This window comes from Nocardia sp. CA-129566, assembly GCF_050956075.1.
Lineage (GTDB): Bacteria > Actinomycetota > Actinomycetes > Mycobacteriales > Mycobacteriaceae > Nocardia.
Genome location: NZ_CP192085.1, coordinates 7,914,286 through 7,971,956, shown reverse-complemented (window position 1 = coordinate 7,971,956; position 57,671 = coordinate 7,914,286). Strand labels below are relative to the sequence as shown.

The 57,671-nt window shown below is 65.2% G+C and carries 52 protein-coding genes, 2 tRNA genes and 2 rRNA genes (2 of these 56 only partly in view); 38 read left to right on the top strand and 18 right to left on the bottom strand.

Going from position 1 to position 57,671, the window contains the following annotated elements:
• The 4 genes from ACQP0C_RS35480 to ACQP0C_RS35465 form a co-directional block, all read left to right on the top strand.
• Positions 1 to 414, top strand: partial view of a DEAD/DEAH box helicase gene (locus tag ACQP0C_RS35480; protein WP_433727224.1) — the 3' end only. It extends 2,577 nt beyond the left edge of the window; only the last 414 of its 2,991 coding nucleotides appear in the window; its start codon lies off the left edge, out of view; it ends in the stop codon at positions 412 to 414.
• Positions 411 to 1,178, top strand: coding sequence for an SWIM zinc finger family protein (locus ACQP0C_RS35475; RefSeq protein ID WP_433727222.1), 768 nt, complete (start codon positions 411 to 413; stop codon positions 1,176 to 1,178). The genes ACQP0C_RS35480 and ACQP0C_RS35475 overlap by 4 nt, the downstream gene beginning before the upstream one ends.
• Before the next feature lie 372 nt (positions 1,179 to 1,550).
• Positions 1,551 to 2,075: a TetR/AcrR family transcriptional regulator gene (locus tag ACQP0C_RS35470; RefSeq protein WP_433727220.1), complete on the top strand. Its 525-nt coding sequence runs from the start codon at positions 1,551 to 1,553 to the stop codon at positions 2,073 to 2,075.
• Positions 2,072 to 2,836: a helical backbone metal receptor gene (locus tag ACQP0C_RS35465; protein ID WP_433727218.1), complete on the top strand. Its 765-nt coding sequence runs from the start codon at positions 2,072 to 2,074 to the stop codon at positions 2,834 to 2,836. The genes ACQP0C_RS35470 and ACQP0C_RS35465 overlap by 4 nt, the downstream gene beginning before the upstream one ends.
• A 6-nt stretch (positions 2,837 to 2,842) precedes the next feature.
• Here ACQP0C_RS35465 and ACQP0C_RS35460 read toward each other — a convergent pair whose 3' ends face one another.
• From ACQP0C_RS35460 to ACQP0C_RS35445, 4 genes are all read right to left on the bottom strand, one after another.
• Positions 2,843 to 3,250 (bottom strand): DUF3224 domain-containing protein, encoded by a 408-nt coding sequence (locus ACQP0C_RS35460; protein WP_433727216.1) that lies wholly within the window; start codon positions 3,248 to 3,250, stop codon positions 2,843 to 2,845.
• 42 nt (positions 3,251 to 3,292) lie between these two features.
• Positions 3,293 to 4,810: a flavin-containing monooxygenase gene (locus ACQP0C_RS35455; RefSeq protein WP_433727214.1), complete on the bottom strand. Its 1,518-nt coding sequence runs from the start codon at positions 4,808 to 4,810 to the stop codon at positions 3,293 to 3,295.
• A gap of 223 nt (positions 4,811 to 5,033) precedes the next feature.
• On the bottom strand, positions 5,034 to 6,098 hold the full coding sequence (locus ACQP0C_RS35450; protein ID WP_433727212.1) for an amidohydrolase family protein: 1,065 nt from the start codon (positions 6,096 to 6,098) through the stop codon (positions 5,034 to 5,036).
• Positions 6,099 to 6,171: 73 nt separating this feature from the next.
• Positions 6,172 to 6,801, bottom strand: a complete 630-nt coding sequence (locus ACQP0C_RS35445) for a TetR/AcrR family transcriptional regulator (protein ID WP_433727210.1) — start codon at positions 6,799 to 6,801, stop codon at positions 6,172 to 6,174.
• Between the two features lie 110 nt (positions 6,802 to 6,911).
• Here ACQP0C_RS35445 and ACQP0C_RS35440 point away from each other — a divergent pair, with 110 nt between their 5' ends.
• Positions 6,912 to 7,316, top strand: a complete 405-nt coding sequence (locus ACQP0C_RS35440) for a Dabb family protein (protein ID WP_433727208.1) — start codon at positions 6,912 to 6,914, stop codon at positions 7,314 to 7,316.
• 14 nt (positions 7,317 to 7,330) lie between these two features.
• Here ACQP0C_RS35440 and icmF read toward each other — a convergent pair whose 3' ends face one another.
• Positions 7,331 to 10,549, bottom strand: a complete 3,219-nt coding sequence (gene icmF, locus ACQP0C_RS35435; RefSeq protein WP_433727206.1) for a fused isobutyryl-CoA mutase/GTPase IcmF — start codon at positions 10,547 to 10,549, stop codon at positions 7,331 to 7,333.
• A 286-nt stretch (positions 10,550 to 10,835) separates the two neighbouring features.
• Here icmF and ACQP0C_RS35430 point away from each other — a divergent pair, with 286 nt between their 5' ends.
• From ACQP0C_RS35430 to ACQP0C_RS35405, 6 genes are all read left to right on the top strand, one after another.
• Positions 10,836 to 11,036, top strand: coding sequence for a hypothetical protein (locus ACQP0C_RS35430; RefSeq protein WP_433727204.1), 201 nt, complete (start codon positions 10,836 to 10,838; stop codon positions 11,034 to 11,036).
• Between the two features lie 258 nt (positions 11,037 to 11,294).
• Positions 11,295 to 12,794, top strand: coding sequence for a CoA-acylating methylmalonate-semialdehyde dehydrogenase (locus ACQP0C_RS35425; protein ID WP_433734740.1), 1,500 nt, complete (start codon positions 11,295 to 11,297; stop codon positions 12,792 to 12,794).
• A gap of 29 nt (positions 12,795 to 12,823) precedes the next feature.
• Complete coding sequence (locus tag ACQP0C_RS35420) at positions 12,824 to 13,963, top strand: acyl-CoA dehydrogenase family protein (protein WP_433727202.1); 1,140 nt, start codon at positions 12,824 to 12,826, stop codon at positions 13,961 to 13,963.
• On the top strand, positions 13,960 to 15,054 hold the full coding sequence (locus ACQP0C_RS35415; protein ID WP_433727200.1) for an enoyl-CoA hydratase/isomerase family protein: 1,095 nt from the start codon (positions 13,960 to 13,962) through the stop codon (positions 15,052 to 15,054). Before ACQP0C_RS35420 ends, ACQP0C_RS35415 begins: the two co-directional genes overlap by 4 nt.
• A complete protein-coding gene (mmsB, locus tag ACQP0C_RS35410) occupies positions 14,979 to 15,947 on the top strand; it encodes a 3-hydroxyisobutyrate dehydrogenase (protein WP_433734739.1) in 969 nt (322 codons plus the stop codon). Before ACQP0C_RS35415 ends, mmsB begins: the two co-directional genes overlap by 76 nt.
• Before the next feature lie 2 nt (positions 15,948 to 15,949).
• The gene (locus tag ACQP0C_RS35405; RefSeq protein ID WP_433727198.1) at positions 15,950 to 16,777 is read left to right on the top strand and encodes an enoyl-CoA hydratase; all 828 of its coding nucleotides are present in this window, start codon (positions 15,950 to 15,952) and stop codon (positions 16,775 to 16,777) included.
• A gap of 77 nt (positions 16,778 to 16,854) precedes the next feature.
• Here the strand turns inward: ACQP0C_RS35405 and ACQP0C_RS35400 are convergent, their stop codons facing one another.
• The 3 genes from ACQP0C_RS35400 to ACQP0C_RS35390 form a co-directional block, all read right to left on the bottom strand.
• Positions 16,855 to 17,679 (bottom strand): DUF6159 family protein, encoded by an 825-nt coding sequence (locus ACQP0C_RS35400; RefSeq protein WP_433727196.1) that lies wholly within the window; start codon positions 17,677 to 17,679, stop codon positions 16,855 to 16,857.
• A gap of 282 nt (positions 17,680 to 17,961) precedes the next feature.
• Complete coding sequence (locus ACQP0C_RS35395) at positions 17,962 to 18,921, bottom strand: Hsp70 family protein (protein ID WP_433727194.1); 960 nt, start codon at positions 18,919 to 18,921, stop codon at positions 17,962 to 17,964.
• Between the two features lie 227 nt (positions 18,922 to 19,148).
• On the bottom strand, positions 19,149 to 19,697 hold the full coding sequence (locus tag ACQP0C_RS35390; protein WP_433727192.1) for a MarR family winged helix-turn-helix transcriptional regulator: 549 nt from the start codon (positions 19,695 to 19,697) through the stop codon (positions 19,149 to 19,151).
• A 254-nt stretch (positions 19,698 to 19,951) separates the two neighbouring features.
• On the opposite strand from ACQP0C_RS35390, the gene ACQP0C_RS35385 reads away from it, so the two are divergent.
• Positions 19,952 to 20,026: transfer RNA gene (locus ACQP0C_RS35385), tRNA-Cys, on the top strand.
• A gap of 66 nt (positions 20,027 to 20,092) precedes the next feature.
• Here ACQP0C_RS35385 and ACQP0C_RS35380 read toward each other — a convergent pair.
• The 10 genes from ACQP0C_RS35380 to ACQP0C_RS35335 all read right to left on the bottom strand — a co-directional run bounded on the left by ACQP0C_RS35380 (position 20,093) and on the right by ACQP0C_RS35335 (position 29,901).
• A complete protein-coding gene (locus ACQP0C_RS35380; protein WP_433727190.1) occupies positions 20,093 to 21,145 on the bottom strand; it encodes an ABC transporter ATP-binding protein in 1,053 nt (350 codons plus the stop codon).
• Positions 21,142 to 22,695: an ABC transporter permease gene (locus ACQP0C_RS35375; RefSeq protein WP_433727188.1), complete on the bottom strand. Its 1,554-nt coding sequence runs from the start codon at positions 22,693 to 22,695 to the stop codon at positions 21,142 to 21,144. The genes ACQP0C_RS35380 and ACQP0C_RS35375 overlap by 4 nt, the downstream gene beginning before the upstream one ends.
• Before the next feature lie 2 nt (positions 22,696 to 22,697).
• A complete protein-coding gene (locus tag ACQP0C_RS35370) occupies positions 22,698 to 23,717 on the bottom strand; it encodes an iron ABC transporter substrate-binding protein (RefSeq protein WP_433727186.1) in 1,020 nt (339 codons plus the stop codon).
• A gap of 126 nt (positions 23,718 to 23,843) precedes the next feature.
• The gene (locus ACQP0C_RS35365; RefSeq protein ID WP_433727184.1) at positions 23,844 to 25,250 is read right to left on the bottom strand and encodes a metallophosphoesterase; all 1,407 of its coding nucleotides are present in this window, start codon (positions 25,248 to 25,250) and stop codon (positions 23,844 to 23,846) included.
• A gap of 14 nt (positions 25,251 to 25,264) precedes the next feature.
• Entirely contained in the window at positions 25,265 to 26,008 is a 744-nt protein-coding gene (locus ACQP0C_RS35360; protein ID WP_433727182.1) for an Rv0361 family membrane protein, read from the bottom strand.
• 92 nt (positions 26,009 to 26,100) lie between these two features.
• Complete coding sequence (locus ACQP0C_RS35355; protein ID WP_433727180.1) at positions 26,101 to 26,886, bottom strand: glycosyltransferase; 786 nt, start codon at positions 26,884 to 26,886, stop codon at positions 26,101 to 26,103.
• Positions 26,883 to 27,524: a UTRA domain-containing protein gene (locus tag ACQP0C_RS35350; RefSeq protein ID WP_433727178.1), complete on the bottom strand. Its 642-nt coding sequence runs from the start codon at positions 27,522 to 27,524 to the stop codon at positions 26,883 to 26,885. Before ACQP0C_RS35350 ends, ACQP0C_RS35355 begins: the two co-directional genes overlap by 4 nt.
• Positions 27,525 to 28,022: 498 nt before the next feature.
• Positions 28,023 to 28,098 (bottom strand) — tRNA-Arg (locus ACQP0C_RS35345).
• A 126-nt stretch (positions 28,099 to 28,224) separates the two neighbouring features.
• Positions 28,225 to 28,956: a DUF305 domain-containing protein gene (locus ACQP0C_RS35340; RefSeq protein ID WP_433727176.1), complete on the bottom strand. Its 732-nt coding sequence runs from the start codon at positions 28,954 to 28,956 to the stop codon at positions 28,225 to 28,227.
• Positions 28,957 to 29,901: a DUF3105 domain-containing protein gene (locus ACQP0C_RS35335; protein ID WP_433727174.1), complete on the bottom strand. Its 945-nt coding sequence runs from the start codon at positions 29,899 to 29,901 to the stop codon at positions 28,957 to 28,959. It lies immediately after the preceding gene.
• A gap of 112 nt (positions 29,902 to 30,013) precedes the next feature.
• On the opposite strand from ACQP0C_RS35335, the gene argS reads away from it, so the two are divergent.
• The 26 genes from argS to ACQP0C_RS35205 form a co-directional block, all read left to right on the top strand.
• Positions 30,014 to 31,672: an arginine--tRNA ligase gene (gene argS, locus ACQP0C_RS35330; protein ID WP_433727172.1), complete on the top strand. Its 1,659-nt coding sequence runs from the start codon at positions 30,014 to 30,016 to the stop codon at positions 31,670 to 31,672.
• A complete protein-coding gene (gene lysA, locus ACQP0C_RS35325) occupies positions 31,669 to 33,090 on the top strand; it encodes a diaminopimelate decarboxylase (RefSeq protein WP_433727170.1) in 1,422 nt (473 codons plus the stop codon). The genes argS and lysA overlap by 4 nt, the downstream gene beginning before the upstream one ends.
• On the top strand, positions 33,087 to 34,442 hold the full coding sequence (locus ACQP0C_RS35320) for a homoserine dehydrogenase (protein ID WP_433727168.1): 1,356 nt from the start codon (positions 33,087 to 33,089) through the stop codon (positions 34,440 to 34,442). Before lysA ends, ACQP0C_RS35320 begins: the two co-directional genes overlap by 4 nt.
• Positions 34,439 to 35,587, top strand: coding sequence for a threonine synthase (gene thrC, locus ACQP0C_RS35315; protein ID WP_433727166.1), 1,149 nt, complete (start codon positions 34,439 to 34,441; stop codon positions 35,585 to 35,587). The genes ACQP0C_RS35320 and thrC overlap by 4 nt, the downstream gene beginning before the upstream one ends.
• 31 nt (positions 35,588 to 35,618) lie before the next feature.
• Entirely contained in the window at positions 35,619 to 36,575 is a 957-nt protein-coding gene (gene thrB, locus ACQP0C_RS35310) for a homoserine kinase (RefSeq protein WP_433727164.1), read from the top strand.
• A 344-nt stretch (positions 36,576 to 36,919) separates the two neighbouring features.
• Positions 36,920 to 38,992 (top strand): transcription termination factor Rho, encoded by a 2,073-nt coding sequence (gene rho / locus ACQP0C_RS35305; protein ID WP_433727159.1) that lies wholly within the window; start codon positions 36,920 to 36,922, stop codon positions 38,990 to 38,992.
• 82 nt (positions 38,993 to 39,074) lie between these two features.
• On the top strand, positions 39,075 to 39,197 hold the full coding sequence (locus tag ACQP0C_RS35300) for a hypothetical protein (RefSeq protein ID WP_354953470.1): 123 nt from the start codon (positions 39,075 to 39,077) through the stop codon (positions 39,195 to 39,197).
• A gap of 429 nt (positions 39,198 to 39,626) precedes the next feature.
• Positions 39,627 to 39,863, top strand: a complete 237-nt coding sequence (rpmE, locus tag ACQP0C_RS35295) for a 50S ribosomal protein L31 (RefSeq protein WP_354953468.1) — start codon at positions 39,627 to 39,629, stop codon at positions 39,861 to 39,863.
• Between the two features lie 83 nt (positions 39,864 to 39,946).
• Positions 39,947 to 41,017, top strand: a complete 1,071-nt coding sequence (gene prfA / locus ACQP0C_RS35290; protein ID WP_433727157.1) for a peptide chain release factor 1 — start codon at positions 39,947 to 39,949, stop codon at positions 41,015 to 41,017.
• 96 nt (positions 41,018 to 41,113) lie between these two features.
• Positions 41,114 to 41,992, top strand: coding sequence for a peptide chain release factor N(5)-glutamine methyltransferase (gene prmC, locus ACQP0C_RS35285; protein WP_433727155.1), 879 nt, complete (start codon positions 41,114 to 41,116; stop codon positions 41,990 to 41,992).
• A gap of 140 nt (positions 41,993 to 42,132) precedes the next feature.
• Positions 42,133 to 42,798: an L-threonylcarbamoyladenylate synthase gene (locus tag ACQP0C_RS35280; protein WP_433727153.1), complete on the top strand. Its 666-nt coding sequence runs from the start codon at positions 42,133 to 42,135 to the stop codon at positions 42,796 to 42,798.
• A gap of 40 nt (positions 42,799 to 42,838) precedes the next feature.
• The gene (locus tag ACQP0C_RS35275) at positions 42,839 to 43,981 is read left to right on the top strand and encodes a glycosyltransferase family 4 protein (protein ID WP_433680625.1); all 1,143 of its coding nucleotides are present in this window, start codon (positions 42,839 to 42,841) and stop codon (positions 43,979 to 43,981) included.
• Between the two features lie 103 nt (positions 43,982 to 44,084).
• Positions 44,085 to 44,540: a hypothetical protein gene (locus ACQP0C_RS35270; protein ID WP_433727151.1), complete on the top strand. Its 456-nt coding sequence runs from the start codon at positions 44,085 to 44,087 to the stop codon at positions 44,538 to 44,540.
• A gap of 243 nt (positions 44,541 to 44,783) precedes the next feature.
• Positions 44,784 to 45,632: a F0F1 ATP synthase subunit A gene (gene atpB / locus ACQP0C_RS35265; RefSeq protein WP_433727149.1), complete on the top strand. Its 849-nt coding sequence runs from the start codon at positions 44,784 to 44,786 to the stop codon at positions 45,630 to 45,632.
• 71 nt (positions 45,633 to 45,703) lie between these two features.
• Positions 45,704 to 45,952 (top strand): ATP synthase F0 subunit C, encoded by a 249-nt coding sequence (locus ACQP0C_RS35260; RefSeq protein WP_433194966.1) that lies wholly within the window; start codon positions 45,704 to 45,706, stop codon positions 45,950 to 45,952.
• A gap of 7 nt (positions 45,953 to 45,959) precedes the next feature.
• A complete protein-coding gene (locus ACQP0C_RS35255) occupies positions 45,960 to 46,520 on the top strand; it encodes a F0F1 ATP synthase subunit B (protein ID WP_433727147.1) in 561 nt (186 codons plus the stop codon).
• Positions 46,521 to 46,539: 19 nt separating this feature from the next.
• Positions 46,540 to 47,349: a F0F1 ATP synthase subunit delta gene (locus tag ACQP0C_RS35250; protein WP_433727145.1), complete on the top strand. Its 810-nt coding sequence runs from the start codon at positions 46,540 to 46,542 to the stop codon at positions 47,347 to 47,349.
• A gap of 49 nt (positions 47,350 to 47,398) precedes the next feature.
• The gene (gene atpA / locus ACQP0C_RS35245) at positions 47,399 to 49,036 is read left to right on the top strand and encodes a F0F1 ATP synthase subunit alpha (RefSeq protein WP_433727143.1); all 1,638 of its coding nucleotides are present in this window, start codon (positions 47,399 to 47,401) and stop codon (positions 49,034 to 49,036) included.
• A gap of 60 nt (positions 49,037 to 49,096) precedes the next feature.
• On the top strand, positions 49,097 to 50,071 hold the full coding sequence (locus tag ACQP0C_RS35240) for a F0F1 ATP synthase subunit gamma (protein WP_433727141.1): 975 nt from the start codon (positions 49,097 to 49,099) through the stop codon (positions 50,069 to 50,071).
• Positions 50,072 to 50,170: 99 nt separating this feature from the next.
• On the top strand, positions 50,171 to 51,613 hold the full coding sequence (gene atpD / locus ACQP0C_RS35235; protein ID WP_433727139.1) for a F0F1 ATP synthase subunit beta: 1,443 nt from the start codon (positions 50,171 to 50,173) through the stop codon (positions 51,611 to 51,613).
• 6 nt (positions 51,614 to 51,619) lie between these two features.
• Positions 51,620 to 51,997 (top strand): F0F1 ATP synthase subunit epsilon, encoded by a 378-nt coding sequence (locus ACQP0C_RS35230; RefSeq protein ID WP_433680618.1) that lies wholly within the window; start codon positions 51,620 to 51,622, stop codon positions 51,995 to 51,997.
• Between the two features lie 268 nt (positions 51,998 to 52,265).
• Positions 52,266 to 52,688, top strand: a complete 423-nt coding sequence (locus tag ACQP0C_RS35225; protein WP_040687141.1) for a DUF2550 domain-containing protein — start codon at positions 52,266 to 52,268, stop codon at positions 52,686 to 52,688.
• A 54-nt stretch (positions 52,689 to 52,742) separates the two neighbouring features.
• A complete protein-coding gene (locus tag ACQP0C_RS35220; protein WP_433727137.1) occupies positions 52,743 to 53,324 on the top strand; it encodes a cob(I)yrinic acid a,c-diamide adenosyltransferase in 582 nt (193 codons plus the stop codon).
• A 246-nt stretch (positions 53,325 to 53,570) separates the two neighbouring features.
• A complete protein-coding gene (murA, locus tag ACQP0C_RS35215; protein WP_433727135.1) occupies positions 53,571 to 54,830 on the top strand; it encodes a UDP-N-acetylglucosamine 1-carboxyvinyltransferase in 1,260 nt (419 codons plus the stop codon).
• A 502-nt stretch (positions 54,831 to 55,332) separates the two neighbouring features.
• Positions 55,333 to 56,849 (top strand): 16S ribosomal RNA (locus ACQP0C_RS35210).
• Between the two features lie 332 nt (positions 56,850 to 57,181).
• Positions 57,182 to 57,671: ribosomal RNA gene (locus ACQP0C_RS35205) — 23S ribosomal RNA — on the top strand (it continues 2,643 nt past the right edge of the window).
• The 16S and 23S rRNA genes sit together here, the layout of an rRNA operon.

The following is a 57,671-nucleotide window of genomic DNA, read 5'->3' as shown; positions in this document are numbered from 1 at the left end:
GGCACCGCGATTCCCTTCCTGCACGGCGGGGTGCCCAAGAAGCAGCGCGACACCATGGTCGAGCGATTCCAGGAGCCGGGCGGTCCGCCGCTGATGCTGCTATCGCTCAAGGCCGGTGGCACCGGACTGAATCTCACCGCCGCCAATCATGTTGTGCACCTGGATCGCTGGTGGAATCCGGCGGTCGAGAACCAGGCCACCGACCGGGCCTTCCGGATCGGTCAGCAGCGCAATGTGCAGGTGCGCAAGCTGATCTGCGTCGACACCATCGAGGAGAAGATCGACGAGATGATCAGCGGCAAACGTCAACTCGCCGATCTGGCCATCGGCGCCGGGGAGAACTGGATCACCGAATTGAGTACCGACGAACTGCACCAGCTGTTCGCCCTCGGCGCCGAGGCGGTCGGCGATTGAGCCCCTTCGAGGATTACCGCAAGTACGGCAAGCGCCGTCCGGTCAAGGGCAAGGTCGAAGCGCGCAGCCGCCGTGGCGGATTCGGGCGCACCTGGTGGGGCAAGGCGCTGATCGAGGCGGTCGAGGCGATGGCCGAACCCGGTCGCCTGGCCCGCGGCCGCACCTACGCCAGGGCCGGGCAGGTGGTGAGCTACCGGATCGAACCGGGCGCGGTCACCGCGGAAGTGCAGGGAAGTCAGCCGCGCCCGTTCACCGCGGTCTTCGCCATTCGGCCGCTGCGCGATGCGGAACTGGAACTGCTCATCGAGACCATTCGGACCGCGCCCGGCGTGCTCGCCGAAATCGCCTCCGGCGCTTTGCCGATAAGCCTGGGCGAACATCTGCTCCCGACGACGGCCGCGGACCTCGACTTCTCGTGCACCTGCCCGGACCCCGGCTGGCCGTGTAAGCATGTGGCGGCGGTCTGCTATCTGCTCGCCGAACGTCTCGACGAGCGTCCCCGCGAAATCCTCACCCTGCGCGGCCTCGACCTGGATACGCTCATTATCGGCATCGAACGCGATACCCGCCCGGCGGTATCCGACGATCCCTACGGCGATCGGACGCACTTGCCCGACCTGCCGAACGTCGAATTCCGTCCCGCCATCGACGATCTGGATCCGATACTGCTGCGCCGGGCGCTACGGATGATCGCCGAGGACGAGCCGATGGCCGCGGCCGGGCTGCGTGATCTGCGCGCGCTCTATGACGCGCTGGAGCGCTGATCGCGGTTCAGCGCCGTTCGACGGGCCCGGCAACCAGTACGGCCGCGAAACACAGTGTCGCGAGGCCGGATACCGCGATCGCCGGTTCGGGAAAGTAGAGCGCCGCAATCCAGCACAGGCCGCCAGCTCGTTGAGCACCTCTTCGCCAGCGGAGTCATCACCATTGAAGGTGTGCACGACGAGCAGGTGTGCTGCTCCGATCAGCCCGACGAGTGCGGCACCCGTGATCTGAACGGGTGCGGCCCAGCGGGCGGATGTGCTGGCGCTCGGTGCGGGCGATGTGGTCATCGCGGTCATCGCGACCTCCGTAAATGCGGACGATTATGGCGCGCCCCAAGAACAGAACAAAAATTATGTTATAGGCTGTCGAGCGTGGCGGGCAAGACTTCATGGCTGGAATCAGGGCTGGTGATCCTCGGCACAGCCGGGCCGACCGGGCTCACGATCGACAAACTGGTCGCGGCGACCGGACTCAGCACCGGTTCGTTCTACCACCACTTTTCGGGTATGTCCGGCTACAAATCCGCGCTGCTCGGCCACTTCGAGGAGCAGCACACCACGCGATATCTGCGCGAGATCGAGGCGGCCGACCTCGATCCGCGCGGCCGACTCGAACTGCTCATCGATCTGGTGCTCGAGGATGACGAGCCCGCCAGCATCGAGGTGGCCGTGCGCGCTTGGGCGCTGGACGATCCGATCGCCGCCGCGGCGAAGGAACGCGTGGACAGCACCCGGCTCGGTGTCCTGCGCACCCTGCTCATGGACTGCGGATACGCCGAGGACGCGGCCGAGGAGACGGCGCAGATCCTCTACCTGCTCGTACTCGGCGCGGGCAATGTACTGCCGACCGTGCCACCCGAACGGTTGCGCATCCTCTGCCGCCGGGTCCTGTCATGACCATCGATGATCTCGGCGCGGACGTCGCGCTCGGCCGTCCGGTTCGACGGGTGGTGTCGCTGGTTCCGTCCTTGACCGAAGCCATCGCGGTGAGCCGTCCCGAAATCCTTGTCGCGGCAACGGTTTGGTGTACGCATCCCGACGATCTGGACGTGGACCGGGTGCGCGGCACCAAGAACCCGAATGTGCGCCGAATCATCGAACTCGCGCCGGATCTGGTGGTGTGCAATCAGGAAGAGAACCGGCGCATTGACGTCGAGCGCCTGCGCGATGCGGATATACCGGTGTGGGTCACCAAAATCGAGACGTTGGCGGAAGGCTTCGCCTCGCTGCGCCGACTATTCACCGAGGCATTGGGCGGCCAGGTGCCGGATTGGCTTGTCGAAGCCGAATCATCCTGGGCCACACCACCTCCCGAACCGGGGCGCAATACGGTGATCCCGATCTGGCGCAATCCCTGGATGGTGGTCGGTCATGACACCTTCACCGGCGACCTGGCCGCGCGCCTCGGACTCCGCCTCGTGCACGCCGACCGCCCCGGGCGCTACCCGCACGTCGCCGAGGACGAGTTGACCCGCGACGTCGAACTCGTCCTTCTACCGGATGAGCCCTACGCATTCACCAGATCGGATGGCCCCGAAGCCTTCCCGGGCCTTCCGGTCGCCCTGGTCGAAGGCCGCAGCCTCACCTGGTACGGACCGTCACTCGCCACGGCCCGGGACACATTGACCCGCCAGATCGGCGAGGCCTTCGTCACCTGAGGATGGTCAGTCGAGTTCGTAGTCGAACCAGATGTGGTGCACGCCATCGCTGTCGACAGTGAGACCGCCGGTGCCGGAGATGCCGGTGAGCTCGCCGGTGCCGCTGGTCGGGACAATCGTGAAGAATTCGGCGGTGCGATCGGAGCCGTGGGTGGTTGCCGAATGCGCGAAGTTGAATCTGCCCGCGCGATCGTGCAGCGCGCCCTCGAACGACTCCATGGCGACATAGGTCCCGGTACCCGTCGCCTGGTCGAAGGCGGCGGTGAACAGGGTCGCCGAGCGTCCGGTGATCTCACCGGCGTATTCCTTCGAGATGGTAGCGATGCCGACCGGCAGGGCGGTGGTGATGGCCGGATCCGGCACGACGTCTGTGGGGACGAAGGAGGCGACGGCGAAGGTGCCGGTTGCTTTCATGCGGCAGATGGTAACGATCGGCACCGACAAGTTCGGCTCGCGCTATGCCGCCCTGGTGAAGCGGTAATCGGCCAGGTCGAAGTGCCCGCTGCGCCAAGCGGCTTCGACTGTCGTGGTCGGACGCAGCGGCACATCGCCGTGTTTGTCGAAGTAATAGCTGTTGGCCGATGCGCAGCTGTCCTGCCAGAAGACCTGTCCGCCGCGCCGGGCCAGCATCTCCTGGAAGAACCGGTCATTGGCCTCGCGGGTGACCTCGATTCGGGTGGCATTGTCCGCCCGCGCATGCCGCAGGCAGCGCATGATGTGGCGGGTCTGGTTCTCGATCAGGGCGAAATAGGACGACCCGTTGTAGCCGTAGGGGCCGATGATCGAGAAGAAGTTCGGGAAGCCCGGCACGCTCACGCCCTCATACGCCTGTAAACGGTTGTCGTCCCACCACTTTTCGAGATCGAGGCCGTCGACGCCGCGCAGATCGTAGGTCGGCATATTGCCGGACTCCATCACCTTGAAGCCGGTCGCCAGAATCAGCACATCGGCCGGGTGCTCGGTGCCGGTGGCGGTGCGCACGCCGGTCGGTGTGATCGCGGCGATCGGGTCGGTCTCCAGCGTGACATTCGAACGATTGAAGGTGGCCAGGTAGTCATTGGAGAAGCTGGGCCGCTTACATCCCAATCCATAACGTGGTGTGAGCTTTTCGCGGATCGCCGGGTCATCGACCTGGTTGTGCAGATGGGCCAGCCCCGCGCGCTCGGCGATCCGCGCCATCGGCACCGTGCCGTAGTAGTGCGCCGAGATCGGGAAGGTGAATTCGACGTAGGTCTGGCTGAGCAGTCGGGTCAGTGTCCGGCCGCCCGGCATTCGCAGCGCCCACCGGACCGGCCGCGGCAATGCCATATCCGGGCGGGGCAGGCACCAGATCGGCGTGCGCTGGAATACCGTCAAATGCGCTACCCGGGGCGCGATTTCGGGAATAACCTGCACCGCCGATGCCCCGGTGCCAATGATCGCGACGCGCTTGCCGCGCAGATCTTGTTCGTGATCCCAGCGCGAGGTGTGCATGGTGACACCGGCGAAGTCGGCGACGCCCGGGATCTCCGGCAGCTTGGGCCGGGTGAGCACACCGGTCGCGCTGATCAGAAACCGCGCGGTCAGCTCCGCGCCCGCGCCGGTGCGCAACCGCCACAGCTGCCCGTCCTCGTCGAACGCCGCTTCGGTAATGCTGGTGCCGAACCGGATTCGGGAACGCAACTCGTATTTGTCCACGCACGATTCGGCGTAAGCCTTCAGCTCGTGTCCGGGTGCGTACACCCGCGACCAACTGGCCCGCTGATCGAAGGAGAACTGATAGCTGAATGACGGAATATCCACCGCCACACCGGGATAGGTATTCCAATGCCAGGTGCCGCCCGCGCCATCGGCCTCGTCGACGATGCGGAAGTCCTCGAATCCGGCCTCCCGCAACTTGATCGCCGCTCCTATCCCGGAGAATCCGGCCCCGACGATGATCACCTCGTGATCGATACCGTTGCGCCCGCCCGTCGCCCGATCATCACCCCGCATCGAATCGCTCCGCGCCGCCGCATTCATGGGAACTCCTTTGTTCGGCCGAGGTACGCCGAATCCGCAATCGCCCGGCATCGGCAACCCCGGCGGATCCGATCGGTATCGCCCCGACCAAACTGTCCGCAGCTGCCATCAATTAGGCGCTCGACGCGGTAGCTTGTCAACGAACCGAGTTCCGGATCAGCTCGGTCAGTTGTGTGAAACCTTTGCCATCGGCGTATCAGGATTCGATTCGGTAGGTTCGCTGGGCGTTGGTGCGCAAGATCTGTTCGAGTTCGGTCCGGCCGCCACCATGCTCGGTGATCGCGGTGCTGATGATCTCGACGCTGTCGGGGATGGTCGTTATCGGTTTGTCCACGGGGAAATTGGATCCCCAGATCAGGCGATCGGGTCCGAATACGTCATAGGCGTGCTCGAAGAGCGGGCGAATCCGGTCCAGTAGCACGGGAACGGGGGTCGAGGTGCCGCGTCGTGGCACCGGGTGGCCGAGCACGGGCATCATGAGGCCGCTGACTTTGGCCACCACATTGGCATTTTCGGCGAGCGCGGTGAGGTCGTCACGCCAGCGGATGAACAATTCGCGGCGCTGGCTCGGATTGGCGCCGGTGTGTTTGCCGATCGGACCGAAGATGCCCGCCGGGGTAGCGAGATGGTCGAGCACGATCGGCACCTCGGGATAGCGCTGGGCCAATGCGGTCAGATCCGGTAGTGCGTGCGAATACAGCCAGGCTTCGAAGGTGAGCCCGCGCTCGGCCAGCAGTGCGAATCCGTTCAGGAATGCCTTTGTGGTGAGCGCGCTTTCGATCTTCGTATACGGCCGCACGCCCGAATCGGGGTGATGCGCCACATGCGCGCGAATGCCGCGCAGCAGCGGTGCTGCGGCGGCGTGCGCATCGAGGAGTTCGGCGAAATCCGGTGCCGCGGGATCTGCGGCGCCGATGATCGCGCCGAGGCCGGGATTGTCGCCGCCGAATGGCAGCCGGGCCACCCACGCCGTCTCCTCGGACCTATCCGGCCCGGTCCAGGCGACCTCGATGTGCACGATCGCCTCGACCGGCAGGTCAGCGGCATCCGCGCGATAGTTCGCCGGCAGGTATTCCTGCGCATAAGCCGAAGGATCCCCGACGAATTCGCGATCCTTACGCGGTGCCAGCCATTTGGCCACATCGATCGGCAGCGGCACCGCCCGGAACATCTTCGCGACCGGGCTGAATTCACGGGGCGTGGTGAATGGGTCCCATTGATGAATATGCGCGTCGATTATCCGGATGTCCGATAGCGCCATGTCCGCCGTCCCCAATCGTGTCGAAGCCCTGACGTCGCGATTGTCACATGTGCGTATTCGGTCGCGTTCGCAATCAGCGGGACCCGTACGCGGACAGGAAGGTCCGCACCGCCGCGTCGGCGATATCGCGCTGTTCGGCCGCGCTCACCTCGCGGGTGCCGAGCCGGGACCGGGCCTCCAGCGGCGCGGTGAGCAGTGCGAGCAGCTGTTCGGCGGCCTGCGCCGGATCGTTGGTCCGCAGACGACCGGAAAGGGCGAGTCGAGCGAGCCGATCGGCCAGCGCTTCGGCAATGCGTCGCGAGGTGCGCTCCAGCACGGTGTCGGCCAGGTCGGGGAAGGCCGCGAGCTGCGCGTAGGTCAGCGCGCGCAGCGAACGGGCGCGGTCGCTCGAGCACTCGGCGAGCAGCGCTCGCGCCGTCTCGGTGAGGGTGGCGGTGAGGTCGTCGCCGGGTGCGCGGAGTCGGTCGATGATCGCCAGGGTCTCGGCGGATACGGCATCGGCGGCGGCGAGTACGGCCTGCCGGAACAGGGTCTGCTTGTCATTGAGGTGGTTGTAGACCGTCGGCTTGGCGACACCTGCCTCGTCCGCGATCTCCTGCACACACGCCTTGTCGTAGCCGCGCCGCGCGAAGACGGTGAATGCGACGTCCAGGATCGCCTGCCGCTTATCGATGCGGCCGCGCGCCGCCGTCGTTCCCGTCACTCCTGCATGTTAGCGCCTGCGCGGCCTTGAATGAACTTGCGGGTTCACTCTTGTGCATTGACCGGTCAGTTATCTAGATTGAACTCGCTAGTTCAAACAAGGAGGCATCCATGATCGTTCATCTGCTGCGCTTCGGTTTCCGTGCCGAGACCACCGAGGAACAGAAGGCCGAGGTGCTGGCACTCATGCAGCGCACGGCATCGGTCGAATCGGTCTCATTCGCTACCGTCGGCCAGAATCTGGGCGACTCCAGCGACGAGGAGTTGACCCACGCCTACTGCGTCGGCATCGAAGACTTGTCCGCCCTGGAGCGCTATCTGCACGATCCGGTGCACCTGGCCGGTGATCCGCAGATCATCCCGCACTTCCAGAAGCTCGCCATCGGACCCGACGTCTCGGATGACCCGGATCCCGAACTGCGCCAGAAGATCATGGCGCTGAACGAGGCGAAGTTGGCGAAGTACCCGCAGTGGGCGCGTCAGATGGATTCGATTCCGGAGGTGCGAATCTTCTGATCACCCAACCTATTTCACACGTTGCGGCGGTATTGGCCGCCGACGGTGAAGAAGGTGTCGGTGATCTGCTGCAGGGTGCAGACTCGGGCGGCGTCCATCAGGACCTCGAAGATGTTGTCGTCGGTGCGGGCCACCGCGTCCAGGCGGGCGAGGGCGGCGTGTGCGGCGTCGCGATGGGTGTTCTGGAATTCGCGCACACGCTCGAGCTGTGACTGCTTCTCCGCTTCGGTGCCGCGCGCCAATTCGATGACCCGATGTGGTTCCCCGTGCGGGTTGCGGAAGGTGTTGACGCCGATGATCGGCAGTGAGCCATCGTGTTTGCGGTGCTCGTACCGCATGGATTCATCCTGGATCTTGCCGCGCTGGTAGCCGGTCTCCATGGCGCCGAGGACTCCGCCGCGCTCGCTGATGCGATCGAATTCGGCGAGTACGGCCTCCTCGACGAGATCGGTCAGTTCATCGAAGAGAAAGCTGCCCTGGAGCGGGTTTTCGTTCATCGCGATGCCCCACTCGCGGTTGATGATGAGCTGAATGGCCAGCGCACGGCGCACCGATTCCGCGGTGGGCGTGGTCACCGCCTCGTCATAGGCATTGGTGTGCAGGCTGTTGCAGTTGTCGTAGATGGCGATGAGCGCCTGCAAGGTGGTGCGAATGTCGTTGAAGCTCATCTCCTGTGCGTGCAGTGAGCGGCCCGAGGTCTGGACGTGGTACTTCAACTTCTGCGAACGTTCGTTGGCGCCGTAGCGATCTCGCATGGCAATGGCCCAGATCCGCCGGGCGACCCGGCCGATGACCGAATACTCCGGATCCATGCCATTGGAGAAGAAGAACGACAGGTTCGGTGCGAAGTCGTCGATCTGCATCCCGCGCGCGAGATATGCCTCGACATAGGTGAATCCATTGGCCAGCGTGAAGGCCAGCTGACTGATCGGATTCGCACCGGCCTCGGCGATGTGATAGCCGGAGATCGAGACCGAGTAGAAATTGCGAACGCTGTTGCGCACGAACCATTCCTGGATATCGGCCATCATGCGCAGGCTGAATTCGGTGGAGAAGATGCAGGTGTTCTGTCCCTGGTCCTCTTTGAGGATGTCGGCCTGTACGGTGCCGCGCACCGTCGCCAGGGTCCGCGCGGTGATGTCTTTGGCCTCCTCGGCGGTGGGCTCGCGGCCCTCGGCCGTCGAAAAGCGTTCCAGCGCTTGGTCGATGGCGGTATTGAGGAAGTAGGCCAGGATGGTCGGGGCCGGGCCGTTGATCGTCATCGAGACCGAGGTGGTCGGCGCGGTCAGATCGAAGCCGTCGTAGAGCGCCTTCATATCGTCGAGGGAGGCGATGGAAACACCCGAGGTGCCCACCTTGCCGTAGATATCCGGACGTTCGGCGGGGTCGTGACCGTAGAGCGTCACCGAATCGAAGGCCGTGGAAAGCCTGGTCGCCTCGGCATGTTCGCTGAGCACCTTGAACCGCCGATTGGTGCGGAACGGATCGCCCTCGCCCGCGAACATCCGCGCGGGATCCTCGTTATCGCGCTTGAACGCGAACACGCCCGCGGTGAACGGGAAGCGGCCGGGCAGATTTTCCGAACGCAGGAACCGCAGCAGTTCACCGTGGTCGGTGAATCGGGGCAGCGCGACGCGCGGAACGGAATTGCCGGACAATGTCTCCCGCCGCAGCGGGGTATGGATCTCGCGATCGCGGACCCGCACCACCTGCTCCTCGCCCCGATAGGACTCGGCGAGTGCGGGCCAGTCCGTGAGCAGTGCGGCATTGTCGGCATGCAGTGCGGCGCGCGCCTTTTCGGCCAGCTCGGCCACCGCGGTCGCCTCGGGCAGTTCGGCCGCCACTTGGTCGAGGCGCTGCAAGCGTTGTGCCGCGACGATTTGTTCGGCGGTCACGGCGTGGTAGTCACGCACCGTTTCGGCGATCTCGGCGAGATAGCGCACCCGGGCGGGCGGAATGATCTGCGCGAATCTGGTGGAGGCGCGAGTATTCACCTTCGGAAGTACGCCCGGCTCCATGGGCAGACCGCGCGCGGCGAGCAATCCGGTGAGGTGTTGGTAGAGCGCGGTCACCCCGTCATCGTTGAAGGTGGCCGCGCTGGTGCCGAATACCGGCATAGCCTCGGGAGACTTCGCGAACTCCTCGCGATTGCGTACCAGCTGGCGCGATACGTCCCGCAGTGCGTCCTCGGCGCCGCGGCGCTCGAACTTATTGATCGCCACCACATCCGCGAAATCCAGCATATCGATCTTCTCCAGCTGGGAGGCCGCGCCGAATTCCGCTGTCATCACATACATCGCCACATCGACGTGGTCGGTGATCGCGGCGTCGCCCTGGCCGATGCCCGGGGTTTCCAGGATCACCAGGTCGTATCCCGCTGCCTTGCATGCGGTCACGATGGCATCGATATTCTGCGGCAATTCGTGGCCACCGCGAGTGGCCAGCGAACGGAAGAAAATGTGCTCGCCGTCGAGGGCGTTCATCCGGATGCGGTCGCCGAGCAGCGCGCCGCCGCCGCGCCGCCGGGTCGGATCCACCGCGAGAATCGCGACCCGCAGTTTGTCCTGCTGATCCGAACGCAGACGCCGCACCAATTCGTCGGTGAGCGAGGACTTTCCGGAGCCGCCCGTGCCGGTGATACCGAGGACCGGCACGGTGCGCGCGGCGGCGGCCGTGGCCAGGGCCTGCCGATCGGATTCCGGCAGCGTGTCCTGCTGCAGGCAGGTGATCGCACGGGCGAGTGCGGCCCGCTCACCGGCGAGCACCGCGTCCAGCACCGGTGGCTCGGTGGCGAGATCGATATCGCAGGCACGAATGAGCTGATTGATCATGCCGGGCAGGCCGAGTCGCTGGCCGTCCTCGGGGGAGAAGATGGTGACACCGGATTCGGCGAGTCGCGCGATCTCCTCGGCGACGATCACCCCGCCGCCGCCACCGAAGATCCGAACATGTTCGGCTCCTGCCTTTTTCAGCGCATCGGCGAGATATTCGAAGTATTCGACGTGTCCGCCCTGATACGAACTCACCGCGACGCCTTGGACATCCTCGGTGAGCACCGCGTCGACGACCTCGCTGACCGCGCGATTGTGCCCTAGGTGAATGACCTCGGCACCCTGCGCCTGCAGAATCCGCCGCATGATGTTGATCGCGGCATCATGCCCGTCGAATAGCGCGGCCGAGGTCACGAATCGGACGGGATGGGTGGGCGTGTGGAGCGCGGTGCTATCGGCCACGGGGTCCTCCGGGGGAGATCCTGTATGGCGCCCGATACTAGGACGTCAAACTAATCTTACGGTGATGGCGGTCACAGCGCTAGGTAAACGCGCCCTGGCGACCACTGGTGGGTTTCTCGAAAAGAGGAAGCCGTCGGTGGCCGCATGGCTGTCGAATAATTCGGTTCACCGTGACCGCAACTCGCGACATTCGCCTGGACTCGAGTTCCGATGGACAGTGGCGGCATGGGCTGCGCTCTTCGCGGGCTCCTCGGTTCGGACGAATTCGCAAGGTGGTGCAATCGGGATGAGTGCAGACGCGTCGCGCGAGGCTCCGAAGTCCGGTGCGGTCCGACGGTGGATCACCGAGTGCGTCGATCGGATCGCATGGTGGTGTGAAATCGGCTCCGGAGCGTGGACCGCGGTGGAGGCACCAGCGGTCGCCACCGGTATGCGCGATGCCGTCGCGGTCGCGGCGATCACCGAATTCGGCTCGCCGACCGGGTGAAGGCATCGAAGAGCCGCTGACCACGGCGGACCGGTTCATCTCGAGGATTTTGCGCCCGCGCTCGGGCATCAATGCGCTCATGACGGGTCTGCGCAGCACCGCCCACACCGGGAGGTCGTACCGGGGTCGTAGTTCGCTCGGCGGTTGCCGTGGGATCGATCACACTCCGTCCGCGCCTCTATTTTTACTTGGACATCCAACTATAGGATCCCCGTAGATCGCGCGATGCGCGACGTCGACTACGAGAACAGGACTGGCATGGTTCGCGAACTGACTCATTACATCGGCGGACAGCATGTCGCCGGGGGCTCGGGCAACTTCGGCGATGTCTTCGATCCGAATACCGGCGAGGTGCAGGCGCGAGTGCCGCTGGCGTCCAGGGCCGAGGTCGATGCCGTCATCGCGAATGCCGCCGAGGCGCAGCAGGTGTGGGCCGCGTTCAATCCGCAGAAGCGGGCGCGGGTGCTGATGAAATTCCTGACGCTGGTGCAGGACGAGATGGATTCCCTTGCGGCCCTGCTGTCTTCCGAGCACGGCAAGACCATTGCCGATGCCAAGGGCGATATCCAGCGCGGCATCGAGGTCATCGAATTCGCGGCGGGTATCCCGCATCTGCTCAAGGGCGAGTACACCGAGAGCGCGGGCACCGGGATCGATGTCTACTCCATGCGTCAGCCGCTCGGCGTGGTCGCGGGGATCACCCCGTTCAACTTCCCGGCCATGATCCCGCTGTGGAAGGCCGGCCCGGCGCTGGCATGTGGAAATGCCTTCGTGCTCAAGCCATCCGAGCGCGACCCCTCGGTGCCGCTGCGACTGGCCGAGCTGTTCCTCGAGGCCGGTCTGCCCGCGGGTGTGTTCAACGTGGTCAACGGCGATAAGGAAGCGGTCGACGCGATCCTGCACTCGCCGACCGTCAAGGCCGTCGGCTTTGTCGGCTCCACCCCGATCGCGCAGTACATCTACGAGACCGCCACCGCGAACGGCAAGCGCGCGCAATGCTTCGGCGGCGCCAAGAACCACGCGATCGTCATGCCCGATGCCGACCTCGACGATGTCGCCGACCAGTTGATCGGCGCGGGTTACGGCTCGGCGGGCGAGCGCTGTATGGCCATCTCGGTCGCCGTCCCGGTCGGCCAGGAGACCGCGGATCGCCTGCGCGAGAAGCTGATCGAGCGGATCGCCAAGCTGAATGTCGGACGCTCCGACGACGCGGGCGCCGACTTCGGCCCGCTGGTCACCAAGGACGCGCTCGGCCGGGTCGAAAACTACATCCAGATCGGCATCGACGAGGGCGCCGAACTGGTGATCGACGGCCGTGGCCTGGCGGTGGACGGCGGCGAGGGCGGTTACTTCACGGGCGCGACGCTTTTCGACCAGGTCACCCGGGAAATGCGGATCTACAGGGAAGAGATCTTCGGTCCGGTGCTCTCGATCGTGCGCGCCGAGGACTACGACGAAGCACTCGCCCTGCCCAACGAGCACGAGTACGGCAATGGTGTCGCGATCTTCACCCGCGACGGTGACACCGCACGCGATTTCGCCGCCCGCGTGCAGGTCGGCATGGTCGGCATCAATGTGCCGATTCCGGTGCCGATCGCGTACCACACCTTCGGTGGCTGGAAGCGCTCCGGTTTCGGCGATCTGAACCAGCACGGCCCGGATTCGATTCGCTTCTACACCAAGACCAAGACGGTCACCCAGCGCTGGCCCTCCGGTCTGAAGGACAGCAACCACTTCGTCATTCCGACGATGGACTGACCGAGCGATCCGACGGGAGGTTGACGATCGTGTTCGCACTCGACGACGACGAGCGCGCCATCACCGCGATGGCGCGCGACTTCGCCGACGAATACCTCGCCCCGAACGCCCTGGAATGGGATGAGCAGAAGCACTTTCCGGTGGATGTGCTGCGCAAGGCGGGCTCGCTCGGCATCGGTGGCATCTACATCGGCGAGGATGTCGGTGGCTCCGGACTGCGCCGGCTCGACGCCGTGCGCATCTTCGAGCAGCTGGCCACCGGCTGCCCGGCCATCGCGGCGTATATCTCCATCCACAACATGGTTTCGTGGATGATCGACAGCTACGGCAATGCGGAGCAGCGCAACCACTGGCTGCCCCGACTGACCTCGATGGAATGGCTCGGCAGCTACGCACTCACCGAGCCGGGTGTCGGATCGGATGCGGCGGCCCTGAGTACCAAGGCCGTTCGCGATGGTGACGACTATTTGCTCACCGGGGTGAAGCAATTCATCTCCGGCGCGGGCAGTACCGACGTGTACGTCATCATGGCGCGTACCGGCGACGCTGGTGCACGCGGGATTTCGGCGTTCATCGTTCCGGCCGATACCCCGGGAATTTCCTTCGGCGCCAATGAGAAGAAGATGGGCTGGAATGCACAGCCCACCCGTCAGGTGATTCTGGACAACGCCAGAGTGCCCGCCGCCAATATGCTCGGCAGCGAGGGCAATGGCTTCCGTATCGCCATGAACGGACTCAATGGCGGCAGGCTCAATATCGCCGCCTGCTCGCTCGGCGGCGGCCGGTCGGCGCTGGACAAGTCGGTGGCATACCTGGCCGAGCGCAGGGCATTCGGCAACCGACTGCTGGACAATCCGGCACTGCAATTCCAGCTCGCGGATATGCGCACCTCGCTGGAAGCCGCACGGACTCTGCTATGGCGAGCCGCGGCCGCGTTGGATGCGGATGCCGATGACAAGGTCGAATTGTGCGCCATGGCAAAACGATTCGCGACCGACGCCGGATTCGAGGTCGCGAACAAGGCGCTGCAATTGCACGGCGGGTACGGCTACCTGGCCGAATACGGCGTGGAGAAGATCGTCCGCGATCTGCGGGTGCACCAGATTCTGGAGGGCACCAATGAAATCATGCGGGTGGTCGTCGCCCGCTCGGTGGTAGGAGCAGCATGAACGAGTCCGAAGTCATTATCGACAAGCGTGACGGGCTCGGTCTGATCACGCTGAACCGGCCCAAGGCCATCAATGCGCTGAATCATCCGATGGCCCTCGCCATTACCGCGGCATTGCAGGCCTGGGTGGATGATGACGAGGTGCAGACCGTGGTCGTCACCGGTGCCGGGGAGCGCGGGCTGTGCGCGGGCGGCGATATCGTCGCCATTCACAATGACGCGAAAAGCGGTGCCACCACGGCCGATTCGGCTACCGGTGTCTTCTGGCGCGACGAGTATGTGCTCAATGCGTTGATCGGCCGCTATCCGAAGCCGTATGTCGTGATCATGGACGGCATTGTGATGGGTGGCGGCGTCGGACTTTCCGGCCACGGCAGCCACCGCATCGTCACCGAACGCTCCAAGATCGGCATGCCCGAGGTAGGTATCGGCTTCGTCCCCGATGTCGGCGGCACCTACCTGCTCGCCCGCACCCCCGGTGAAATCGGCACGCACGTCGCACTGACCACCGCGCGGATGAGTGCCGGTGACGCCATTGCCGCGGGCTTCGCCGACTACTACGTGGCCTCGGAAGACATTCCGGCATTGCTGGAAACGCTGCGGACCGAGACCGCGGAGATCGCCATCGCCAAATTCGCCACGGACGCACCGGAATCCGGACTCCTGGCCCAGCAGGACTGGATCGACGCCTGCTACAGCGCGAATACCGTCGAGGAGATCGTCGATCGGTTGCGGTCACACGAATCGCCGGAGGCCGCCAAGGCGGCCACCGAACTGCTCGCCAAATCGCCCGTGGCGCTGAAGGTGACGCTGCGTTCGCTGCGCGCGGCCCGCGCCGCGACAAGCCTCGAGGCGGTGCTGAACGAGGAGTACCGGGTGTCGATCGCCGCGCTGTCCTCGCATGATCTGGTCGAAGGCATTCGCGCGCAGGTGATCGACAAGGACCGCAATCCGCAGTGGTCGCCCGCGGCGCTCGCCGATGTCACCGCCGCGCAGGTCGACGCGTACTTCGTCGCATTGGGCGACAGGGAACTGGGTTTGCCGCAGCGCAGCGCGCGCGGCGACCGGACAACACCGGAGGAAAACAAGTGACGAAGAAGATCGGTTTCCTCGGTCTCGGCCATATGGGCGGGCCGATGGCCGCGAACCTGGTCAAGGCCGGCTATGACGTACTCGCCTTCGACCCGGTTCCCGCCGCACAGGAGCAGGCGCGCAAAGACGGTGCCACCGTGGTGGATTCGGCCGCCGCGGCCGCCGCTGGCCGCGATGTCGTGATCACCATGCTGCCCAACGGCAAACTGGTGCTCGACGTCTACGCCGACCTGCTGCCCGCCGCCGCTGCCGGCACCCTGTTCATCGACTGCTCCACCATCGATGTCGCCGACGCCAAGGCGGCGGCCGTCCTCGCCGGCAATGCGGGTCATCGCGCACTGGACGCGCCGGTCTCCGGTGGTGTCGCGGGTGCCGCCGCCGGCACGCTGACCTTCATGGTCGGCGGCGGCGAGGCCGACTTCGCCGATGCGCTCGACGTGCTCCAGGTGATGGGCGGCAAGGTCGTGCACTGCGGCGGCTCCGGCGTCGGCCAGGCCGCCAAGATCTGCAACAACATGCTGCTCGGCATCTCGATGATCGGCCTGTCCGAGGCCCTGGTCCTCGGCGAGAAGCTGGGCCTGAGCCACCGGTCCTTCTTCGATGTGGTCTCCACCGCCTCCGGCCAGAGCTGGGCGCTGACCAATTACTGTCCGGTCCCCGGTCCGGTGCCGACCAGCCCGGCCAATAACGACTACCAGCCCGGATTCGCCACCGCGCTGATGACCAAGGACCTGGGTCTGGCCGCGAACGCCTTGCGCGATAACGACGTCGACGGTCAACTCGGACTGCTCGCCGCCGAGATCTACGCCCGTTTCAACCAGGCGCAGGCAGGAAGGGACTTCTCCGCTATCGTCACCGATATCCGCAACCGTTCCGACCAAGAGGGTGCCTAAAGATGGATGTATCGCGAAGCGATTCCGTGGGGGATGGCGGCCGGGCGACGAGTGGGCGTGAATTCGAGACGATTCTGCTGGAGCGCAAGGGGCGGGTCGGCTGGATCACGCTGAACCGCCCGAAGGCGCTGAACGCGCTGAACGCGCAGGTCCTCGACGATGTCATTGCCGCGCTCGACGAACTCGAGCACGATGACGCGATCGGCGCCATCGTCATCACCGGTTCGGAGCGGGCCTTCGCGGCCGGCGCCGATATCAAGGAGATGCAGCCCAAGTCGTACATGGACATGTTCATGAACGACTACTTCGCTCGCTGGGACCGGCTGGCGCAGTTCCGCAAGCCGACCATTGCCGCTGTCGCCGGATACGCCCTCGGCGGCGGCTGCGAGCTGGCCATGATCTGTGACATCCTGCTCGCCGCCGATAACGCGAAATTCGGTCAGCCGGAGATCAAACTCGGCGTCATTCCCGGCATCGGCGGCTCGCAGCGCCTGACCCGCGCGATCGGCAAGGCCAAGGCCATGGATCTGGTGCTCACCGGCCGCAATATGGACGCCGAAGAAGCCGAGCGCGCCGGACTCGTCTCCCGCATCGTCCCCGCCGCCGAACTGCTCGACACCGCACTCGAGGTCGCCGAGACCATCGCATCGATGTCGCTCCCGGTCACCATGATCGCGAAGGAAGCGGTGAACCGCTCCTTCGAAACCACGCTGTCGGAGGGCCTGCGCTTCGAACGCCGGGTCTTCCACTCGCTGTTCGCGATCGAGGATCAGAAGGAAGGCATGACCGCCTTCGTCGAGAAGCGTCCGGCGAAGTTCACCAACCGCTGACACCCTGCCGCACTGAGGTATTCGAACAAGAACTGTGCCCGGCCGAGTGAATCTCGGCCGGGCACAGGTGTATTCGATCAGCGGCGGCCACGCTGCCGGAACGATTGCGACAGATCCGCGGTGGCGAACGCGAGCGGCACGTTGCCGTCAACGCTGTACCGGTACAGCGCGGTCTGGTAGATACCCGACAGCGCGGATACGACGACCGCGGTCACGATCAGCCACGCGATGCCGAGCCCGACCACCGCGAATCCGGCTGCGATATCGGTGCCGAGCATCAAGAATCCGACGAACATCACCAGAACCCCCGGCAGCGCGAACAGCAGACCGACCAATCCCAGCCCGGCATTGCCGACCAGATTCTCGCCCCAGGTCCGCTTCAACGTCGCCGACGAATCCTTCACCGCGGCAATAACATTGCGATCCTCCAGCACGATCTTGGGCAACACCAGGAAGGTGACCACCTGCCACGCCGTCCCCGCGATAGCGGCCAGAATCACCCCGAGAAACGGCACCCGATCCTGTAACCATCGCAATGCCTGTGACACCGTCGCCGAAATCGCCGCCCACACCAGAATCTGCGGCGACCGCGCCCCCGCCGCCCGCAGCCCCTCGGCCACACTGGGATCCCCGCCCTGCAGTGCGACATTCGCCTGCGAGATCAACGCCGCGTTGAAGAAGATCGTGACGAATGCCGAGGCCAAATACATCAGCCCGAATACCACATAGGTAGTCGTCGACGACCTGTCCCAGTTATCGCTGGCAATGAGCGGTACCACGAATGTGGCGGCCACGATAATGCTCGCCACCGCCGACAGCGCCGGAAAAACCGCCAATTCCTTACGCGCCTTCAGTACCGCGGCCGACGCCTTGAACATCTGCCACGAGGTTGCGAACGCCATTCCTACCTCCAGGATCATTGACCGAATGCGTCCACAATTGATCAGCCACCCAAAGAACGCCTTGCCGAGTCCTTAAAGCCCACCGATCTGGTCTCGCATACCCTGTCGCGACCTCGCACACGGTGCACGTTATGCGCCATACCCGCCGGATATGCGCCGCGCGGGGTCCCTGCTGCGGGTCAGTGAGACGGCGCGTGGGCCACGGTTGCCGCGATTTCAGAACTGCGGCCGGAGTTCGGACTTCTGCCGGGGAATTTAGGGAACGCCGGTCGTGCGGCGCTCTCAGTTGAGGGGCTTCGCTGGGATGCCGGCGATTTCGACGGGGGTTGGGGCGTTGCCGCCTTCCGGGGGCTGGGCTGCGGTGTGGTCGACGGCGAGGAGGCCGACGATCGTTGCGCTCAATGCGATCGTAACCGCAGCGGCGGCAATGAGTTTGCGGCGGCCGACGGTGGTCGGCAGCAGGGAATCCGACAGCGCTCCGCTGCGCAGTCGCGCCATTCGCACGTCGCCGGTGGGGCGTTCGGCGGCGAGCAGGACGGCACCGCGGGCCGAGACGTACTCCGGCTCGGAGTCGTAAATGACCGGGAGTTCGATCATTTCGGCCAGTTCCGCGCGGATGCTGGGGTTGCGGGTGCAGCCGCCGAGTAGGACGAGCGCCGCCGGCTGGACTCCGGTTTCTTCGATCAACTGGCGGACGAACGAGGCCGAATGGTGGATACCGGCGGCGCACAATTCGGCGAGGTCGCTGCGGGTGACCACGGCGCGGTCGCCGGAACTGGTGTCCATGGCGGTGATCACGCGGGCGCTGCTGAGTTCCTCCCGGTGCCTGCGGCTGGTCAGCTTATCGGTGAGCACCCCGCCGCGGGCGAGTTGCCAGCGCAGCAGTGCGTCGTAGCCGTCGCCGCCGAGCACCGTACTGTGCTTGCTGGACAAGATGGTGTCGGTCCGGCAGTCGGCGTGGGTGATGGTCAGGCCGGAGCTGCCCAGGTCGTAGAGGATGACCGAACCGCTGGTGGGCAGGCGGCCGGTGAAACGCAGATACCGCAGCTGGGCCAGCGGTTCGTCGACGATGGTCAACCGGGTGCGGCCCGCGGTGGTTCGGATGGCGTCGGCGTGCAGTGGGCAGCGACAGGTTACGGCGGTTCCGGTGATCAGTTCGTCGCGCCGGTCGGCGGCCGCGCGCATCTGCCGAATCGCCTCGAAGACCGGTTCCTCGACCCCACCACCCGCCCGACGCGACACCTGGCATCGATCAATCGGGGGGAGGTGCGGCTGATCGGAATGTGTCAGCATCGCGCGAGCACCTCCAGCGCCCGCCGATACCCCCAAGACCAGCACCATGGTCTCCATGGTGGACCCTTTCGGGTCCGCTGCCAAGACGACGGGGCGGGGAATTCGCTAGTTGGATGCCAGACCGTTACCCCTCGGTCGTTCGGGTGGTGTATGGACCGACCGGTCTGCGCGGTTTGCTACTCCTCGTGCGTCGACCAGCGTGCCGGTTCGTCGCCGGTGTCGAAGTCGCCAGCGGCATGCCGGAATTCGGCGAGCAATTGCAGCAGCGTGTGCAGCCGATCCGGTGGGAGTCCGGGGAGTGCGAAGACCTTCGCGTTGAGTTCCTCGGTTGCCTGAGCAACCAATTCCCTTCCAGCGGCGGTGATTTCGATAAGGGTGGCACGCCGGTCGCTGGGATGGGGTACGCGCTCGACGAGTTTCGCGGCCTCCAGTCGATCGACGGTGTTCGTCACGCTGGTCGGGTGCACCTGCAGGCGCGCGCTGGCCTTCGCCATCGGCAGTGCGCCCGTCTTGCTGAAAGACAGCAACATGAGAAGTTCATATCGGGAGAAGGTCAGACCGGTCGGTTTCAGTGCCTCGTCCACTCGGGCCATCACGATTTGCTGGGCCCGCACCAGCGAGGTCACCGCCGCCATGCCGTCGGCGACATCGCCCCAGCCGTGGCCGACCCACTGGCGATGGGCCTCCTCGATCGGATCCTGCGGGAGCGGGCGTGGCCGTGACATGGCTCCGATCATTGCATGTTCTCCCACTTTCCCGGGTCTTCCGCCGATGGGCGAGTGCCGCGAAATTTGCCTTGCGGACCGGCGGTCGAATGCCCGGCCGGTGGGTCACCCATGTCCTTGCGAAATCAGTTGCTGCGATGTGTCGCGCCGGATGGTGCCGCTGTGACGGGTTTCGATCATTGTTTGCCGGTTGAGATCACGGTGATTGCAACGGTGGGCAATTCGATGGGGACGACGGCAATATTCATGGCGAGGCGGGCGTGGCTGAGTGGTTTAGGCAACGGTCTGCAAAGCCGTTTACGCGGGTTCAATTCCCGCCGCTCGCTCCAAAAAGGGTGCGCCGCCATGGGTGCCCGGCTCGGTGATACGCCACCGCCGAGCCGGGTGTCCGTGGTTCAGGCCGCCGCTTCGAAGGCCATGGCGGTGCCGAGCGCATCCAATCGCACTCGCTGACCCACGCTCGGCGCGGCGACGCTGGCACGGCGCACCAGCACCGGGTCGGTGTCCCCGTCGAGTGCGATGGTCAACATCACATCCGCCCCGCGGAACTCCACATCGCGCACCATCCCACTGCTCGGTTCGCCATCGGAAACCACATGCGCCACAAGCTGTTCCGGCCGGAGCATGATGGTCGCCCGACCGGCCGGCGCCGACTTCTGCACCGGAATCCGGCCGAGTGCGCATTTGGCGATATCGCCGTCGACCACCGCGTCGAGCAGCACGCAATCACCGAGGAACTTGGCGGTGAACAGGTCGGTGGGCGCCGCGTAGACCTCTTCCGGAGCGCCCACCTGGGTGAATACCCCCTCGCGCATGACCGCGACCTGCTCGGCGAAGCACAGCGCCTCCTCCTGATCATGGGTGACCAGAATGCTGGTCATACCCGCCGCGCGCAGCGTCTCGGCCACCGCCTGCCTGGTGGTGGCGCGCAGCCCGGCATCGAGTGCGCTGAACGGCTCGTCGAGCAGCATGACATTGGGTTTGCGGGCGAGCGCGCGGGCGAGCGCGACGCGCTGCTGCTGGCCACCGGAGAGCTGATGGGGCCGCCGGTCGGCATAGGACGGATCCAGCGAGACCATCTCCAGCAGCTCGTTCACCCGGCTCTTACCACGCCGCAGACCGCAGATTCCGCGGTGCAGGCCATAGGCGATGTTCTGGCCGACGGTCAAATGCGGGAACAGCGCGCCGTCCTGCGCGACATAGCCGACATTGCGCCGCTGCGGCGGCACCGAAAAGCGGTCGCGGGTCACGGTTTCGGTGCCGATGGCGACCGAACCCGCATCCGGGGCCTCGAATCCGGCGATCACCCGTAGCAGTGTGGTCTTACCGCAACCCGACGAGCCGACCACCGCGGTCGAACTGCCATTGGGCACGTCCAAACTGATGCCGCCCAGCACTTGATGCTGGCCGAAGGTCTTCGAAACGGCGTCCACGACAAGCCGACTCATAGTCCAGCCGCCTTCCTGGATTGGGTGAACAGCAGATACGTCACCGGAATCGCGGCGACGATCATGATGAGTGCGTAGGGTGCGGCCGCGGCGTAATCCAATTCGCCCGACAGCGACCAGAAGCGCATCGCGAGGGTGCGAGTTCCGCTGGGGGCCAAGAGCAATGTCGCTGTCAACTCGGTCGCGACGGCCACGAAGACCAGCGCGGCCGCGGCGGCCGCGGCGGGTGCGGTCAGCCGCAGCGTGACGCGAACGAAGGTGACCGGACCGGACTGTCCCAGCGAGCGCGACACCTCCTCCAGCCCGACCGGCACCTGCGCCAGTCCCGCGCGCACGCTGACCAGCGCCCGCGGCAGGAACATCAGCACATATGCCGCGACGACCATGGCCACCGTCTGATACAGCGGCGGCGCCCACCGAATGGTGACGGTCACCATGGCCAGCGCGATCACGATGCCGGGCAGCGAACTCGTAATGTAGTTGGCGCCCTCCACCGTTCGAGCGAAGGCCGAGGTAGAGCGCACCGCGATCCAGGCCACCGGAAACGCGCACACCGTGGTGATCAGCGCGGCCATCGCCGCCAGCGCGATGGTCTGCCCGAGTGCCGTGCCGAGCTCGGTGATATCCCAGACCCGCGCACCGCCGATGCGCAGCCAGCGCACGATGGTCCACAGCGGTACCCCGATCGAGCAGGCGACGACCGCGGCCAAGGCGAGCAGCACCGGAATCGTGCTCGGTCCCAACGCAACTCGGGTCGCCGCACGCGGCGCACCGCTGCCGATCCTGGCGTAGCGCGCCTTACCGCGCGCTCCCGCCTCGGCCGCGAGCAACACCAGGCAGCACAGCACCAGCACGCCGGCCAGCATGCTGCCCGCCGGACCGGCGAAGCTGGATTGATACTGCTCGAAGATCGCGGTGGTGAAGGTGTCGAAGCGGATCATCACGAATGCGCCGTATTCGGCGAGCAGATGCAGCGCGATGAGCAGCCCGCCGCCGAGGATGGCCAATCGCAACTGTGGCAAAACGATTCGGGTGAACACCGCTACCGGTCCGGAACCGAGCGCGCGTGCCGATTCCTCCACCGCCGGGTCGAGGCGGCGCAATGTGGCCGCCGCGGGCAGATACACCAGCGGGAAATACGACATCGTGGAGATCACCACGCCCGCCCACAGCCCGTGCATGGTCGGGAAGACGCTGACCCAGCCGTAGCTGTTCACGAATGCGGGCACGGCCAGCGGCGCCGCGAAGACCGGCCCCCACCATGCCGCGCCCGGCACATTCGTCCGCTCCACCACCCACGCCAGCCCGACGCCGAGCACCACGCAGATGGGCACGGTGACGAGCACGAGTGCGACCGTATTGCGCAGCAGGTCACCGACTCTCGGGCGGAAAACCAGCTGTGCGGCTTCGTGCAGGCCGGTGGAGAAGACGGTGGACACGATGTAGCCCAGCGGCACGAACGTCGCCGCCACCAGCAGCATGGCGACGATCGTGACCAGCGGCCCTGGTCTCCCGACCCGGGGTGCGGCGACAGCGGTCCGAAGGGCCATGACTAGAGCAGACCCGCGTCGGTCATCAGCGCCGTCACCTTCTTGGCGTCGAGCTTGCTCGGGTCGACGGCCGGTGCCTGCAGCGAGGCCAGCGGCGGCAGCGCCGGATTGGCCGCGACATCACTGGCGACCGGGTATTCCAACGAGGTGCCGTCGCGCAGGATCTCCTGCCCCGCCTTGGAGGTGATGAATGCCAGGAACCGCTGTGCCGACTCCTGCTTCTTGCTCGACTTCAGCACGCCACCACCGGAAATCGAGACGAAGGCGCCCGGATCCTGGTTCTTGAAGTAGTGCAGCGCGGTGTTGTTGCTGCTCTCCTTGGTGTTGACCTGGTCGCGGTACCAGTAGTAGTGGTAGATCACACCGCCATCGGGCTGGCCGGAATTGACCGCCTTCATGGTGGCGACATTGTTCGGGAAGGCCGTGGCGTTGTCCTTCATGCCCTTGAGCCAGACCTTGGTGGCGTCCTCACCCTTGAGCGCGAGCAGACCCGCGACGATGGCCTGGAAGTCGGCGCCGGAAACGCCGGCACCCCAGCGGCCCTTCCACTGCGGCTGTGCCAGATCCAGCAGCGACGCGGGCAGTTGGTCGGCCGCGACCTTATCCTTGTTGTAGACGAATACCGTTGAGCGGGCGGCGATTCCGGTCCACTTTCCGGTGGACGGCCGGAACTGTGCTGGCACCTGGTCCAGGGTCTTGCCGTCGACATCGGCGAACAGTCCGGCGTTCTCGACCAGTGCCATGGCGGGGGAGTTCTCGGTCAGGAAGACATCGGCGGGGGAGGCCGCGCCCTCGGCGACCAGTTGATTGCCCAACGCGGTGTCACCGCCCTGGCGCAGCGTGACCTTGATGCCGGTCTCCTTGGTGAACTCGTCCACCCATTCCTTGGTCAGGGATTCGTGCTGGGCGTTGTAGACGGTGATCTCGTTCTTGTCGTCCGAGGAATTCGAGCAGGCCGTCAGGCCGATCGCCGCGACGGTGACGGCCAACGCCGCGGAAACCGATTTCCATCTGATCGACATGTTCGAGTCCTTCCGACACGTGCAAGGTTCCACTTCATATGATGAGGCTTACCTAAGCAAGATACCGCGTTCGACGTGCGCGGATGGTATCGGTCCGGCCGCGGCCGCCGTGGTGCGCCGCGCGGGTCAGCTCAGTCCCGAGAAGTCCCGCAGCACAACGTGATTGCGATCGGCGAAGGTGCCGAGCGTGTAGTCCGGCAGCAGGCCGAAGTATTCGCCACGGGTCGTCGCGCTCCAGCGGCACGCGGCCGCGGTGCGGGTTTTGTAAAAGTTGATCATGTACCCGCCCTCGTACAGGCGCAGCAGGCTGTAGCCGCCGGGATACTCCTTGACCGCCGCCACCTCGAGGAACTCCACCGCGCAGCCGGTATCCGGACGGGTGCGACGGTTGCGGTGGGTATGGCCGCTGTGCTGGAGAAATACGCCGGGAGCGCGTTCGTAGAGCGTCTGGAGTTCGAGGCTATCGGATCGGTTGAGGACGAAACCCGGTCCGGCGGTATTGGTCAGACCGGATTCGGCGGTCACCGGGTGGTGGCCGAATACCAGCGTCGGGCGGTCCGGATCGGTGTGCAGCAGTTCGCCGAGCCGGTCGAATTGCGGACGTTCGATACTGCCGCCCGAACCGTCGAGTTCACTGGTGTCCAGGCCGAGCAGCCGCAGGCCGCCCACCTCGTGCGCGATCAGTTGCTGGCGTGGATCGAATTGCTCGGCCCAGCAGTCGTAGTGATCCGCGGGTGCCGGCAGGCAGCCCTGATATTCCGATCCGATGTGCGGTCGGTCGTGGTTGCCGCGCACGGCAAAGTAGTCGCGGCCCTGCTTGCCCCAGCTGTCCAGATGTGCGCGGACCGCGCGCGATTCCTCCGGTCTCGCCTCGGCGGTGAGATCGCCAGCGATGAGCAGTGCGTCGGCGCCGCGGTCGGGGCGGCGCAGATCATCGAGCAGTGCGGCCAGCATCACCTCCGGATAGGGCGGTAGACCCGGCTCCTGCTGGAAGCCCGGCGGCAGGCTGTCGACGATGAGCCCGCTGACCTGTTCGCCGTAGTGCACGTCATTGGCGAGGGCGATGGTGCGCAGCTGGCGGCCCGGCGGCGGTGTCAGGGTGGTGAATTCGCCGGTGGATTCCGGACTTCCGGGGGTCAGGGTGGTCAGCGAGAGGGCCGGTGCGGCCCGGGCGCCGTTGGACCAGGCCTCGAATCGGTAGGTGCGACCGGGTTCGAGGCCGTCGATCTCGGCGTAGTGGAACGGGGTTCGCTCATCCTCGGCGTAGACCGCCCCCGGCGCCAGCGGTGAGTCCGCCGGACCCAAGCGCACCTGGGCGTCGGTATCGACCGGCAGCAGTCGTCCGTTCGGATCCGGGGCCACCGTCGTCCAGGTGAGAATCACCGAGCGATCGGTGACCGTGACGACTTCCAAATCGGTCGCCAAGAGCGGATTCGGTTGGGCCCGAACCGAACCCGGTGCGGCGAGTGCGGTCGACGCGGCCCATCCGACGGCGCTGAGGAAGGTCCGGCGCGACGGTCCGCAGCAGCTCATTCGACGAGATTACGTCAGTTCTTACCCGCCTCCGCCGAGCAGACCTTCCACTTCCCGTCTTCCTTGCGCAGGTGTTCGGTGGTGCCGGTGTCGGTGTCGGGGGTCTCGCCTGGAATGGTCAGCGTGAGTTTGCCGGTGATCCGGGCCGTCGCGCGGTCACCGGTGACGACGATATCGTCGATCTTGTCGATGCTGACCTCGATCTTGGCGGTATCGAATTCCTTCTTCTGCTCATCGGTCAGCGTGTCGAACTCGGCACGATCGGCCGCACACGACTTGGCCGCCGCCGCGGCGAAACCACTCGATCCGAGGGTGTCGTAGAAATCGTGGATCGCCACCTCGATCTTCTTCTCATCCGAGGCGAGCGGCGTCTTACCCTGCACGGTCAGCACCACGCCCGTGGCCACTGCACCCGCGATGACGAGCACCAGCACCAGCAGTCCGATGATCAGGCCGGTCTTGCGCTGTTTCGGCGGCTGATAGCCCGGGTAACCCGGCGGAGTTCCGCCCGGTGGCGGATATCCGGGTGCACCTTGTGGCGCATACCCTTGACCACCGGGTGGCGGATACCCCTGCGCACCGGGCGGCGGGTAACCCTGACCGCCAGGCGGCGGATATCCCTGACCGCCGGGCTGGGGATAACCCCCTTGCTGCGGATACCCCTGCCCACCCGGCTGCGGATACGACTGCCCATAACCCGGCTGCCCCGGTTCCTGCGGCTGTCCGAATGGCGGCTGCCCGCCCGGCGGATATGTCATCGTCGCGTCCTCCCACTCACCCCGGCTTATGTGGAAGGTTACGGCAACGTGCAGCTCCGCGACCCGAACACCGGCGTGCGATCCGCCCCGAGCTAGGACAGCTGTCCCAGGGGCCGTCGGTCCGGGATCGGAGTCAGCCGGAATTCGGTCGTCGAGCGGAGAATGTCGGCGCGTTCGGCGATCAGGCCCATGCGCGCGGCGATCTCCCTGGCCTCGGTGTGGTCGGGATGCGCGGTGACCTGGCCGGCCCACTTTCGGTACAGGAGGCCGGGTTCGGCCGAGAACCACCCGTCGCTGAGCGCATCGGCCGCGAGCAGCAGTCCGGTGTCCTCCGAGGCGGGCAGTGCCATCCAGCCGCCGACCGCCAAGAGCAGGTCCCGTCGAATACAGAGGCTCGCGGGATGGACTTGGGCGCGGTAGCCGTGCCCGCGCCAGTGTTCCAGGACCGTGCCGGAAGTGATTCGGCCCTCCGGCGGGTCATGGTCGAATCCCATCGTGGAACCATCGGGAAGCAGGTCGAGGACGCGCGAGGTGGTCCAGCCGACACCGGTCTGCCGGAGTGCGGCGATATCGCGTGCGAGCGTGCCGGGCGTCAATTGATCGTCGGCGTCGAGCACCTTCACCAAGGTTCCCGTGGACCTGCCGAGGGCGAGCGATCGGCACACGCCGGGACCGCCACGTCGCCCGAATCCCGGTTTGATGCGCGGATCCTTCGGGAGCAATGGCGCGACATCGCCGGTCGTCCCGTCTTCCTGGACGATCCATTCCCAGGTCCAGCCGAGCGGGAGTTCCTGCGATACCAGGGAATCCCATGCTGCGGTGAGGTATTCGCCGATCGGTCGGTAGGCGGGCGTAATAACCGAGATGAGTTGCGTCATGGCCTGTCCCATCGGCTGAGCTGAGTTAGGTAAACGAGTTCGGTACGGTCGCCCGGCAGCACGATGTCGGAGAACTCGACGGTACGTCCGGTCGTATCGATCATCTGCTTGCGTACGACCAAGACCGCGACACCGGGCGGGATATCGAGTTCCGCCATCTCGGTCGCGCTCGGCGGATGCGCGGTTATGGACTCCACAATGTGATCGATCTCGATATTCACCGTCCGCAGCTGGTGATGGGTGCCACCGGGCCACGGTTCCTCATCGGCATCGAGCAGCCTCGGATTGGATGCCACCACGTCATAGACCAAATACGACGTGCTCAGGCTGACCGGAGAGCCTTCGGCCTTGAGCTGGGTTCGATAGTCGCGGCGCAGGATGGGTGTTCCGACCGGCACCTCGAAGACGGCAGCAATGCCGCTATCGGCCCCGATCGTTTGGTAGTTGGCGAAGAATTCCAGATCGTCGAGGCTCAACCCGGTGTCGTGTTCGGTTGCGCCGGTGGACCTTCGGACCGCTTCCGACAGCAACGCCCGGTCCTTCTCCCACTGATGACGTTCCGCGGTACGCCGAACCCGCCCTCCCATCCCGATCCTGTGCCGCACATCGTCCGCGATCCACTCGTACTTCGCACCCATTGGCGCTCCTCGAACGTGTCATTGACGCCCACTACCACCATGCACCCCAAAGCCCGCCACAGGCACCGATTCCCCCAGGATGCGGGCGGCTATGACGTTGTCGGAGTTACGCGGGTCCGCCGGACGAGATAACCGACGCTGACCGCCGTCACCCCGAGGAATATCACAAACATCACGCTAAACGCCCAGCCCCGGACATCCACGCCGAGCGCGACGAGACCGGACACGATAACAATCGTCGCGAGCAGGAGCACACGTGCAGACCCGATGATCTCGAGTGAGCTAGCCGCCAAGTGATCGAGTTCGCTCCGACTTGTCTACTACGCGTGCGCGCGGCGACTCGGCAGATTGATCATGCTGGACGGAATCTTCGCCACCACCACCGGCTCGCCACGATCACCCCGCCAATTCCACCCACACTCGTGACACTGCGGGTGGATGAGCCCTGGAATGAGAAAAGGCCCTGACTTGATGCGCTCTGGTCAGGGCCTTCTTCGTTGGTGCCCTCGGCAGGATTCGAACCTGCGGCCTTCTGCTCCGGAGGCAGACGCTCTATCCCCTGAGCTACGAGGGCGGGATAGATCTCGAACGGCGCCGGGTGTGGCGGGCGATCGGGCGGGGCCAAGCGTATCGCATTGATCGGCGTCCGCCAAAAAGTGTGTCGGGCCGGGGAGTTTCGGTTCCGGCCCGACACATGTGATCAGTTCAGCGGCAGTGGTGTTGCGTTGCGTGCGGTGAGCATGGTGGAGATCAGTTGGGCTTCGCCCTGCTGGGTGGTTGCCATGGTGGCGGCGAGGGTGCGCACGGCGGTGGTTTCGGCGTGCTGGGCGGCGTACTGGATCATCGTGAGTCCGCCCTGGTGGTGGCGCAGCATCAGTTGCAGGAACATCGTGTCGAGGGCGGGGCCGGTGGCCTGGCGCAACGCGGTGAGTTCCGCGGTGGTCGCCATACCCGGCATGGCAGATGATGGGCCGGACATGGTGTGGCCCGAGGTCGCGCCCGCGCCGGAGTGCGTGTGGCCGGGCTGTTCGGTCATCCAGCCCATATAGCCGTCGACATTCTGAGTCGGCTTGCCCCACATCTGCAGCCACCCCTGCATGCGGCCGATCTGACCCTGCTGAGTGGTCAGAATGTCGTAGGCCAGCCTGCGCACATCGTTATCGGTGGAGCCGATGAGCGCGACACCGGCCATTTCGACCGCCTGCGCGTGATGTGCCGACATGTCCTGACTGAATCCGATATCGACCGCGCCGGGATCGGGCTCGGAATTGCCGTCCAGCGGGAGCCGAGCGAGCACGCCGACGGCGAATCCGATCAGCAGAATCCCGATCGCGCCGAGTACCAGCAGGGGGGTGCGCTGCCGCCGCGCCTGCGCACCCAAACTCGCGGAATCGGTGGCGACGTCAGGTTCGATACCGGTGTCGGCGGGCATCTACTGACCTTCCGTTGGTTGGGTCGGAATTCCGGTCGGCACACCAGGGATATTGGGCACACCAGGGATATTGGGCACAGCGGGGATATTCGGCATGCCAGGAATATTCGGCATGCCGGGCAGACCACCGGACGCGCCGCCGAGTTCGGTCTGGTCCTGGCTCAGGCCCTTGCCGTCCATCGGAACCGCGTCGGGTCCGGGCGGCGTCGGGTCGTACGGCGTCGGATTGTTCGCGTCGAAGGCGGGGTTGGAGCAGCTCGCGCCCACCTCGGGGTAGGCGTACGGGTTCTCGCGCAGTGCCGTGATGAACTGGTTGACCCGCTTGTCGTCGGCGCTGTCCAACTTCAGCTGGTGACCCCAGGATTGCAGCGAGACCGCCGACGCCAGGCCCGGGAACGGCGACATCAGCGTGAACGGCTTACCTTCGACCTTCTGCTTGAGCGCGTCGATACCCGCGGCATCGACCTTGTCGGGGTTGTAGGCGATCCACACTGCGCCGTGCTCGAGCGAATGCACCGCGTTCTCCACGCGAATCGGCTTGCTGTACACCACGCCCATGCAGTTCGCCCAGACCTGATCGTGCGGACCGCCGAACGGCGGCGTCTGGTCATAGGCGACGCGCTGCGTTCCGGCGACATGCAGGCCAGCGGGGTAATCCTTCTTGGTCACCCCGGCAATCTGATCCGAGGGATCCTTCTTCTGCGCGCTCGGCGTGAACTTCTCGAGCTCGGCCTTGTCCCGGTACTTCGGCACCAGGCTGAAGGCGAGTGCCCCGATCAGCGCGACGATCACCACGGCGGCACCGATGACCAGCCATGGGATCTGGCGCTTCTTCAGTGGGCCTTTGCCCATCGGTACGTTGCCGCCACCTTTTTTGCGTGAAGGTGCGACCTTCCCGGCGGCCCGGACGGCCTTGGCCGATTTGGCGCTCGTGCTGCTCGGCATAGCTCGCTGTGCTCTTTCCATGTATTAGTCCATGGTGCTGGGTGGTTGCGGAGGGCTCCGCCGAGGTGCCCACTCGAGGCGTACACCTGCCCAGACCATAGGATAGAGACTCGTGACTCCAGCTGACCTTGCAGATCTCCTTCGCGCGACCGCGGCGAAGGTGCTTGTCGAACATGGACTGGACCCTGCGGTCCTGCCCGACGAGGTCAATGTGGAGCGCCCCCGTAATCCGGAACATGGCGACTATGCCACGAATGTGGCCATGCAGGTAGGCAAGAAGGCCGGTACGAATCCGCGCGAATTGGCGACCTGGCTCGCCGAGGCCCTCGGCAACGCCGATGCCGTCGAAACCGCCGAGGTCGCCGGTCCCGGCTTCCTGAATATCCGGCTGGCCGCGTCCGCACAGGGCGCGATTCTGCGCCAGGTGCTGACCGCGGGCGCGGACTACGGCACCGCGGACGCCCTGAAGGGCACCCGGATCAACCTGGAATTCGTCTCCGCCAATCCAACCGGTCCGGTGCATCTGGGCGGTACCCGCTGGGCCTCGGTGGGTGACGCGCTCGGCCGCATCCTGGCCGCGCAGGGCGCCGAGGTGACCCGCGAGTACTACTTCAACGACCACGGCGCGCAGATCGACCGCTACGCCAAATCGCTGGTCGCCGCCGCCACCGGCGCGCCGACCCCGGAGAACGGCTACGCGGGCGAGTACATCGGCGAGATCGCCACCAAGATCGTGTCCGAGCACCCCGAAGCGCTGACCCTGCCCGAGCGGGAGCAGACGGAGTTGTTCCGCGCCGAGGGCGTCGAGCTGATGTTCGCCCACATCAAGGAGGCGCTGCACGATTTCGGCACCGACTTCGATGTGTACTTCAACGAGAGTTCGCTGTTCGAGTCCGGCGCGGTCGAACAGGCCGTCACCAAGCTCAAGGACTCCGGCGATCTCTATGAGAAGGACGGGGCCTGGTGGATCGCCAGTTCCGAATACGGCGATGATCAGGACCGGGTGGTCCTCAAGAGCGACGGCAATGCCGCCTATATCGCCGGTGATATCGCTTACTTCCAGAACAAGCGTGCGCGCGGGTTCGACCTGTGCATCTACATGCTCGGTGCCGACCATCACGGCTACATCGGCCGGTTGAAGGCCGCCGCTGCCGCGTTCGGCGATGATCCGGCCACCGTCGAGGTGCTGATCGGACAGATGGTCAACCTGGTCAAAGACGGTGTGGCAGTGCGGATGAGCAAGCGCGCCGGCACCGTGGTCACCCTCGACGATCTGGTCGAGGCCATCGGCGTCGACGCCTCCCGGTACTCGCTGGTGCGCAGTTCGGTGAACTCGAGTATCGATATCGACCTGAACCTGTGGACCAGTCAGAGCAACGAAAACCCGGTCTACTACGTGCAATACGCACACGCCAGGACCGCGTCCATCGCGCGCAACGCCGCCGAATTCGAATATGACACGGTGACCCCGGATTTCGGTCTGCTCACCGCCGATGAAGAGGGCGAACTCATCCGCACCATCGGCGAGTACCCGCGTGCGGTCGCCAGCGCGGCGAGTCTGCGGGAGCCGCACCGCGTCGCGCGGTATCTGGAGGAACTGGCCGGTGCCTACCACCGGTTCCAGACCAATAAGAACCTGCGCGTGCTACCCCTCGGCGACGAACCCGTCACCCCCACCAATGCCGCCAGGCTCGCCCTGGCCAATGCCACCCGACAGGTGCTGAGCAACGGCCTCGGCCTGCTCGGCGTTAGTGCACCGGAGCGCATGTGAGTGCCCACCCGGCCGGTCCCCGGCACGCAGAAATCCCGCACGCCCCCAGCCTCGCGGAGCGTCCGAGCGATCCCCGGCAGATGATCGATCTGCCCGCGAATGTGTGGCCGCGCAACGCGTCTCGCGACGCCGACGGCGTCGTGCGATTGGCCGGTGTCCCGGTACGCGAACTCGCCGCCCAGTTCGGCACCCCGCTGTTCGTCATCGACGAGGACGACTTCCGTTCCCGCTGCCGCGATATGGTCGCCGCCTTCGGTCCGGACGCGCGAGTGCACTACGCCTCCAAGGCATTCCTGTGCGGTGAGATCGCCCGCTGGATCCGCGACGAGGGCCTATCGCTGGATGTGTGCTCCGGCGGCGAACTGGCCATCGCGCTGCACGCGGGTTTCCCGGCGAACCGAATCGCCTTGCACGGCAACAACAAATCCGTCGCCGAGTTGACGGCCGCGGTCGAGGCGGGCGTCGGTCATGTGGTGGTCGATTCGCTGATCGAGATCGAGCGCCTCGAGGCCGTCGCGGGCCGCGCCGGTGTCGTGCAGGATGTCCTCGTTCGGGTCACCGTCGGCGTGGAAGCCCATACCCACGAATACATTTCGACCGCACACGAGGATCAGAAGTTCGGCTTCTCGATCGCGGGCGGTGATGCCATGGAGGCGCTGGCTCGCGTCTTCGAGGCGGATAATCTCCGACTTGTCGGTCTGCACAGCCATATCGGCTCGCAGATCTTCGAAATCGATGGTTTCGAAATCGCCGCGCGTCGCATGCTCGGGCTGCTGCGTGAGGCCATCGATAAGTTCGGCATCGATCGTACTGTGCAGATCGCCACACTGGATCTCGGTGGTGGCCTTGGTATTTCGTATCTGCCCAATGATGATCCGCCGCCGTTGGACGAATTCGCCGCGAGCCTGCGCAAGTTGGTGGCCACCGAGGCCAGCCGTGCCGGACTGCCCGAGCCGAAGATCGCCGTCGAACCGGGCCGCGCCATCGCGGGGCCGGGCACCGTCACCCTCTACGAGGTCGGCACCGTCAAGGACGTCTCACTCGACGGTGGACTGCGCCGTCGCTACGTCAGCGTCGACGGCGGCATGAGCGACAATATCCGCCCCGCGCTGTACCAGGCCGACTACGACTGCCGCCTGGTCTCGCGCACCTCCGACGCCGGCCCCGTGGTCGCCAGGGTCGTCGGAAAGCATTGTGAGAGTGGCGATATCGTTATTCGCGACACGTGGATGCCCGCCGATGTCGGCCCCGGCGACCTGGTCGCCGTCGCCGCGACCGGCGCATACTGCTATTCGATGTCCAGCCGGTACAACCAGCTGACTCGTCCGGCGGTCGTCGCGGTGCGCGATGGTGTAGCGCGACTCATTCTGCGCCGGGAAACGGTGGCGGATCTGCTCAGCCTGGAGGTGGAATCATGACGGAAGCTGCGAAGTTCGGCGTGTGGGGAACCGACCGCCCGATCGGCGTCGCGGTCCTCGGGATGGGCAATGTCGGCACCGAGGTGGTGCGCATTCTGCGCGACCACGCCGATGACCTGCGGGCCCGGGTCGGCGCGCCAGTGGTGCTGCGCGGTGTCGCCGTGCGCAACCTGGACGCCGACCGTGGCATCCCGGCCGAACTATTGACCACCGACGCGGACGCGCTGGTCGCCCGCGACGATGTCGAGCTGGTGGTCGAGGTCATCGGCGGCATCGATCCGGCCCGTCGCCTCATCCTGGCCGCACTGAATGCGGGCAAATCCGTGGTGACCGCCAACAAGGCCCTGCTGGCCGACTACACCGGCGAACTCGCCGCCGCCGCCGAGCGCAGCCGCGCCGACCTGTACTTCGAGGCCGCCGTCGCGGGCGCGATCCCGGTGGTGCGCCCGCTGATCCAGTCGCTGTCCGGTGACCGGGTGAACAGGGTCGTCGGCATCGTCAACGGCACCACCAACTTCATCCTCTCCGCCATGGACGAGACCGGTGCCGATTACGAGGTCACCCTGAAAGAGGCGACCCGCCTCGGCTACGCGGAGGCCGATCCGACCGCCGATGTCGAGGGCTACGACGCCGCCGCCAAGGCCGCGATCCTGGCCTCACTGGCCTTCCACACCCGCGTGACCGCTGCCGATGTGTACCGCGAGGGCATCTCGAAGATCACCGCGGAGGATCTGGAGACCGCCTCCGCGCTGGACTGCACGGTCAAGCTGCTCGCCATCTGCGAGCGGGTCGCCGCTGGCCCCGGTGAACCCGGTCCGAATGAGGGGGGCAAGGAGCGCGTCTCGGTGCGCGTCTATCCGGCGCTCATCCCGCGCAAGCATCCGCTGGCGGCGGTGACCGGTGCGTTCAACGCCGTGGTCGTGGAGGCCGAGAACGCCGGCCGGCTGATGTTCTACGGTCAGGGCGCCGGCGGTGCCCCGACGGCCTCCGCGGTGCTCGGCGATCTGGTGATGGCCGCGCGCAATAAGTTCTATGGTGGCCGTGCTCCGGGCGAGTCGGTTTATGCTGAGCTACCGATCGCGCCGATCGGTGATACGCCCACGCGTTACCACGTGAACCTGCAGGTGGCAGACCGCCCCGGGGTGCTGGCCAAGGTGGCGGGCGAATTCGCCAAGCATGAGGTGAGCATCTCCACCGTCCGTCAGGAAGGGCACGGTGAGGGTGCGCGCTTGGTCGTGGTCACCCACCATGCTTCGGAGTCGGCGCTCGCGGACACCGTCGCCGCCCTGGCGGAGATGGAGTCCGTCACATCCGTGACCAGCGTTCTGAGATTGGAAGGCACCAAAGAATGACGACAGCATCGCGCAGCGATTCTGTGAGGGGCGGCGGCCGAGCGACGGGTGGGACTACGACTGGCGTCGCGCCACAGGTCGGAGTCCACTCCCGGTGGCCCGGCCTGATCGCCGCCTACCGCGATCGGCTGGCCGGCGCCGCCGACTGGGACCCGGTCACCCTGTACGAGGGCGGCACCCCGCTGGTGCCCGCACCGCACCTGTCCGAGCTGACCGGCTGTGATGTGTATCTCAAGGTCGAGGGCCTGAATCCGACCGGGTCCTTCAAGGACCGCGGCATGACGATGGCCATCACCGACGCGAAGTACCGCGGTCAGCAGGCCGTGCTCTGCGCCTCGACCGGCAACACCTCGGCATCGGCCGCCGCCTATGCGACCCGCGCCGGCATGAGCTGTGCCGTGCTGATCCCGCAGGGCAAGATCGCCATGGGCAAGCTGGCCCAGGCCGTCATGCTCGGCGCGAAGATCATCCAGGTCGACGGCAATTTCGACGACTGTCTGGAGCTCGCCCGCAAGGTCACCGCGGAATTCCCGACCGTCGGTCTGGTGAATTCGGTGAATCCGGCCCGCATCGAGGGCCAGAAGACCGCCTCGTTCGAGATCTGCGATGTGCTCGGCAAGGCCCCCGATGTGCACGCCCTTCCGGTCGGCAATGCGGGCAATATCACCGCCTACTGGCGCGGCTACCGCGAGTACTACGCCGATGGCATCACCAGCGGGCTGCCGCGCATGCTGGGTGTGCAGGCCGCCGGTGCCGCGCCGCTGGTCAATGGCGCTCCGGTCAAGGATCCGGAGACCATCGCCACCGCCATCCGGATCGGCGCGCCCGCGTCCTGGAACGGCGCGATGGAGGCCAAGGAGCAGTCCGGTGGCGCCTTCCGCGCCGCCACCGATGACGAGATCCTGGCGGCATACCGACTGGTCGCCGCGACCGAGGGTGTCTTCGTCGAGCCCGCGTCGGCGGCCAGCATCGCGGGCCTGCTCGCCGCCCGCAAGGAGGGTTGGCTGGATTCCGGGCTGACCGTCGTGTGCACGGTCACCGGCAACGGTCTCAAGGATCCGGATAACGCACTCGCGGGCATGCCCCAGGTCCAGGCCATTCCGGTCGACCCGATCGCGGTCGCCCACGAACTCGAGCTGGCCTGAGTTGAATTCGCGCGAGAGCCAAGCCGGAGTCATGACCAGGACGCTGCCCGCCGGTCTGTCCGTGACCGCGCGGGTGCCCGCGTCCAGTGCCAATCTCGGCCCCGGATTCGATTCGCTCGGTATGGCTTTGGGCATCTGCGACGAGATCGAGGTGCGCACTACCGATTCCGGCCTCACCATCCGAGTGGAGGGTGAGGGCGCCGACGATGTGCCATGGGGCCCTTCGCATCTCGTGGTACGTGCGATCGAGCGCGGCCTGGAGGCGGCGGGCGTCTGGGCCGATGGTCTCGATGTGGTGTGCCGCAACGTGATTCCGCATTCGCGCGGTCTCGGTTCATCGGCATCGGCCGTGGTCGGCGGTCTCGCCGCCGGATGTGGTCTGGCCGCGAAACTGGATCCCGCACTGGCCATCGGCAGTGCCGAATTGGTGCAGCTGGCCTCGGAATTCGAGGGCCATCCGGATAACGCCGCGGCCAGCGTGCTCGGCGGAATCGTGGTGTCCTGGACCGAAACCGCCGCGGACGCCGCCAATGACGGTGTCGCGGCACCCGATCACGGCCGCGTCTACCGCGCGGTGCGCCTGGATCCGCATCCGGCGCTGCGTCCGGTGGTGCTGATCCCGGAAGAGCGCTCATCGACCGCGCACACCCGCGGCCTGTTGCCCGAGGTCGTGCCGCACGGCGATGCCGCGTTCAACGTCAGTCGCGCCGCGCTCGCGGTCGTCGCACTGACGCAGCGTCCCGACTTGCTACTGCCCGCGACGGCAGATCGTCTGCACCAGACCCAGCGTGCGCCCGCACTGCCGCTGACCACCACTTGGATCGCTCGGCTGCGGGCGGCCGGTATCGCGGCCACGGTGTCCGGGGCCGGGCCCACCGTACTGGCCTTGGGTACCAGCGAATTCCCCGCCGAACTCCGTGATCTCGCCGCCATCGACGGGCTGCGTGTGGTCGAGCCGGGACTCGCGCAAGGTGTCCGAGTCGACTGACGGCGCGTCTGCCTTGCCGATGTTCCAGGTTGCCAGCTATCCTGAGCACGTCCGTACATCGTGCGCATCAGACGCCGGTGCTTCATCAGGGCAATCGCTCCAGCAGGCTCCAGGCTCGAGCCTCCAGGCCATGGGGGTGCTGCGTAGCTGCGCAACTGGAATGATCTCTCCCACCTTTCAGGAACTGGTGGCGAAGCCGCCGGTCCGGCGGGGCAGGTGATACGGCAAAAGCGCCGGTCCGAGCTTTGCGTTCGGCCCTCGCATCCGAGTCCGGCACAACGCCCGGACTGCGGGACGAAACCCTCGAAACGGCACACGGCAATCGAGGGAAGGAAAGGATTTCCGTGACAGATACGGACCTGCTCGCGACACCCGGGGTGGATTCCAACCCGACGGGGGACCGCGAAAGTGACTCCGGACAGATTTCGAAGATGAGCGAACAAACCGACGTCGCACGATCGGGGCTGACTGGAATGTTGTTGCCGCAGTTGCGCGCGCTCGCGGGGGAGCTCGGTATCCGAGGCACCTCCGGAATGCGCAAAGGCGATTTGATCGCCGCCATCAAGGAAAATCAGGCCGGAAAGTCGGCGAAGCCGGAAAAGTCCGCGCGTGGCGAGGTGAAGTCCGATGCGGATGCCGCCAAGGCGGCGCCGGTAAAGGCCGAGCAGGGCACCCTCGATGTGGCGCCCGCTGCCTCCGCCCCGGCGAAAGAGGCTCCCGCTCCGGCGAAGGAGGCCCCGGCGAAGGACGCTCCCGTTCAGGAGACCGTCGCGGCAGCCGCAGCGCCGAAGTCCGCTGACAAGTCGGCCGAGCCGAAGGCCGAGCAGGCGCAGGCCGATGCCGCGCCGTCGGAGACCACCGAGGATTCCGGTCGCGAGGCCGGTCAGCGCGGTCGCGGCAGGCAGCGCCGCGGGCGTGACCAGGCGCGCGCCGGTGGCGAGGCCGCTGCGGGCGAGGCCCGTGGTGACGAGCCCAAATCGGACCAGGAGCAGGGCGAACGCCGTCGCGAGCGGGGCCAGGGCGGCGAGCGCGGCCAGAGCGAGCGCGGCCAGAGCGAACGCGGCCAGAGCGAACGCAGCCAGAACGGCAGTGCCAATGGCGGCCGTGGCGGCGAGGGCGGTGGCCGCAGCGACGCCAGCCGTGGCGGTGACGAGGACGAGGGCGGTCGCGGACGGCGGGGACGTCGCTTCCGGGAACGTCGTCGTGGTCGCGACCGCGAGGGCGGCGCCGGTGGCGGCGGTGAGGCCCGCGAGCTCGAGATCCGCGAGGATGACGTCCTGCAGCCGGTCGCGGGCATCCTCGACGTGCTGGACAACTACGCCTTCGTGCGCACCTCCGGGTATCTGGCCGGACCGAACGACGTCTACGTCTCGATGAACCTGGTCCGTAAGAACGGCCTGCGCCGTGGTGACGCGATCACCGGTGCGGTGCGCGCTCCACGTGACGGTGAGCAGAGCAACCAGCGCCAGAAGTTCGATCCGCTGGTGCGGCTGGACACGGTCAACGGTGGTGAGGTCGAGGCGGCCAAGCGGCGCCCCGAATTCGCCAAGCTCACCCCGCTGTACCCGAATCAGCGCCTGCGGCTCGAAACCCAGCCGAACAAGCTGACCACCCGCGTCATCGACCTGATCATGCCGATCGGCAAGGGCCAGCGCGCCCTGATCGTCTCCCCGCCCAAGGCCGGTAAGACGACGATCATGCAGGACATCGCCAACGCCATCGCCATCAACAACCCCGAGGTCTACCTCATGGTCGTGCTGGTCGACGAGCGTCCGGAAGAGGTCACCGATATGCAGCGTTCGGTGAAGGGTGAGGTCATCGCCTCCACCTTCGACCGGCCGCCGTCAGATCACACCTCGGTCGCCGAACTCGCCATCGAGCGCGCCAAGCGCCTGGTGGAAATGGGCAAAGACGTTGTGGTGCTGCTCGACTCGATCACCCGATTGGGCCGTGCGTACAACAACTCTTCGCCCGCTTCGGGCCGCATCCTCTCCGGTGGTGTCGACTCGACCGCGCTGTACCCGCCCAAGCGGTTCCTCGGCGCGGCGCGCAATATCGAGAACGGCGGCTCGCTGACCATCATCGCGACCGCCATGGTCGAGACCGGTTCCACCGGCGACACGGTGATCTTCGAGGAGTTCAAGGGCACTGGTAACGCCGAACTCAAGCTGGACCGCAAGATCGCGGAACGGCGCGTATTCCCGGCCGTTGACGTCAACCCGTCCGGTACTCGTAAGGACGAGCTACTGCTGAGCCCCGACGAAGCCGCGGTGCTGCACAAGCTGCGCCGCGTATTGTCCGGCCTGGACTCGCACCAGGCGATCGATCTGCTGATCGACCGCCTGAAGAAGTCCAAGAACAACCTCGAGTTCCTGATGCAGGTCAGCAAGACCGCGCCGGGTGCGCTGGACGAGTAGGTCGAGGACCGGTTTCACTGCCGAAGGGGCTCCGTGTACGCGGGGCCCTTTCGGCGTTCTGGGGCTGAAGAAGGCGACGCCGATGCCTGCCGCGCCCGCGATCATGAAGGCCAGGATGATCGCCGTCGTGGCGGCCGGGCTCCCGGTGCTCGCGGCGGTATTGGCCGGATCGAACTGTGCGGCAGTGGGTTTCGCGTACGCGTAGGTGTCCGGGCGATCCGGAACGGTAAGCAAGCCGACCGCGACAGTGAGAATCAACGAAACGAAGACCGCCAGCGCAACGCGGCTGTTCACAGGGTTCTCCTTTCTGTCTCGGCACGCCGATGTGCATCAGGCCTAAAACTCTATGAACAGTGGTGTTCGTATCCACGAGTAGCGCACTACCCGAATTAAGGGTTCCGTAAGAACACGATCAACGCGTGCCAATAGTTCAATTGGCAATGAGACTTGGGGACTACCTAGGGGTGGGGAACAAACCGACGGTCGGGGGCGTTTTGGGAGCGTAACCGCCGTTCTGGCATACTGAACGGCTGTTGCGTCTGCTCTGGTGAGCAGACCTCCCGCCTAGTCGGTTCCGGTTCACGTCCGCGCGATCTGCATGGGCGACCCGGCGACCAATATCGAGAGGACACCCATGAAGGCAGGAATTCATCCGGCGTATGTCGAGACCACGGTCGTCTGTGGTTGCGGCAACACCTTCCAGACTCGCAGCACCAAGGAGTCGGGACACATCACCGTCGAAGTTTGCTCGCAGTGCCACCCGTTCTACACCGGCAAGCAGAAGATTCTCGACACCGGTGGTCGCGTGGCCCGCTTCGAGGCTCGCTACGGCAAGCGTGCGGGCAAGAAGGCCGACGCAGACAGCAAGTAGCTTCCTCGCCGACGCCCGGTCCTGCTCAGCAGGCCGGGCGTCGGCGCTTTTATATGGCCAGTACTGGTAAGAGAGGAAGCACCATGACGCAACCGTCCGCGATCGATGACATTCTGGCCGAGCACGCGGGCCTGGAACTGCAGCTGGCCGATCCGGCGCTGCACAACGATCCGGGCGCCGCACGCCGGGTCGGCAAACGCTTCGCCGAGCTGGCCCCGATCATGGCCACCTACAACAAACTCACCGCCGCGCGCGACGATCTCGACGCCGCCCAAGAGCTCGCGGCCGATGACGCCACCTTCGCGGCCGAGGTGCCCGATCTGCAGAGCCAGGTCGTCGAGCTGGAGCAGCAGCTGGCCGACCTGCTCGCCCCGCGCGATCCGCACGACGGCGACGATGTGGTGCTCGAGGTCAAATCCGGCGAGGGCGGCGAGGAATCCGCGCTGTTCGCCTCGGACCTGGCCCGCATGTATGTGCGCTATGCCGAGCGGCACGGCTGGAAGGTCGAAATCCTCGGAGTCACCGTCTCGGACCTGGGCGGCTACAAGGATGCGACGCTCTCGATCAAGAGCCGCGACGCCACCAGGGACGGTGTCTGGTCGCGCCTGAAGTTCGAGGGCGGTGTGCATCGCGTCCAGCGCGTTCCGGTCACCGAATCCCAGGGCCGCATCCACACCTCGGCCGCGGGCGTGCTCATCTACCCCGAGCCCGACGAGGTGGAGGAGGTGCAGATCGATGAATCCGATCTGCGCATCGACGTCTACCGATCGTCCGGTAAGGGCGGCCAGGGCGTCAACACCACCGACTCCGCGGTCCGCATCACCCACCTGCCCTCGGGCATCGTGGTGACCTGTCAGAACGAGCGTTCCCAGCTGCAGAACAAGGCCCGCGCCATGCAGGTGCTCGCGGCCCGGCTACAGGCATTGGCCGAGGAGCAGGCGGATCAGGAGGCCGCGGCGGGCCGGGCCAGCCAGATCCGCACGGTCGACCGCTCCGAGCGCATCCGCACCTACAACTTCCCGGAGAACCGGATCGCCGACCATCGCATCGGTTTCAAGGCGCACAACCTCGACGCCGTGCTGGACGGTGATATGGACGCAGTCCTGGATGCGCTGGGGAAGGCGGATCGCGAAGCGCGCATGGCGGCGGAATAGTCGAGGCCATCGGCCCGATGTTGCGGAGAAATCAACCGACTCGGTGACAACATGGGTAACTCACCGGGTACGCCAAGAACGGGGAGTGTCGACCTCATGTCCGGAACTCGCGTGGCATTGCGCCCAGCCATCAACCAAGCCGTCGAGACGTTGCGCGTCGCGGGCGTGCACAGCCCGCAAGCCGATGCCGAACATCTGGCTGCCCACCTGCTCGGCGTGCAACGGACCCGGTTGGCACTGACACCGCTGGTCACCCCCGAGGTGATCGAGCAGTACCGCGCCCTGGTCGCCCGGCGGGCGGAGCGAATTCCATTGCAGCACTTGACCGGTACTGCCTCGATGGGCGAGATCGACCTCGAGGTCGGTCCCGGCGTTTTCGTCCCGCGTCCGGAGACGGAGTTGCTGTTCGCCTGGGCATTGGCGCAATTGGAGGCGCTGCCGCACGATCACGCGCCGGTCGTGTTCGACCTGTGCACCGGATCCGGCGCGCTGGCGCTGGCCATCGCCCAGGCCCGCCCGGATGCGGACGTGCACGCGATCGAGATCGATCCCGCGGCCCTGCAATGGGCCCGCCGCAATGCCGACCTGCGCATTGCCGAGGGCGATACCCCGATCACCCTCTACGCCGACGATGTCACCGACCCGGATCTGCTCACCGAGTTCAACGGCCGGGTCGATCTCATCGTCGCCAATCCGCCCTATATCCCCGAAGACGCCGAACTCGATCCCGAAGTCGCCGACCACGACCCGCGTCTGGCCCTCTTCGGCGGCCCGGACGGACTGGACGTCATCCGGCAGATGCTGCCCACCATCACCCGTCTGCTGCGTTGGGGCGGCTCCTGCGCCATCGAACACGACGACACCAACGGCTCCGATCTCGCCGCCCTCCTGGCCGGACAGGGTGATTTCACCGACATCGTCGAGCACCCCGACCTCGCGGATAAGCCCCGCTTCGTCGCCGCGACCCGCACCTGATTCGCGCATCGGGCGGGGCGAGTCGACCCCGGGTTCCCCACATATGCGCAGCGCGACCATTCGGCTCGTCGCGGTGACCACCGACCAGAACAGCCCCCGGGATGGTGGCATCGAGTGGCACGCGTGACAGGATGGGGGCCGTGAGTACCGTCTACGACTGCGCGGATGCCGACTCGCGCGCCGCCGGACTGACCGCGGCCACCAGCGCCCTGAAATCCGGACGCCTGGTCGTGCTGCCTACCGACACGCTGTACGGCCTGGCCGCCGACGCATTCGATTCGACCGCGGTGAGCGAACTGCTCGCCGCGAAGCGGCGCGGTCGGGATATGCCGGTACCGGTGCTGGTCGGTTCCTGGCACACGATCGACGGCCTGGTGTTCTCGGTGCGTCCGCAGGCTCGCGAACTGATCCGGGCGTTCTGGCCCGGTGGACTGAGTCTTGTTGTGCAGCAAGCACCTTCGCTCGCATGGGACCTCGGCGATACGCGCGGCACTGTCATGCTGCGGATGCCGCTGCATCCGGTCGCGCTGGAACTGTTGCGCGAGGTCGGCCCGCTCGCTGTCTCCAGTGCCAATATCTCCGGGCAGCCGCCCGCCAAGACCGCCGCCGAGGCGCGCGGTCAGCTCGGCGATCTGGTCGGGGTCTACCTCGACGGCGGCCCGGCCGAACACGCGGTCGCCTCCACCATCGTCGATCTCACCGCGGATCAGCCGCGGATCCTGCGCGAGGGCGCGGTATCGGTCGGCGATATCGCCGATGTGCTCGGGATGTCCCCGGAGGCGCTGACCAGCGTCGCGACCCGGTGACCTCGGGACGCGGTGATCGTATGGCGGATCAGATAATCGGATGATCGGTTCGGGTGCTGTAGTTCCGTTGCGCGAGCTGCTGCTCGTGATTCTCATCTCGGCGACGGTGACCTTTCTCGCGACCGGCGGAATTCGGGTGCTGGCCATCGCATTCGGCGCCGTCGCGGTGCCGCGCGAACGCGATGTGCACGTCAAACCGATTCCGCGGATGGGCGGGGTCGGCATGTACGTCGGGGTGGTCGGGGCCGTCCTGTTCGCGCACCAATTGCCCGCGCTGCGAAGGGGTTTCGATTACGCGCCGGATATTCCGGCGGTGCTGGTCGCGGCCACGATCATCGTGCTCGTCGGCATCGTCGACGACCGGTGGGGCCTGGATGCGCTGACCAAGTTCGCCGGTCAGGTCACCGCCGCCGGTGTGATGGCGGTCATGGGTCTGAGCTGGTACGTCATCTACAACCCGTTCAACGACACGACCGTGGTGCTGGACGCACTCCAGGGCGGTCTGGTCACCGTCGGCATCACCGTCACCATCGTCAATGCCATGAATTTCGTCGATGGACTCGACGGTCTGGCCGCCGGACTCGGCCTGATCTGCGCGGGCGCGGTCTTCGTATTCACCGTCGGACTGCTCTACAACCAGGGCGGTTCGGTCGACACATATCCGCCAGCCCTGCTCGCGGCCGCGCTCGCGGGCGCCTGTCTGGGATTTCTGCCACACAACTTTTCGCCCGCACGGATATTCATGGGCGATTCCGGTTCGATGTTGATCGGGCTCATGCTGGCGGCGGTATCGACCGGTGCCTCGGGCCGAATCAATTTGGCGGGCTACGGACCTCGCGACATCGTCGGTCTGCTTTCGCCGCTGCTGCTGGTCGGTGCGGTGATGTTCATTCCGGTGCTGGATCTGCTGCTGGCGATCGTGCGCCGGGTCCGCGCCGGTGTGAGTTTCTCGACACCGGACAAAATGCACTTGCATCACCGGCTGTTGCAGATCGGACATTCGCACCGCCGCGTTGTACTGGTGATCTATTTGTGGGTCGGCGTACTGGCGTTCGGCGCCGTCGGCACCTCGCTGATCCATGATCGGCGGATCGTCGTGCTGATGATGGCGGGCGGGCTGGTTTTCGCGCTGGTGGTGACCGCGATACCGGGCCTGCGCCGCAAGGAGCCCGCGGATCCGTAAAGCAAGGTCCAGGTAAAGTTCGGACCGTGAGTGAGCGAAGCGAGCGAACCATAAACCCAGCGTCCGGAGGAACGACGGAGCCGAGCGCCAGCGAGGCGCAGTCGTGAGTCTCACTGATCCGATCCCTGGTCCCGACGCTCCCCTGAAGGCGGCGCTGCGCTACGGCGTGATCGGATTGGCCGTTCTGGTGGTGCTGTCGGTGGCCATTGCCTCGGCGGTGGCCGGTTTGTCCGGGCTCTGGGGCGCGCTGCTCGGCGCGGCCATCGGTGGCGGCTTCATCCTCACCACCGCGGCCGTGGTGCTGTTCGGCGCGAAGCTGCCGGCGAGCACCGCAGGCCTGGTCATGTTGGTGAGCTGGGTGGGCAAGCTGCTGGTCGCGATGATCGTGATCGCAGTGCTGCAGCGCTTCGACTTCTACGACCGGATGGCGCTGTTCCTGACGGTGGTCGGGTCCTTGCTCATCGTGCTCGGCGCGGAGACGTATGGCGTTCTGCGGCAGAAGGTTCCCTATGTAAACGTACCGACCGATAGGTCCGATTCGCCCTCTGCGCAGCAATAATCGCACCCACCTACACGCTGTCGTAGATAACTTGGTAAAGTGTTGGTAAGCAAGCGACCAAGCAAGGGGGGATCACCAAGATCCCGCCGGATGGCAGCTATGCTTACTGCCGTGCCGGGCTCCGAGGGTTCCGGTTCTGCATGTCGACGATGTCGCCGACACTACGTACAGACGCCCATGCGGATTGCCGCACAGCTGCTGACGAATTTTCGAGCCGACCTGAGTCGACCCAATTGATCGTCAATGTCCGATCGAACCGCGGGAATGACCGTACCCGCGGCCCGAACACGGGAGAGAACGCTGAGCGTCACCACTTTGGCGGGCGAGTTCCACGCGCCATCGCTGTCCGACTTCTTCCCTCCAGCTGTGCTGTTCGAGGGTACGCCGTTCGAACTCGACCGTTTGATGCTGATCCGGCTGGTGATGACCGCCGCGCTGGTGCTCGTCATGGTGCTGGCATTCCGCAATCCTCGCATCGTCCCGCGCGGCCTGCAGAACATCGCCGAAACCGGTCTGGTGTTCGTCAAGGAACAGATTGCCGAAGAGGTGCTCGGTAAAGAATCCGGTCGCAAGTACCTCCCGTTGATCGCGACGATCTTCTTCGCGGTTCTGTTTCTCAACTTCTCCGGCATCATTCCGGGGCTGAACATATCGTCGAACGCCCGAATCGGCATGCCGCTGGTGCTGGCCCTCATCGCGTACCTCACGTTCAACTTCGTGGGTATCAAGAAGTACGGGTTCGTCACCTATATGCGCAGCAGCATCGTGGTTCCGAATGTTCCGCCCGCTTTGCACGTGTTGCTGATTCCGATCGAGTTCGTCTCGACGTTCATCCTGCGCCCGTTCACGCTGACCGTCCGACTCATGGCCAACATGCTGGCCGGTCACATCATGCTGGTGCTGTTCTTCAGCGCCACCTGGTTCTTCCTGTTCGACGCCGCGGCCTGGATGAAGGTGTTCTCACCGTTCTCGCTGCTCGCCGGACTCGGGTTCACGCTGTTCGAAATGTTGGTCATCTTCCTGCAGGCCTACGTTTTCGCCCTGCTGACCGCCGTTTACATCGGACTCGCGCAACACGCCGACTCGCACTGACCGAACAACTACCGGAAACCTGCTACACCGCGCCGACCGGCGGGTGAGCAACAGAAAGGGAAAGTAGACTCATGAGCCTCGCGTACCTGGCCCAGGAAGCGGCAACCTCCACCGAGAAGTTCAAGGGCTTCGGCGCCATCGGCTACGGTCTGGCCGCTATCGGTCCCGGCATCGGTGTGGGCATCGTGGTCGGTAAGGCCATCGAGGGCATCGCTCGTCAGCCCGAGCTGCAGGGCACCATCCGCACCAACATGTTCCTCGGTATCGCGTTCACCGAGGCCCTGGCGCTGATCGGCCTTGTTGCCGGCTTCATCTTCTGAGATAGCCATGAACACGCTTTCTATGCTCGCCGCGGAGACAGGGGAAGACATCAATCCCCTCCTCCCCGAGACCTACGACATCGTGTGGTCGGTGGTCTGCATCGCGATCATCGGCGTCATCTTCTACAAGTACGTCATCCCGCGCCTCATCAAGGTGTTGGATGAACGTGCGGACAAGATCGAGGGCGGAATCCAGCGGGCCGAGGCCGCGCAGGAGGAAGCTCAGCTGACGCTGCAGCAGTACCAGCAGCAGTTGGCCGACGCCCGGCTCGAGGCCGCGCGCATCCGTGAGGACGCACGCACCCAGGGCCAGCAGATCCTCGCGCAGATGCGCGCGGAAGCACAGGCCGAAAGCGACCGCATCGTCGCCGCCGGTCACAGCCAGCTGGAAGCTCAACGCCAGCAGATCCTGACCGAGCTGCGTGCCGAAGTCGGTAAAACTGCCGTCGATTTGGCCGAAAAGATTATCGGACAGTCGGTTTCGGACGAAGCTAAGCAGGCGGCATCGATCGACCGGTTCCTCGCCGAACTCGATCAGTCGGATGCCGGCATTGGGGTCGGAAGGTAGCGACGCGAAAGTGAGAAGCATGTACGCAGCGAGCCGCGAGGCAAGCTCCCGGGCACGGGAGGCGCTTCGGGCCGCTCTGACCGGAAGCGACAGTGTTGCGGCCACGACGGGGTCGGAACTGTTCGCCGTTGTCGCCGTGCTGGATGACCAGCGTTCGCTGCGTGTTGCGCTCGCGGACGTGTCGGTTCCCGGCTCGGCGCGCGCCGAACTCAGCGAACGGGTCTTCAGCGGCAAGGTCAGCCCCGCCACCCTGGCGGTGCTGACCACCGCGGTGGCCCAGAACTGGTCGCGCACCGCCGATTTGGTCGACACCCTGGTGTTGCTCGGCCAGGAGGCGCTGCTGGAGTCGGCCGCCGACAGCGGACGGCTCGGGGCGGTCGAGGACGAATTGTTCCGGCTGGCCCGGATCATCGGCGACAACCCCGATCTGGAGCAGGCACTTTCGGATCGCGTGAAGCCCACCGAGGCCAAGCGCGCGCTGATCGAGCGGCTGCTCGCAGGTAAGGCCGAGTCCATCACCCAGACCCTGGCGGACCAGGTGGTCACTCGGTCCAAGACGAGCATCGGCGAAGCGTTCGACGAATTGTCCGGTCTCGCCGCCGCTCGGCGCGACCAGATCGTCGCGCATGTGCGCGCCGCGGTCGCGCTGACCGACCAGCAGCGGGACCATCTCGCGGCATCGTTGCAGCGCATCTACGGCAAGCCGGTCACGGTGCACGTGCAGGTCGATTCGAGTCTGCTGACCGGCGTCGTTGTGACCGTCGGCGACGACCTGATCGACGGCAGCGCCACCGGCCGACTGGAACGGCTGCGTCGGGCTCTGGCCTGACACCACAACCACCCCGACATTCAGACCAGACAGCGAGAGCAGGAAGACTATGGCGGAGCTGACGATCTCCACCGATGAGATCCGTAGCGCGATCGAGAGCTACACCCAGAGCTACACCCCGGAAACCTCCATCGAAGAAGTCGGTGTTGTCACCGACTGCAGCGACGGCATCGCGCACGTCAGTGGCCTGCCCTCGGCGATGGCCAATGAATTGCTCGAGTTCCCGGGTGGTGTGCTCGGCGTCGCGCTGAACCTCGAGGACCGCGAGATCGGTGCGGTCATCCTCGGTGAGTTCGCGGAAATCGAAGAGGGCCAGCAGGTTCGCCGCACCGGCGACGTGCTCTCGGTCCCCGTCGGTGACAAGTTCCTCGGCCGCGTGGTCAACCCGCTCGGTCAGCCGATCGACGGCCTCGGCGAGATCGAGGCCGACGAGCAGCGCGTGCTCGAGCTGCAGGCCGCGACCGTGCTGCAGCGTCAGCCGGTCGAGGAGCCGCTGGCCACCGGCATCACCGCCATCGACGCCTTGACCGCCATCGGTCGTGGTCAGCGTCAGCTGATCATCGGCGACCGTAAGACCGGTAAGACCGCGGTCTGCATCGACGCGATTCTGGCGCAGAAGGCGAACTGGGAGACCGGCGACCCGACCAAGCAGGTTCGCTGCATCTACGTCGCGATCGGCCAGAAGGGTTCCACCATCGCGGGCGTGAAGACCGCGCTGGAATCGCACGGTGCGATGGAGTACACCACCATCGTCGCGGCCCCCGCTTCGGACTCGGCCGGCTTCAAATGGCTTGCGCCCTATACCGGTTCGGCGATCGGCCAGCACTGGATGTACCAGGGCAAGCACGTCCTCATCGTGTTCGACGACCTGACCAAGCAGGCCGAGGCGTACCGCGCCATCTCGCTGCTGCTGCGTCGCCCGCCGGGCCGCGAGGCGTACCCGGGTGACGTCTTCTACCTGCACTCGCGTCTGCTGGAGCGTTGCGCGAAGCTGTCCGACGAGATGGGCGCCGGTTCGATGACGGGTCTGCCGATCATCGAGACCAAGGCCAACGACATCTCGGCGTTCATCCCGACCAACGTCATCTCCATCACCGACGGCCAGGTCTTCCTCGAGTCCGACCTGTTCAACAAGGGTGTCCGTCCGGCGATCAACGTCGGTACCTCGGTCTCCCGTGTCGGTGGCGCCGCCCAGACCAAGGGCATGAAGAAGGTCGCCGGTTCGCTGCGTCTGGAAATGGCGCAGTACCGCGAGTTGGAGGCGTTCTCCGCCTTCGCCTCCGACCTCGACGCCGCATCCCTCGCGCAGCTGGAGCGCGGTGCCCGCTGGGTCGAGTTGCTCAAGCAGGACCAGTACACGCCGGTTCCGGTCGAGGACCAGATCGTCTCGATCTTCCTGGTCGACGCCGGCTACTTCGACTCGGTTCCGGTTGCCGACATCCGTCGTTTCAACAGCGAACTGCTCGAGGATCTGCACCGCAGCGCGGCCGACGCCTTCAAGTCCATCGAGGGCGGCAAGGTGCTCGACGCCGAGAACGGCGACGCGATCAAGGCGGCCACCGACAAGTTCAAGCAGAGCTTCCTCGCTTCCGACGGTTCGCGCGTCGTGAACGAGGCCGCCGCCGGTGAGCTCGACCACGAAGAGGTCGAATCGCTGTCGGTGACCCGTAAGCACGTCGAGAAGTAATCGAGCGAGCAATGCGCTATTCGATTCTCACGAATGAACTGAAGGGAGTGTGAACCGCTGATGGCAAGCTTGCGTGAATTGCGCTCCCGCATTCGTGGTGTGAGTTCGATCAAGAAGATCACCAAGGCCCAGGAGCTGATCGCGACCTCGCGAATCTCCAAGGCCCAGGCCAGGGTTGCGGCCGCGAAGCCCTACGCCGAGGAGATCACCAAGGTCCTCAGCGAGTTGGCGAGTGCGTCGACGAGTCTGTCGCACCCGCTGCTGACCGAGCGGGCCAACCCGCGCCGTGCCGCCGTCCTGGTGATCACCAGTGACAGCGGCATGTGTGGTGGCTACAACTCCAACGTGCTCAAGCGCGCCGAAGAGCTCATGGTCACCCTGCGTGGCGAGGGCAAGGAGCCGGTGCTGTACGTGATGGGCAATAAGGGCCTCACGTACTACACCTTCCGGAGTCGGCCGCTGGTCAATGCGTGGACCGGGTTCTCCCAGCAGCCGAAGTACAACGATGCCTCGGCCGCGTGCCATCACCTCGTGGACGCCTTCATGGCGGGCTCCGAGGGTGAGGTGCCCGCCCCGAACGGGACCGGCAATATCGAGGGCGTCGACGAGTTGCACATCGTGTACACCCGTTTCGTGTCGATGCTGACCCAGACCCCGGAGGTGCGCCGCCTGGCGCCGATCCAGGTCAGCTTCGTCGACGAGAACTTCGAGTTGGGTGAGGACTCCTTCTCCGACGGGGTCGCCCCCTCCGAGTTGACGGCCCAGTACGAGTTCGAGCCCGATGCCGATGTGCTGCTGGCGGCGCTGCTGCCCAAGTACATCAACACCCGCATCTACTCATCGTTGCTCGAGGCAGCGGCATCCGAGTCGGCGGCTCGGCGCACCGCAATGAAGGCAGCCACCGACAACGCCAACGAACTGGCCAATGTGCTTACCCGGCAGGCGAATTCGGTGCGGCAGGCCCAGATCACGCAGGAAATCAGCGAAATCGTCGGCGGCGTGAACGCGCTGGCTTCGAGCTCCGACCGCGACTAAGCAGCCCGCGGCCTGAGGTCAGGGCCCGGAGGCGGAAGCGCAGCGTAACCACGTAGGGCCCCCGAAGGCCGCAAATAAGACACGGAAGAGAACCAACTAATGACCGCAGCTGTCACTCAAGAGAGCCGGACGGGCGCGAAAACAGGTCGCGTCGTCCGCGTCATCGGCCCCGTCGTGGACGTCGAGTTCCCGCGGGGGTCCATCCCTGAGCTGTTCAATGCTCTGCACGCCGAGATCACCCTGACCTCGGTGGCCAAGACCCTGACCCTCGAGGTCGCCCAGCACCTCGGTGACAACATCGTGCGCACCATCTCGATGCAGCCCACCGACGGTCTGGTCCGTGGCGCCACCGTCACCGACACCGGCAAGCCGATTTCGGTGCCGGTCGGCGACGTCACCAAGGGCCACGTGTTCAACGCCCTCGGCGACTGCCTCGACACCCCCGGCCTCGGCCGCGACGGCGAGCAGTGGGGCATCCACCGCAAGCCCCCGTCATTCGACCAGCTCGAGGGTAAGACCGAGATCCTGGAGACGGGCATCAAGGTCATCGACCTGCTGACCCCGTACGTGAAGGGCGGCAAGATCGGTCTGTTCGGTGGTGCCGGTGTCGGCAAGACCGTGCTGATCCAGGAGATGATCACTCGTATCGCGCGTGAGTTCTCCGGTACGTCCGTGTTCGCGGGTGTCGGTGAGCGCACCCGTGAGGGCACCGACCTGCACCTGGAAATGGCAGAGATGGGCGTCCTCCAGGACACCGCCCTCGTCTTCGGCCAGATGGACGAGCCGCCGGGCACCCGTATGCGCGTCGCCCTCTCGGCCCTGACCATGGCCGAGTACTTCCGCGACGTGCAGCACCAGGACGTGCTGCTGTTCATCGACAACATCTTCCGGTTCACCCAGGCCGGTTCCGAGGTGTCGACCCTGCTCGGCCGCATGCCCTCGGCCGTCGGTTACCAGCCGACGCTGGCCGACGAGATGGGTGAGCTGCAGGAGCGCATCACCTCGACCCGTGGTCGGTCCATCACCTCGCTGCAGGCCATCTACGTGCCCGCCGACGACTACACCGACCCGGCCCCGGCGACCACCTTCGCCCACCTCGATGCGACGACCGAGCTTTCCCGCCCGATCTCGCAGAAGGGCATCTACCCGGCCGTCGACCCGCTGACCTCGACCTCCCGCATCCTGGAGGCCTCGATCGTCGGTGCGGAGCACTTCCGGGTCGCCAACGAGGTGAAGCGGATCCTGCAGAAGTACAAGGAACTGCAGGACATCATCGCCATCCTCGGCATGGACGAGCTCTCCGAAGAGGACAAGGTCCTCGTCGGCCGGGCCCGTCGTCTGGAGAAGTTCCTCGGCCAGAACTTCATCGTGGCCGAGAAGTTCACCAGCCAGCCGGGTTCCGTGGTGCCGCTGACCGACACCATCGAGGCGTTCGACCGCGTCTGCAAGGGCGAGTTCGACCACTTCCCGGAGCAGGCGTTCAGCTCCTGCGGTGGTCTCGACGACGTCGAGGCGGCCGCGAAGAAGATCGCCGGAAAGTAGTCACCCATGTCGGAGATGTCAGTGGATCTCGTCGCCGTCGAGCGTTTGCTCTGGTCCGGCCAGGCGACGTTCGTCAGTGCGCAGACCACCGAGGGCCAGATCGGCATCCTGGCGGGCCATGAGCCGCTGCTCGGCCAGCTGATCGAGGGCGGCATCGTGAGCATCGTGCCCACCGAGGGAGAGCGGATCACCGCGGCGGTGCACGGTGGGTTCTTCTCGGTGACCGCGACCTCGGTCCGGGTGCTGGCCGAGTCCGCGGAGTTCGCCGACGAGATCGACGTCGAGGCGGCCCGTCGGGTGCTGGCCGACGCCGAGGCCAGCGTGGAAGCGAAGTTGGCGGCCGAGGGTCAGGTGCGCGCGGTCGAGGCGAACGCGAACGCGTAAGCACCGCATCGGGATTGCGTTCGCCACTGTCGGCGGTGAAGTTGTCTTCGCCGCCGACAGTGGCGTTTCCGGGTCCGATCCTTCAAAGACAAGGCCCGGCCATTTGTAAACTCGGGACCGTGGTTGAATGACCGAACGGCGGTGTGCGCTCGGACCCGAAAGCGGTAGCTTGCGTAAACCACGGGGAGGGCCCGCGAACACCGCCGATCGGACACTGGGTCGTCGGTGTGGCGGCGGAGCGAAGGGACGAACAGCATTGCAGACCGGGATGGTTCTCCTGATCATTCTGGTGCTCACGCTCGTTCTCTTGGCGCTCGCTTCGACCTATCGGCTGATCATGTTGCGCCGCGGCGGAACTGCGGCGATCCTGCGCGTGCTGCCCGCGCGTGGCGGCCAGGGCTGGCGGCACGGCCTGATTCGATACGACGAGGATCGGCTCGTCTTCTACAAACTTTCCAGCCTCAAGCTGGGCCCCGACTCCACCATTCGACGCCAGGGCATCGAGATCGGTGATCGGCGCGGCCCGCGCGGTGATGAATACGACATCATGACCGACGAGATCGCGGTGACCGCGGTCTCGGACAATGACGGCAATTACGAACTGGCCCTGGACCGTGGCTCATTGGCGGCCTTCCTGTCCTGGGTCGAATCCCGACCGTCGGATCGCACCCGCCGTCTGCCCGGCCTCTAGACGAAATCTGCTAGTCGAAATTGTGGGTGTGCTCGCAGCGATAGGGTGGGCCATGTGAGTGTGCACCTGACGCGGATCTACACGCGGACCGGCGACGACGGGACGACGGGTCTCAGCGACTTTTCCCGGGTGGCCAAGACGGATCCGCGGCTGACCGCCTATGCGGACTGTGACGAGACGAATGCCGCCATTGGCGTGGCCATCGCGCTCGGTGCACCCGCGCCGGAGTTGTTGAAGGTACTGCGGCAGGTGCAGAACGATCTGTTCGACGTGGGTGCGGATCTGTCGACCCCGGTGGTCGCGGAGCCGAAGTACCCGCCGCTGCGCGTCACTCAGCCCTATATCGACCGCCTCGAAGCTTGGTGTGATGAGTTCAACGCCGAACTGCCAGCGCTGAATTCGTTCATTCTGCCCGGCGGCACTCCATTGGCCGCCCTGCTGCACACCGCTCGCACGGTTGCGCGCCGCGCGGAGCGTTCCGCTTGGGCCGCGATCGAGGCGCATCCGGGCGATACGAATATCCTTCCGGCGAAGTACCTGAATCGCCTCTCCGACTTGCTGTTCATCCTGAGCCGAGCCGCCAACCCGGGCGGCGATGTGCTGTGGAAGCCTGGTGGGGAGCAGACATCGGACTGAACGACCGACGAAACTGCAGCATCCGAATCCCGCTCGACTGATCTGGTGTAGACGTGGGTAACTTCTTGGGGAGACCCGGGGCACAGCCCGCGACCGACCGTCCGGCGCCCAACACGCTCGCAAAAAGTTGCTGGACACTCGGGAAGTGCGACCAGCTACCTGGAGATAACCCCGGCACCGCTACCAGCGGCCCGCATCGCAACTATCCTTTGCACCAATAGTGCGCCGAATACGCGGAGAGGCGGCATGGAACGGTTTTTGGTTACTGGCGGGAATCGACTCGTCGGTGAGGTCGCGGTCGGGGGTGCGAAGAACAGCGTCCTCAAGTTGATGGCGGCTGCCTTGCTGGCCGAGGGCACGACCACCATTACGAACTGCCCGGACATCCTCGATGTGCCGTTGATGGGTGATGTGTTGCGCGGGCTCGGCTGCGATGTCGCCATCGATGGTTCGGTCGTCACGATCAACACGCCCGCCGAGCCGAAGTACCACGCGGATTTTCCGGCCGTAACGCAGTTCCGCGCGTCCGTCTGCGTGCTCGGTCCGCTGATGGCCCGCTGCAAGCGGGCGGTTGTCGCACTGCCGGGCGGCGACGCGATCGGTTCGCGCCCGTTGGATATGCATCAGGCTGGTTTGCGGCTGCTCGGCGCGACAAGCGAAATCGAGCACGGTTGTGTGGTCGCGCGCGCGGAGGAACTGCAGGGCGCGCGGATCAGGCTGGACTTCCCTTCGGTGGGCGCGACCGAGAACATCCTCATGGCGGCCGTGCTCGCCGAGGGCGAGACGGTCATCGATAACGCCGCTCGCGAACCCGACATCGTCGATCTCTGCAACATGCTCGTGCGGATGGGTGCGCGGATCAGTGGGGCGGGTACGTCGGTGCTCACCATTCAGGGCGTCGAGCGTCTCGAGCCAACGACGCACCGAGTGATCGGTGATCGGATCGTGGCGGCGACGTGGGGAATCGCCGCGGCGATGACCATGGGCGATGTCCGCGTCACCGGGGTGAATCCCAAGCACCTGTCCCTCGTCTTGGACAAGCTGCGCTCGGCGGGTGCGCGCATTTCGTTCGAACCGGACGGTTTCCGAGTGATTCAGGCCGATCGGCCGCGCGCGGTCAATTTCTCGACGCTGCCGTTTCCCGGATTCCCGACCGATCTGCAGCCGATGGCTATCGGTCTCGCGGCGATTGCCGACGGCACCTCGATGATCACCGAGAACATCTTCGAGGCGCGCTTCCGTTTCGTGGAGGAGATGATCCGGCTGGGCGCCGATGCCCGGACCGATGGACATCATGCGGTGGTGCGCGGAATTCCACGGCTGTCGAGTGCGCCGGTGTGGTCGTCGGATATTCGCGCCGGTGCCGGATTGGTACTCGCCGGTCTGGTTGCCGACGGCACCACCGAAGTACACGACGTCTTCCACATCGACCGCGGCTACCCGAAATTCGTTGAGCAGCTGCAGGCATTGGGTGGTCAGGTGGAGCGGGTCGGCGCCGCGGATTGATCATGTGAACGGCAGGCGACGATCTCGTTTCGTCGAAAACCGTTTCTGACCAGGCGATTTGACATCGTGCACGCCGACACGTAACTTTATTCGAGTCAGAGCGACACGGACACCGACCCGGGGCCGACGCGCTGAGCCGAAAGGCTGAGCAAAGGACCAGGGAAACGAGGTAGGACGTAGAGCGCCTGACGATCACACTAGCTCGAACGAGACCCCGATTTTGATTCGGGTTCCCGACTGAGCTAAGCTTGATAAGTTGCCTCACCGATCGACCGGGGTCAAACCCGCGAGATGGTTTGTGCGTGTGTTCTTTGAGAACTCAATAGTGTGTCGATGAATGTCAGTGCCAAATATTATTTTGGTTCCGGCTCCTCATACCCCCGTGTGGTGGGGCTGGACATTTAAGTCAGCAAATACTTTTGTTGGCGTTTGATTTTGCCATGGTTTTCGGACTCTGGTTAATTCTTCTGATTCGCCCTTTTCGGGGTTGTTTCAAGAGTCTTCAACGGAGAGTTTGATCCTGGCTCAGGACGAACGCTGGCGGCGTGCTTAACACATGCAAGTCGAGCGGTAAGGCCCTTCGGGGTACACGAGCGGCGAACGGGTGAGTAACACGTGGGTGATCTGCCCTGTACTTCGGGATAAGCCTGGGAAACTGGGTCTAATACCGGATATGACCATGGGATGCATGTCTTGTGGTGGAAAGATTTATCGGTGCAGGATGGGCCCGCGGCCTATCAGCTTGTTGGTGGGGTAATGGCCTACCAAGGCGACGACGGGTAGCCGACCTGAGAGGGTGACCGGCCACACTGGGACTGAGACACGGCCCAGACTCCTACGGGAGGCAGCAGTGGGGAATATTGCACAATGGGCGGAAGCCTGATGCAGCGACGCCGCGTGAGGGATGACGGCCTTCGGGTTGTAAACCTCTTTCGACAGGGACGAAGCGTGAGTGACGGTACCTGTAGAAGAAGCACCGGCCAACTACGTGCCAGCAGCCGCGGTAATACGTAGGGTGCGAGCGTTGTCCGGAATTACTGGGCGTAAAGAGCTTGTAGGCGGTTCGTCGCGTCGATCGTGAAAACCTACCGCTCAACGGTGGGCTTGCGGTCGATACGGGCGGACTAGAGTACTTCAGGGGAGACTGGAATTCCTGGTGTAGCGGTGAAATGCGCAGATATCAGGAGGAACACCGGTGGCGAAGGCGGGTCTCTGGGAAGTAACTGACGCTGAGAAGCGAAAGCGTGGGTAGCGAACAGGATTAGATACCCTGGTAGTCCACGCCGTAAACGGTGGGTACTAGGTGTGGGTTTCCTTCCACGGGATCCGTGCCGTAGCTAACGCATTAAGTACCCCGCCTGGGGAGTACGGCCGCAAGGCTAAAACTCAAAGGAATTGACGGGGGCCCGCACAAGCGGCGGAGCATGTGGATTAATTCGATGCAACGCGAAGAACCTTACCTGGGTTTGACATACACCGGAAACCTGCAGAGATGTAGGCCCCCTTGTGGTCGGTGTACAGGTGGTGCATGGCTGTCGTCAGCTCGTGTCGTGAGATGTTGGGTTAAGTCCCGCAACGAGCGCAACCCTTATCTTATGTTGCCAGCGCGTTATGGCGGGGACTCGTGAGAGACTGCCGGGGTCAACTCGGAGGAAGGTGGGGACGACGTCAAGTCATCATGCCCCTTATGTCCAGGGCTTCACACATGCTACAATGGCCGGTACAGAGGGCTGCGATACCGTGAGGTGGAGCGAATCCCTTAAAGCCGGTCTCAGTTCGGATCGGGGTCTGCAACTCGACCCCGTGAAGTTGGAGTCGCTAGTAATCGCAGATCAGCAACGCTGCGGTGAATACGTTCCCGGGCCTTGTACACACCGCCCGTCACGTCATGAAAGTCGGTAACACCCGAAGCCGGTGGCCTAACCCTTGTGGAGGGAGCCGTCGAAGGTGGGATTGGCGATTGGGACGAAGTCGTAACAAGGTAGCCGTACCGGAAGGTGCGGCTGGATCACCTCCTTTCTAAGGAGCACTTCTCCACGACACTTCACACAGGTGGATGTGGTTGTGGCAGAGACCGTTTCGGGCTCGTCTGTAGTCCGGCGGAAGCTCATGGGTGGAACGCTGACAAGCTTCATCGCATCGAGTTTTCGGCTGTGTCCGGAAGCTGTGGTGGATATATCGACACACTGTTGGGTCCTGAAAGAACAGGCGTTCTTTCCAGGCAAGATAACGATCCGTTCGGGTTCCCGGTCATACCGACCTCAGTTTTTTGGCTGGGGTGCTGGTGTCGGAATTGGGTTCGATACGGGTGTGTTGTTTGAGAACTGCACAGTGGACGCGAGCATCTTTGTTAGTAAGTGTTTAAGAGCGTACGGTGGATGCCTTGGCACCAGGAGCCGATGAAGGACGTAGGAGGCTGCGATAAGCCTCGGGGAGCTGTCAACCGAGCTGAGATCCGAGGATTTCCGAATGGGGAAACCCAGCACGAGTGATGTCGTGTTACCCGCATCTGAATATATAGGGTGTGTGGAGGGAACGTGGGGAAGTGAAACATCTCAGTACCCACAGGAAGAGAAAACAATTGTGATTCCGTGAGTAGTGGCGAGCGAAAGCGGATGAGGCTAAACCATGCGGATGTGATACCCGGCAGGGGTTGTCCGTGTGGGGTAGTGGGGTCATTCTTCTCAGATCTGCCGGTCTGAGCGACAGTCAGAAACCGTTGGGTTAGTTGAAGTGGTCTGGAACGGCCTGCCGTAGACGGTGATAGCCCGGTAAGTGAAAACTCAACGGCTGTTGTGGATGATGCCCGAGTAGCAGCGGGCCCGTGAAATCTGCTGTGAA

Coding starts and splice junctions, on each gene's coding strand:
- ACQP0C_RS35365 (WP_433727184.1), bottom strand. CDS start 25,250: ATGAGCTGCTGCGGACCGTCGCGCCGGACCTTCCTCAGCGCCGTCGGA.
- ACQP0C_RS35340 (WP_433727176.1), bottom strand. CDS start 28,956: ATGCCCGCCGACACCGGTATCGAACCTGACGTCGCCACCGATTCCGCG.
- ACQP0C_RS35380 (WP_433727190.1), bottom strand. CDS start 21,145: ATGAGTCGGCTTGTCGTGGACGCCGTTTCGAAGACCTTCGGCCAGCAT.
- ACQP0C_RS35230 (WP_433680618.1), top strand. CDS start 51,620: ATGTCGGAGATGTCAGTGGATCTCGTCGCCGTCGAGCGTTTGCTCTGG.
- prmC (WP_433727155.1), top strand. CDS start 41,114: ATGTCCGGAACTCGCGTGGCATTGCGCCCAGCCATCAACCAAGCCGTC.
- thrB (WP_433727164.1), top strand. CDS start 35,619: ATGACCAGGACGCTGCCCGCCGGTCTGTCCGTGACCGCGCGGGTGCCC.
- ACQP0C_RS35455 (WP_433727214.1), bottom strand. CDS start 4,810: ATGCGGGGTGATGATCGGGCGACGGGCGGGCGCAACGGTATCGATCAC.
- ACQP0C_RS35400 (WP_433727196.1), bottom strand. CDS start 17,679: ATGGCGTTCGCAACCTCGTGGCAGATGTTCAAGGCGTCGGCCGCGGTA.
- ACQP0C_RS35450 (WP_433727212.1), bottom strand. CDS start 6,098: ATGGCGCTATCGGACATCCGGATAATCGACGCGCATATTCATCAATGG.
- ACQP0C_RS35300 (WP_354953470.1), top strand. CDS start 39,075: ATGCCTGCCGCGCCCGCGATCATGAAGGCCAGGATGATCGCCGTCGTG.
- ACQP0C_RS35255 (WP_433727147.1), top strand. CDS start 45,960: ATGAACACGCTTTCTATGCTCGCCGCGGAGACAGGGGAAGACATCAAT.
- ACQP0C_RS35320 (WP_433727168.1), top strand. CDS start 33,087: ATGACGGAAGCTGCGAAGTTCGGCGTGTGGGGAACCGACCGCCCGATC.
- ACQP0C_RS35465 (WP_433727218.1), top strand. CDS start 2,072: ATGACCATCGATGATCTCGGCGCGGACGTCGCGCTCGGCCGTCCGGTT.
- ACQP0C_RS35375 (WP_433727188.1), bottom strand. CDS start 22,695: ATGGCCCTTCGGACCGCTGTCGCCGCACCCCGGGTCGGGAGACCAGGG.
- murA (WP_433727135.1), top strand. CDS start 53,571: ATGGAACGGTTTTTGGTTACTGGCGGGAATCGACTCGTCGGTGAGGTC.
- atpB (WP_433727149.1), top strand. CDS start 44,784: ATGTCCGATCGAACCGCGGGAATGACCGTACCCGCGGCCCGAACACGG.
- atpA (WP_433727143.1), top strand. CDS start 47,399: ATGGCGGAGCTGACGATCTCCACCGATGAGATCCGTAGCGCGATCGAG.
- thrC (WP_433727166.1), top strand. CDS start 34,439: ATGACGACAGCATCGCGCAGCGATTCTGTGAGGGGCGGCGGCCGAGCG.
- ACQP0C_RS35390 (WP_433727192.1), bottom strand. CDS start 19,697: ATGTCACGGCCACGCCCGCTCCCGCAGGATCCGATCGAGGAGGCCCAT.
- ACQP0C_RS35415 (WP_433727200.1), top strand. CDS start 13,960: ATGAACGAGTCCGAAGTCATTATCGACAAGCGTGACGGGCTCGGTCTG.
- ACQP0C_RS35250 (WP_433727145.1), top strand. CDS start 46,540: ATGTACGCAGCGAGCCGCGAGGCAAGCTCCCGGGCACGGGAGGCGCTT.
- ACQP0C_RS35405 (WP_433727198.1), top strand. CDS start 15,950: ATGGATGTATCGCGAAGCGATTCCGTGGGGGATGGCGGCCGGGCGACG.
- ACQP0C_RS35355 (WP_433727180.1), bottom strand. CDS start 26,886: ATGACGCAACTCATCTCGGTTATTACGCCCGCCTACCGACCGATCGGC.
- ACQP0C_RS35350 (WP_433727178.1), bottom strand. CDS start 27,524: ATGGGTGCGAAGTACGAGTGGATCGCGGACGATGTGCGGCACAGGATC.
- ACQP0C_RS35275 (WP_433680625.1), top strand. CDS start 42,839: ATGATCGGTTCGGGTGCTGTAGTTCCGTTGCGCGAGCTGCTGCTCGTG.
- ACQP0C_RS35425 (WP_433734740.1), top strand. CDS start 11,295: ATGGTTCGCGAACTGACTCATTACATCGGCGGACAGCATGTCGCCGGG.
- ACQP0C_RS35240 (WP_433727141.1), top strand. CDS start 49,097: ATGGCAAGCTTGCGTGAATTGCGCTCCCGCATTCGTGGTGTGAGTTCG.
- ACQP0C_RS35460 (WP_433727216.1), bottom strand. CDS start 3,250: ATGAAAGCAACCGGCACCTTCGCCGTCGCCTCCTTCGTCCCCACAGAC.
- ACQP0C_RS35360 (WP_433727182.1), bottom strand. CDS start 26,008: ATGACATATCCGCCGGGCGGGCAGCCGCCATTCGGACAGCCGCAGGAA.
- ACQP0C_RS35440 (WP_433727208.1), top strand. CDS start 6,912: ATGATCGTTCATCTGCTGCGCTTCGGTTTCCGTGCCGAGACCACCGAG.
- ACQP0C_RS35260 (WP_433194966.1), top strand. CDS start 45,704: ATGAGCCTCGCGTACCTGGCCCAGGAAGCGGCAACCTCCACCGAGAAG.
- ACQP0C_RS35335 (WP_433727174.1), bottom strand. CDS start 29,901: ATGCCGAGCAGCACGAGCGCCAAATCGGCCAAGGCCGTCCGGGCCGCC.
- ACQP0C_RS35225 (WP_040687141.1), top strand. CDS start 52,266: ATGGTTCTCCTGATCATTCTGGTGCTCACGCTCGTTCTCTTGGCGCTC.
- rpmE (WP_354953468.1), top strand. CDS start 39,627: ATGAAGGCAGGAATTCATCCGGCGTATGTCGAGACCACGGTCGTCTGT.
- atpD (WP_433727139.1), top strand. CDS start 50,171: ATGACCGCAGCTGTCACTCAAGAGAGCCGGACGGGCGCGAAAACAGGT.
- prfA (WP_433727157.1), top strand. CDS start 39,947: ATGACGCAACCGTCCGCGATCGATGACATTCTGGCCGAGCACGCGGGC.
- ACQP0C_RS35370 (WP_433727186.1), bottom strand. CDS start 23,717: ATGTCGATCAGATGGAAATCGGTTTCCGCGGCGTTGGCCGTCACCGTC.
- ACQP0C_RS35430 (WP_433727204.1), top strand. CDS start 10,836: ATGAGTGCAGACGCGTCGCGCGAGGCTCCGAAGTCCGGTGCGGTCCGA.